Here is a 57,671-nt window from a genome sequence, read left to right on the forward strand (position 1 = left end):
GGAGTTGGTGGTCCCCAGGTCGATACCGATAATCTTGCCCATGTTTCTTCTCCTGGCACTAAGGCCCGAAAATTTTGGATTTGGTTGCCGCAGCAGTGGTGGCTGTCTGCGGTAGCACTTAAACGCTTGACACTAAGATGGGGGCCACTTGGCCGATTTCAAGCCTGCTCGTCGATCGAAGGCGAAACCGGTGCGGCGGCCTTGCTGACCACGACCATGGCCGGGCGCAGCAGGCGTCCATTGAGCTGATAGCCCTTCTGGAAAACCTTCAAGACACTGTTGGGCTCGACGTCCGCGCTTTCCTGCATCGCCATGGCTTGGTGATGCTCGGCGTTGAATGGCTGGCCGTGCGGGTCGATGGCTTCCAGGTTGTAGCGCTTGAGGGTGTCCTGAAACATTTTCAGGGTCAGCTCCATGCCTTCGCGCATCGGACGAATGCTTTCGTCGTCGGCGCTGGACAGCTCGATACCGCGCTCCAGGCTGTCGAGCACGGGCAGCAGGTCGCCGGCGAACTTCTCGAGGGCGAACTTGTGCGCCTTTTCCACGTCCTGATCGGCGCGGCGGCGAACATTCTGCAGGTCGGCCGCCACACGCAGCGACTGGTCCTGAGCGGTGGCGAGCTGCTCTTCGAGCAACTGCACGCGCGCGGTGAGGTCTTCGGCGCCAGCGCTGGCAGCCTGATTAGCGTCTAGATTCTGATCGTCCAGATTCTGTTCATCAGCCATTGGTTCTCTCCTCTCGATAACGTCCGCGAGGTCGACTCGCGCTTCTGACCGGTATATGGGGTCGCAAATTCGCGCTTCAAGGGCTGACGACCAGCGGCTGAGCTTGGGCTTTCGAACGAAGCGATAAAAAACCCAGGCATCAGGCGAAAACGAGCTAAGGGCCAATATTGTCAGCCCAGTATAAAACACTGTATAAATAACCAGACATTCATGCCTGGGGGCGGTCTTATGCTGGTGCACCTGTCCGTACACAACTATGCCATCGTCGAACATCTCGACCTCGAACTCGAGCGCGGGATGAGCGTGATCACGGGCGAAACCGGCGCCGGCAAATCGATCATGCTCGATGCGCTGGGCCTGGCCCTGGGCGACCGCGCCGACAGCGGCGTGGTTCGGCCCGGAGCAGACAAGGCCGACATCCTTGCCACTTTCGATCTGGTCGATATCCCCGAGGCCAGCACGTGGCTCGCCGAGCGCGACCTGGAAACCGACGGCCCCTGCATCCTGCGCCGGGTGATCACGGCCAAGGGCGGTTCGCGTGGCTATATCAACGGCACCCCCTGCCCGCTCGGCGACCTCAAGTCGCTGGGTGAGCTGCTGATCGATATCCATAGCCAGCACGAGCACCAGTCGCTGCTCAAGACCGATACCCATCGCCGCCTGCTGGATGAATACGCCGGTGCCAGCGATCTGGCCCGGCAGGTGCACCTGGCTGCGCAGAAATGGCGCCAGACCCGCCAGGAACTCGAGCGCCTGTCGGACTCCGGTGACGAACAGCGCGCACGTCACCAGTTGCTCAGCTACCAGCTGGAAGAGCTGGAGAACCTCGGGCTGGGCGAGAACGAGCTGGAGCAGCTGGAACAGGAACACAAAAACCTGACCAACGCCGAAGCCTTGTTCGGCATCTGCCGCCAGGTCATCGACCATTGCAGCGAAAACGATTCGGGCAACGTGCTCAGCGCGCTGACCGCCAGCCTGAATCGCCTGGGCGGCGTCAGCAATGCTCCGAACGCGTTGGGCGAAGCGGCCTCGATGCTGGCAACGGCGCAGATCCAGGTGGAAGAAGCCGTGGGCGAACTCAATCGCTTCCTCGACCACTTCGAAGCCGATCCGGCGCGCTTGCAGCATATCGAGGAGCGCCTCGACACCATCTATACCCTGGCGCGCAAACACCGCGTCCACCCGACCGAAGTGGTCGCGCTGCAACACCGCTTGCTCGAAGAGCTGGAAGGGTTGAACGCCAGCGACGAGTCAATCGAGCAGCTGGGTGAAGAGCTGGCGGCCTATGCACGCCACTACCAGGAAAAAGCCGGTGAGCTGACCGGACTGCGCACCCATGCCGCGGCGCAACTGGCGGCCGCAGTGGAGGTGGAAATCCAGCGCCTGGGCATGCCCGGTGGGCGCTTCACCATCGAGCTGCGCGCCAATGCCCACGAGGACTTGCACCCCAATGGTCTGGAGCAGGTCGAGCTGTTGGTCAGCGCCAACCCCGGCCAGCCGATGAAACCCTTGGCCAAGGTGGCCTCGGGTGGCGAGCTGTCGCGGATCAGCCTGGCAATCCAGGTGATCACGGCGCAGACCTCGCGGGTTCCGACGCTGGTGTTCGACGAAGTGGACGTGGGCATCGGTGGCCCAACAGCCGAGATCGTCGGGCAGTTGCTGCGACGCCTGGGTGAGCGTGGGCAAGTGCTGACCGTGACTCACCTGCCGCAGGTGGCGGCGCAGGGGCACCATCACCTGTTCGTGCACAAGGTGCGCGGCAGTGACGAGACGCGCACGGCAGTGTCGAACCTGGGCAAGGGTGAGCGCGTGGAAGAGGTGGCGCGGATGCTGGGTGGGATTGACCTGACCAAGGAATCGCTGGCACATGCGAAGAAGATGGTTGTTACCGCCAAGGGGTGATGGTGGCCAGGCGGGCCTCTTCGCGGGCAGAGGGCTCGCCGCCCGCCCCGCTCCCACAAGGCTGGCACTGACCGGTGGGAGCGGGGCTCTGCCCGCGAAGAGGCCTTGACTGACTCACCCCCAACAAAAAAGGCGACCCTAGGGTCGCCTTTTTGCATCACTCCTGAAGTTACTTTGGCTTGCGCACGTACAGCACCAGGTTGTGATCCACCAGCTCGTAACCATGCTCGCTGACGATTTCCTTCTGGCGGCGCTCGATCTCGTGGTCGGTAAACTCGATCACATCACCCGAGTCGACATCGACCATGTGGTCGTGGTGCTCGCCGTCTGCCAATTCGAACACGGCATGGCCGCCATCGAAGTTGTGACGTGCTACCAGACCCGCCGCTTCGAATTGGGTCAGAACACGGTAAACCGTGGCCAGTCCCACATCTTCGCCCGCTTCCATCAGCGCCTTGTAGACTTCCTCGGCGCTCATGTGGCGTTGCTGTGCCGACTCCAGCATTTGCAGAATCTTGACCCGTGGAAGGGTCACCTTGAGGCCGGCTTTACGCAGTTCGCTATTATCAACCATGGTCAGCTTTCTCAACGATGCGGCTTCGCAGCATCTCTTAATACGGGTATGATCGGGGTTTACGTTGTCCCAGCCAAGATAGTGGAAGTCGCCCACCGATGCAAAACACCAAGCACTTGCTAACCAGCCTCACCTTCGTGGGACTGCTCGCACTCGCCGGTTGTTCATTCCCCGGGGTTTACAAAATCGACATCCAGCAGGGCAATGTCGTCACACAGGACATGATAGACCAGTTACGGCCCGGAATGACCCGTCGGCAAGTAAGGTTTATCATGGGCAACCCCCTGTTGGTCGACACGTTTCACGCCAATCGCTGGGATTACCTGTACAGCCTGCAGCCAGGCGGCGGCGAACGCCAGCAGGAACGCATGAGTGTCATGTTCAACGGCAACGACCAATTGGTCGGCCTCTCTGGCGATTTCATGCCGGGCGTCAGCAGGGACCAGGCAATTCTGGGCAGCGACACCGACACCACCGCTACGCCCCAGCAGGGCGAGCCGCAGAAGGCCGAAGAGCCACCCAAGCCTGGCTCGATGCTCGACGACATCCAGCGCGACGTGGACGGCGTGAAGACCGTCCCCGTCCCGGCACCCCAGCCGCTGGACGTTTCGCCGCAGTAAGCAGGCGGTACGAAAAAAGCCCGGTCATGCCGGGCTTTTTCATGGGCGAAGGAAAGTTATCTCAACGAGGCTTGCGCGCTTGCGCCGCCTTGGCCGCGCGCAATCGTCGCACCTCTTTCGGGTCCGCGAGCAACGGCCGGTAGAGTTCGATGCGGTCACCGGATTGCAGCACGTGCTCGGCGGGCGAATCCAGCAGCTTGGCGAAGATGCCTACCGGGCACTGACTGAAATTCACACCTGGGAAGCGCTGGGCAATGCCTGACATCTCGATCGCCTGGGCGACGGTTGTGCCCTCAGGCACTTTCAGCCCGATCAATGCCTGATCATCGACCGCGGCATACGCCACTTCGATGTCGATCAGGTGCTCAACCATGCAGTTGCTTGGCGCGCTGGCAGAAGGCATCCACCAAGGTGTTGGCAGCCTGATTGAACAGCGGACCCAAGGTTGCGCGAATGATCGGGCCGGCGTAGTCGAAGGACAGGTCCAGGCTGATCTTGCAGGCCTTCTCGCCCAGCGGCTTGAACACCCACACTCCGTGCAACTGGTTGAACGGACCTTCTTCCAGGTTCATTTCAATGGAGCTACCGGGCACCAAGGTATTGCGGGTCACGAAATGCTGACTCAGCCCACCCTTGGCAATGTCCAGGTTGGCGCGCATCAGGGTGTCGGTTTCTTCAAGGATGGTGGTGGACGAACACCAAGGCAGAAACTCGGGGTAGCGGGACACGTCGTTGACCAGGTCATACAGGGCCTGAGCAGGGTAAGGCAGCAGGGCCGAGCGTTGAATATGGGTAGTCATGCGGGCGTCACTTCCAAAGCTGGGCGGCGGACGCGAGAATCCGCGTCGGCCGAACGACGCCAACGGCGCCTTGAAAATAAGGTAGGCATGCCAGCAGACAGGGGGCACGCCAACGAAATCACGGGGCTTCTTTGTCGACAGCGGCAAAGCGCAGGCTATCCATAAAGATCAGGTATTGTCCGGTATTCATTGCAAGCGCTCAAGCGCATAGCAATACCGTAGCCGAGAGCGCAACGACTGCCTATAATGCGCGCCCTATGGCCAAATTAAAGAAACACCCTACAGGGACCATCGCGCAGAACAAGAAAGCGCGACACGATTACTTCATCGAACACCGTTTCGAGGCTGGCTTGGTCCTGGCCGGTTGGGAAGTAAAAAGCCTGCGTGCCGGCAAGGCGCAACTGGTGGACAGCTACGTGCTGCTCAAGGACGGCGAAGCCTGGCTGATGGGTAGCCACTTCACCCCCCTGACCACCGCCAGCACCCATGTGATCGCCGACCCGACGCGTACCCGCAAACTGCTGCTCAACCGCCGCGAGCTGGAAAAGCTGTTCGCCCAGGTTCAGCAGAAGGGCTATGCCTGCGTGGCCTTGTCGATCTACTGGAGCAAGCACTTGATCAAGTGCGAAATCGCTCTGGGCAAGGGCAAGAAGGAATACGACAAGCGCGATACCGAGCGCGAACGCGATTCCAACCGCGAGCTGCAGCGTGCCGTGCGCAACAAGGGCAAGGAAGACTGATTCCTTCCCCTTGCAGCGCCAGCTTTGCCGCATTTACCGGCTTGATTACTGCAAGCTGCTGCGACGCTGTGCGCGAGCGGTGCGTTGCACTGTCTGCCGTGCCTCGTCGAGCACGCCCTGCACGTAAGTGATATGCAGGCTGGCCAATTCACGTGCCTGCTCTGCCTGACCGCTCACGATGGCCTGAAACAGCTGGCGATGCTGCGCGATCAACTTGTCTCGGGTTTCCCCGCTGTGCCGGTGCATGCCACCGATGTTCACCACCATGTTGCGCTTGAGCATGTCGAACAGCCCTCGCACGGTGTGCAGCAACACCGCGTTGTGACTGGCTTCGGCAATGGCCAGATGGAAGTTGGCATCGGCCACACCCTCCTCTTCCCGCGTGGCGTCCTCGACTCGGCGGTAACAATCTTCCAGGACATCCATCGCCTGCCTCAATCGATCGCGATCGATCTCGGTGGCGCGTTGCGCTGCATAGAAGGCGCACGACGCCTCCAGGGTATGGCGAAACTCGAGCAGGTCGCGCTGGCTTTCCGGATTGCTTTCCAGCAACGCTAACAGCGGATCGCTGAAGGTCGAGCCGATCGTGTGGCAGACATAATTGCCCCCGCCCTGACGGCTGACCAGCATGCCCTTGGCCACCAGCTTCTGGATGGCTTCACGCAAGGAAGGCCGCGACACACCAAACTGCTCGGCCAGCGCCCGCTCGGCCGGCAAACGCTCGCCTGCCCTCAGCGTGCCCTCGAGAATCATGGCCTCCAGGCGCTCGACGATGCCGTCGGACAAACGCCGCTGACGGACTTGCTCAATACCCATGGGTGGCTCCAACACACGATTGCCTTGGCCGCACTCGACCAAAGTCATAGACAAGGAAATTGACAGCCTCACGGCTGCGTCCTAACCTGACCGGAACTTATTGTAAATTGGTATTACCAATTTCTGCAATACAGCGCCGTAGCGCCAAGCCTTCCAAAAAAAACAAGGGGCCTCAGTCTATGCAAACCTGGCAGCAGATCTACAACCCGCTCGGCAGCCTCGGGCTATCCGCCCTGGTAGCCGTCATACCCATCGTGTTCTTCTTCCTGGCGCTGGCCGTATTCCGCATGAAGGGGCACGTCGCCGGCAGCATCACCCTGGCGCTGTCCATCGTGCTGGCGATCTTCGCCTACGGCATGCCGGCCGACATGGCACTGGCGGCCGCCGGCTACGGCTTCATGTACGGGCTGTGGCCGATTGCCTGGATCATCGTGGCTGCCGTGTTCCTGTACAAGCTCACGGTCAAGAGCGGCCAGTTCGAGATCATCCGCAGCTCGGTGCTGTCGATCACCGACGACCAACGCCTGCAGGTATTGCTGATCGGCTTCTGCTTCGGCGCCTTCCTGGAAGGTGCCGCAGGCTTCGGCGCGCCGGTCGCCATCACCGCGGCCCTGCTGGTGGGCCTGGGCTTCAACCCGCTGTACGCGGCAGGCCTTTGCCTGATCGCCAACACCGCACCTGTCGCTTTCGGCGCATTGGGTATCCCGATCATCGTCGCGGGCCAGGTGACCGGCATCGACCCGTTCAAGATCGGCGCCATGACCGGCCGCCAGCTGCCGCTGCTGTCGTTGATCGTACCGTTCTGGCTGGTGTTCATTATGGACGGCCTGCGCGGCGTCCGGGAGACCTGGCCGGCGGCACTGGTTGCAGGCCTGAGCTTCGCCATCGTGCAGTACCTGACCTCCAACTTCATCGGCCCGGAACTGCCCGACATCACCTCGGCGCTGACCAGCATCGTCTGCCTGACGCTGTTCCTGAAAGTGTGGCAGCCCAAGCGCAGCGCCAGCATTGATCAAGTGGCCGTGAGCGGTGGTGCTGCCGTAATGAGTGGCGGGCCTGCGGGCAAAACGTCTGCGGTCGGCGGCTCCACACCAACGCCCTACAGCCTGGGAGAGATCCTCAAGGCGTGGTCGCCGTTCCTGATCCTGACCGTGCTGGTCACCATCTGGACCCTGAAGCCATTCAAAGCCATGTTCGCCCCGGGCGGCGCCATGTACAACTTCGTGTTCAATTTCGCCATTCCGCACCTCGACCAACTGGTACTGAAGACCGCGCCCATCGTCGCCACCGCAACGCCAATGCCCGCCGTGTTCAAGTTCGACCCGATCTCGGCCACCGGCACAGCGATCCTGTTCGCCGCGATCATCTCGATGATGGTGCTGCGCATCGACATCAAGACCGCACTGAAGACCTTCGGTGAAACCCTGTTCGAACTGCGCTGGCCAATCCTGTCCATCGGCATGGTGCTGGCGTTCGCCTTCGTCACCAACTTCTCGGGCATGTCATCGACCATGGCGCTGATCCTGGCCGGCACCGGTTCCGCGTTCCCGTTCTTCTCGCCGTTCCTGGGTTGGCTAGGCGTGTTCCTGACCGGCTCGGACACCTCGTCCAACGCCCTGTTCGGCTCGCTGCAAGCCACCACCGCGCACCAACTGGGCGTCAGCGACGTACTGATGGTGGCCGCCAACTCCAGCGGCGGCGTGACCGGCAAGATGATCTCGCCGCAGTCCATCGCCGTGGCCTGCGCTGCCACCGGCCTGGTGGGCCGCGAGTCCGACCTGCTGCGTTTCACGCTCAAGCACAGCTTGTTGTTCGCCACCATCATCGGCTTGATCACCCTGGCGCAGGCATACTGGTTCACCGGCATGCTGGTGCACTGATCCCTGGCCGATATGCGTCCAACACACCCAACCTGGGGGCGATGTCGCCCCCTTTTGGTGCTAACTGAATTTATTTACATCCGCACACGTTTTCGACAGAACCCCTGCAAAAGGGCGAAGTCCATTCATCAGGCCCGCAAGCAATTGGGCTATTTCTGACTGCGGACGCCGATCCTACCGAGGAGCGCCGAGTCCACCTTGAGTAAGGAGATTCTTATGAAGCGTACCTATCTGTCCGGCCTGATCGTAGCCTCCGCCCTGATCGCATCCCCTGTGTTCGCCGCTGACGACCTGTGCGAAGTGAACATGCAGAAGCTGAACGACGCCAAGACCACTTCGATGCAGCTCGGCGACCCTGCCAAGAGCCAATACGACGACGCGTACAAAGCTGCCATGGCCGCCCACGCTGCCAAGGACGAAAAAGCCTGCATCTCGCACTCCACCGATGCCATGAACATCCTGATGGATGCTCAGAAAAGCAAAGGCTGATCGCCAAGCCAACCATGGGGTTGGCCTGACGCCGCAAAATGACGTAGACTACGTCTCCCCTGCCTAACCGCAGGGACTGGGGCCGATTAGGATTCGACGCCGGTTGCGAAACTCTAGGTGCATGCCGACTTGGTAACAGAAGTCGTAAATCAACTGTTGCAACTTTCTATAGTTGCCAATGACGAAACCTACGAGGGCCAAGCTCTCGCTGCCTAACGGTAGCTGAGCCGCTCTTCTGGCTACTTCGGTGCCAGCGATCATCAGGGGATGCCTGTAAACCCAAAGTGATCGTCACGCAGAACAGGATCGTCGTGTAGCACGCTGTGGGCAAAGCGACTAAAACTTACACAGCTCGTCCAATGCACCCTGCCAGTCGGGCGGCTGCGGATTAACTCAGTAGACACGGCTAAGCATGTAGTACCGACAGCGGAGTACTGGCGGACGGGGGTTCAAATCCCCCCGGCTCCACCAAATCTGCAGAAGAGGACGTCTTAGGGCGTCTTTTTTTGTGTCTGGAATCCAGTAAATACGGGGGCTTCAGGGCCATCAGGATCCGTCGGCGTCCATTGACATCTATGCAGATGTATATTCCAAGTGGTATTCCAAGCTCCCAGCTGGGGATTTTTGGAATACACAAACAGCATTGGAATACACCATGAGCGCCCAAGCCACGCGCCTCTCAGACCTTAAAGTCAAAGCCGCCAAGCCTAAGGAAAAGGTCTACACATTGACTGATGGCAACGGCCTTCAAATGCGAGTGAGAACCAATGCTCAAAGCTGTAGAATTTCAACTATGTCCATCCCGTAACCAAAAAGCGGATCAACATGGGACTAGGCACTTTTCCCGAAGTGAGCCTGGCTCAAGCGCGAAAACGGACTGTTGAGGCCAGGGAGCTTTTCGCCCAAGGACTAAATCTAAAAAAGCATCGCGATACTGATCGCCAGCTAAAAAAAGCCGCGGCAGAACACACGTTTCAAAACGTGGCGACCGCATGGTTTGAATTAAAGAAAGACTCAGTGACAACTGCCTACGCTGAGGATATTTGGCGCTCGCTCACGCTCCACATCTTCCCAGACCTAGGCTCAACTCCGATTTTCGCAATCAGCGCTCCCAAGGTTATCAGTCTGCTCAGACCTCTTGAGACTAAAGGTAGTTTGAAGACTGTTAAACGTCTGACCCAGCGCCTCAACGAGATCATGACTTACGGGGTGAATTACGGGCTCATCCATGCCAATCCACTTATCGGGATTCGCTCGGTTTTTAAGAAACCAAAAAAGAAAAATATGGCAGCGCTGCCTCCCGATGAGCTGAACGAGCTCATGGTGGCAATTGCTAATGCCAGCATCAAAAGAACAACCCGATGCCTAATCGAATGGCAACTTCACACTATGACCCGACCAGCAGAGGCCGCCACCACGCGGTGGGCTAGCATCGATTTCGGGAAGAAGATCTGGACGATCCCAGCGGAACGCATGAAGAAACGTCGCGCGCACATCATCCCGCTAACGGACCAAGCCTTGGCACTGCTGGAGGCGATCAAACCCTATAGTGGACACCGTGAGTACGTCTTCCCTGCAGACCGCAATCCTCGTACCCACTGCAACAGCCAGACCGCCAACATGGCGCTGAAGCGCATGGGCTTCGAGGGTCGCCTGGTAAGCCATGGCATGCGATCAATGGCAAGTACCATCCTGAACGAGACAGGCTGGGATCCGGAGCTGATAGAGGTAGCGCGTGCCCATGTCGACAAGGACGAGGTTCGTAGCGCGTACAACCGAGCAGACTATATCGAACGCAGACGTCCCATGATGACGTGGTGGAGTGAACACATTCAGGAAGCTGCTACCGGTAACCTCTCTATCTCAGCCCTGACGGAAAATCTAGACAGAAAAGTGGTTTCGATACGCTGATCAAAAGGTTATAACCGGTCAGAAGCAGTGGCACGATTACCCCAGATAATCCAAAAACGGTACTGCAGGCGCCGATGCATTCGCTGCAGCATCACTTGAACAGCGGACCGCGGCACCTGATTCAATACGGGCTGAAACTCAACCAACCGGTTGCCGCGGGATGGCTGACCCAGGACGCATTCTGGCTGGTCAGCAAGACGGTCACGGACAAGATTGCAGTCTCAATCGATTGAGGGTACTACCCCTCCGTAAGCGCTCCACATCAGGTAGCCGCTGATGCATTCGAGCAGGCGTAACGGTACTTCCTGCGCACGGCTAACGCTGTAGTCGAAGAGGACAACGGGTTTCTCCGGCGGGCCACCGCTTTGCACCCACATCCAGAATTGGGCCGTGGGATCTCGCCCAGGTTCATGCAATACCTAGAGCCGGGGTTCGTCGCAATGCAGCACCGGGTAGTCCAGCAACTGCTCGCGCATGAGGTTGAGAAAGGGCTGTAGCCGCCCGCCAGACTGGATCATCCAGCGCGCCAGGGTCTGGGATGCCATCACGGCTGAGCATCTTCTCGAAACGATACAGCGGGATGCCATCGGCGTACTTGGTGGTCAGCAGCATGGCCTGCACGCTCGGGCTGGCCAGGCTTTTCTCGATCAGTTGGGCTGGCTTGTCTGCGGTGACCGGGGCTGTTTCGCAGGCCTTGCAGGCGTAGGTTTTACGGATATGGCGGATCACCCGCACCTGCATCGGGATGATCTCCAACTGCTCGCTGGTCTCTTCGCCGATCACCTGCTTGCAGGTGCCGCAGGCACAGGTGCGCTCGTGCTCGGGCAGTTCATGGACGATTTCAACACGCGGCATCCCGGCTGGAAGGGGCGTGCGCTTGCCACGTCGTTTCACTGGGGCGGCGACTGCTTCGACCCCGGTCTCACTCGATCCGCCAGCAGGCTCACTAGAAAATGCTCGTGAAGTATCAAACGCCCCATCGGACAACCTAGGCCAGGTTTTCCTGAGTTGGATCAAGCTGGGCATCCTAAGCCATAAGCTAATCCTCAATGACAGCAAGGTGAAAATCCACGAGGTGTACGGTACCGTGCTCTTGATCACACCCGGAATATTCGAACGTTATGCTCACGAGTTTCCGGATATCTCTCAGAGGGCTGTTCAAGTGATGGAGGAATAGCGCTGGGAGCAGAAGCGGCTCGAAAAACTGAACGTCCATAGAAAGCACGGCGACAGATTGAGTGTATGGAGCTATCAGCTTGAAGGTGCTTGAGAGAAAGCAAAAACTAAAGGTTTTCTGTTAAAGACCGCCGCACTGTTATTTGACACTGTACCTACCGATACCCGGTCCTTAAAACCGAAAAAGTTTAATTTTCCGTAGCACTCCATCTACTCGACTGTGCGAGCACTCGCAACTAAACTGCTCTGCTATCACACGCCGATGGATCAAGCGTTCTACGTGGAACTAGCGTCAGTGGGCCTGAGATTTCGACCCAGTTAAACACAGATTGCTAGCCTCCAGTGAACGCGTGCTTATAAGCCCGCACTGTACAGCTCGCTATTTGGCTATCACAACCGGCAGAAATAAACGAGCTATTGTTGGCGGTGCCTGCACCATGCGTTGGATTGAATTGGCCAGCAGGAGTCTTGAACCATACGAACGCCGCACTATGCCATCAATTATATCCAGAATCACCACCACCCTGATACGATGTAAGCACATCAATGACATAACCTTACAGCAGTATCCGAAACTGACCTATATTTTAAAGTGAAGTGGTGACTCATCGTAAATAATCACTAGTGGACGGTCGTAATGTTTACCTCTGCCCAAGGAAAAACATAAAGTGCGGAATCAATGGTACATTCACGCTCGGTAAACTCATTCAAATAAATAAGTTTACCCACACCATCAATCAATGACGGCTCCTTATTTTTTTCGAGACTAAATTCAACACTTACACCTTTTTGGAACAACGAAGCAATTTTAGAATATTTTTTTGGAACTTCCTGCGCCGCAAAATGAGTACGTAAGGCATCGCCAAACCAAGAATTAAACTCCTCAGTAAAAACTATCTTTTTCTCATTTAGCTTGTTACCAGCAAGACGGACTGCTGATACAAATTTAGACGGAGGAGCTGCAAGTCTAAAGAAATCGTTACCCACTTTAAAATTAAATACAGCGGCAAGGGGAATGGAGAAAGACGGATCCACAGGTACGCCAACTCGCCCTAGGATTCTTAATGCAGACTCCTTCAGCTCATGGCAAAACAGCTCATTCATACGAGCCTTACGAAGATATATCGACGTGTTTCGCAGTAAACCGAAAGGTATTGTGATGATATCTTTGGGATTCCAATTTATCACTTGATACTTTTCACCCATTGGCGTTTCGATACGCAATACATGCTTATTTTCACCAAAAACATATTTCTGATCAAACAAATCTGCCAAACGTGGAGCAGAGTGAACAACAGTCCCACGCACACAAGTAACCTGGTATTCATCAGAATAACATCTGATAAGATCACATGCTGGCGATATTACCAATAGAAGTTGGTCACTATCATTAAACGAGCTAGTATTAGTTAACCCTTTATCGCTACTCAGGTGTATGTCTCGCCAACTTTTTACGCCGCCGCGCCGGGAGGCAGCACGCTTACGCAAACTTGACATTTTGAAAGGACGCTCTTGGATTTTTGGATATGCCTGGTAAACATCACCAAAATGAACCTTTTGAAATTGACCTTGCGGACCAGTATGGGAAAAGGCTATCTCCGAATACAGCTTGAACAGTAATGAGCGCGGCTCTAGGAGCCCGGAGAACGGCGTGAGCTTGATATCGTTCACACCCTGCCCCGCCAGAGATAACAAGTTGGAGTTTCGAATTTTCGCTGATAGCGCTTCTGAAAACAACCAGCCTAGGTACTCAGCATAGCTCTCTTCTTCTTTATAAAGACGCATGCTATTTAAAATCGAGAGATCATAAAGCTCTAAGTCCACGATGTCCCGCATCAGACTTTCTGAAGAGGCTTTAATAGCGCTACCAAAAGCAGCCAAAAATATTTCAACTTTCGCGACGTCTTGATACAACTCTGCTCTCGAAAGAAATTCAGTTCTCATCCAGTCTTCTTGAAACGACTCTTTACGCACTGCGCGAAAAAGTGCCTCTCTTAAGCTGGTGATCTGTCTAAACCGCTCAACAATTGGTTTATCAGGTAACTGCGAAGACATCAAATATACAAAACGAGGGCTTCCATCCGGAGTCACTTTACTCGAAAGTAAGTCTTTATGACGTTCGATGTTGCGTAGCATTTCTTCAGAAGAGCCGGCAGCTAGGTAAAAATCTAAAAAAACTAAACGGCAGCTTCGAATTTCGTCAGCGGCTGCCTCCACAGAACTGAAGCGCTTAACTACAAGGCCAAGCTCATTTTCCAAATAGTTAACTAGCGGCTTTAATGGTGCGATTAGCATACCCACATCAGCGAGTAGCTGACGAAACATAATCTCCAAATAAGGATGTTTGCTAGTAAAGTCCCCCTGATAATAACTCCATGCGGCTCGAACAGCGTCTTCATGTTCAAATAAATTCTCTAACCCCAAATCTGGAAATTCGGAGAAAACATCCTTCTTCAACTCCTCCCATCTATGCTCGGCCAACACGACTTCAAAGAACTCGGAGAAATCAGCTCCATCGATCATGGTTAGATCGACATCTCTGTAGCCATCATCGACTATGACCACTTTATCCGTAAAGCCTCGATGCAACCCCGTGACACCCATTATTCCTTCCCTTGTTTAAACTTCAATACAAAAGAGTTATACTTACCTTGATTTTTCGTACCCAACACCAACTCAGCCTCATTATAAGAAGCTAAGCGCTGAGAAATAAACAATCCCAATCCACGACCTTCGCTGGAGGGCTTCGACGTCACAAATGGATCAAAGATACTATCTGAAATGCTATCCGGTACACCCGGCCCATTATCTGTGAAGGTGACCGTCCGAGCCTCCGCGTTTATAACGATAGAGATTTTGGGTGGCGATTCGCGACTAAAACGGTGCTTAAGCCAGTAAAATGAATTGCTAAATAAGTTATCCAATATTTGCAAGACCTGACCTTGCTCGATGTGGACCTTTAATGGTACGTCATTTATGACATCAATAGAAAACTCTATACCGTGCCTTTCGATCTTATTTTCATGCATCTCGTACAACAAGGCGCTAACATCCTCTATATCACACCATTTCTTGGTTTGCCTGCCAGGTATACTTAACATATCAAGCACACGCACACGCTTATTGAGAGTTTTAAGCTGCGCCTGCAAAAACCTCTTAGTTGAATCGTTATTAATATCTTGTTTCTTAGACAGCAACTCTAGGGCATCTCCAGTCACCCTCGCTAGCTCATGCGAAATAAATTCCACTTGAAGTCCAACCCCAGCCAGATGAACGTACTGTTCCATATCTGCGTCATGGTTCTTTATGGTAATCTTGGCGCGCTCCCAAGCGTCTTGAATATCTCCCAACTGAAATCTTATACTTTCAATAGTTTCGCTTTCTTGCGGAACCCTGGACTGCAAATCCTTAAGACTTTTTAGAGCAATTTTCTGCGAGTCATTTAGCCTTTGCTCAAGTTCGTCCACAGTCTCCGTGGTATCTGCCTTATGCTCTTTGTCTATTTTTTCTAAATAACGTCGACACTCTGTAATAAAAACATGACGCAACAACCGACGAAGTGCTTCTTTCTCAGGTGTATCTCTGAATCCCTCACGGTTGGTCTGATCGTGAAGCTCGGGATTACTTTCCTTACCAATGTTCAAATATCCGATGATTTGAGCACGGTTAAGTTTGTACTGGGAAGCTGAAAGAGCATTCCGGTCTAGATCAAGCCAGTCATCAGCCGCGCCCCCGTAAGGATAGACTCTAAAACCATCGCGATAAACAAGTAGTCCCCCACTCCATAATCGGACGAATCGTTCCAACCCGCCGCTCCACAACTCGCTATTTTCTTTTCTAATCCTCCCACGATTGAACCACCAGAACTTTACTTCAAAAGGACCAAGTGTTTTAAGCGCATTTTCAATAATCTCATTAGACATGATAAGGCTACTCGCCTTACCCTTCTTTGCCTGTTCTCTTACACATGCAGCCAGATGATCACCGGTGAATGTATGTACTCGTTGCGCTCCGTAGCGCTTATACTCGACAAATACCGACAATTCCCACGAGTCTAGTGGATTAGCATTTTTTACACCATCCAACTTCTTGAAGGATGCTGTGCAAACTGCGTCTGCATGGCCTAACTTCATCTTTTCAAAAAAAGCGAGTTGAACTTTTTGCGCTTGAAAATTAAATCGAAAATATGTATTAAAAAAGTTTGAATCAAACGGATTGGCCATCTTAGCCATATCTGTATTAACCAGCGTGTTTATCTTCTCCTGCGTCCAATCCGATTGCAGATCTCTGATTACCAGTGTCGTACCGCTAAAATCGCTGGTCTGCTTTTGAGAGCCCACATAAGGCTCGTAGTCCAATGCATCTGCGTCTAAATTAGGATCATCAAAAATCTTTCGCCAGTCCAGTTGTAGACAGTTCCAATTAGGCTCCTCACTGACTGCGGTTTTTAGAAAAACATAATGCCCTAGCCGCATTGCGGATAGACGCCCAATACCTTTCTCACCCAAAATAGGATCGTTTTTAGAGGCATCCGAGCCAAAGCGTTTACGGCTGGAACGCTCGATTACACGCATCGGAGTTCCAACTGTCAAATAATACTTATGCAGTGCATCGATAGTCATTCCGTGACCGCAATCTTTGATCACTATCTTATTGGAATTAAAAAATGCTTTGGATAAGTTCCGTCTCGCGGCCCGCACTGTGGCGGGTTCGCCCAGATCCGCATAAAATTTGCTTTTTGCCTCTTCAGCCGCATCGACCTCAATCAACCGGTCGACACCTGATTTAAATTGTGAAATTAGCTCTTCAACCGGAAAATCACTGTCGAGAATCTCGTTGAGCTCATTAAAGGCTGAGCGTTGCAACACGATAAAAAAAGAAACCTCCACATGTGGCGAACCAGCGTCAATTGCATTCTTCACCAATTCATAAAGCGCTACAGCATCAGAACTAATCAGCTCCGCGCCAAGCTCAAGTAACACTCTAGCTTTAAATGTAATGGCCACTTACTTCATCCTTTATTCAAAGCTGGCACACCAAACAGCCCTGATCATCATCGTCTTCAAGGCTTTCTGCGGAATCGTGATCCGAAAACACAGCGATAAGCGTCGAGTTATCTTTACGTTGCGCTTGTCGCTCTACGCGCAACGCATGATCACGTTTGATCTGAGCCATGCGCCCCGGCTGCTCAAGCTCGGCGAGACTTTCGCCTTGACTCCAAGTAAAGAAATTCCCCGTTTTCTCAAATGGCACTTCGTACTCTTTTGCCTTCTCGTATAGATCGGGATGAGTCTCTTTCAATTTCACCCATTCGATTTTTTGCTGATAGAAGCAAAAATAGCAACCTGATCGAGTCCGGCCCCATTTCGTATATGGGGGCATCCCGACGCCCGATACTCTAAGAATTTCTTCGATGTCGCGCAGAATCAACCCGTCCTCCTGGAAGGGGTAGACAGCTTTGATATTCGTCTTATGGCTGATGTAGCCCGTACGATTTTCATCTGCACGGAGCCCAACATAATTGATGATCGGTTGATCACCACAAAAATCCTCAAACGGCTTCAGCTTGAGCATTTTCGTGCACCAACGACGATGATTGGAAGGAATCATTCCTCCATACATGTCATACCAATGGTCAAAGCCAAGGTCAGCGTTCAGCCGATGCAGTGGTTTCCCGAGGTAGTTTTCCAGGCGCTGCAAATAGTCGTAAGTCTCTGGCAGCTCTTTACCGGTATCGCTAAAGATGTACTCCATCTCTGGCACACGATCTCGCATGTAAATAGCTAACGCGGCGCTGTCCTTACCACCAGAGAGGCTAAGGATGTGTCTAACCTGCGGTTCGTTGCTCATCGCTCAACTCTTTCTCATCGTGTTCTGTGGAGCCCTGCTGCAGTTGGAGCAAAGCTTGAGCAAGGGCTGAAGCGGCTAAATTCAAATTGCCACCCGCTTGCTTAGTGAGAGTTTTTAGCAGGCCATTGGCCATAATCTTCGTTTCGGGGTCGGAGGTCAACAGCATCGCTGCTTCCTCGCCACTTGGAAGTGTCAATGTCACCCCGACGAAGCGTTGCGCCTGTCGCTCGAATTCGCCTTTACGCATTGCGACTCTAAGCCATCGTTTATAGCGGCCACATAGCTCAAGCACGGCTTCTGCAAACATCGGTGCATCACTGTCTTTCCAGATATCTAATGGCCTGTGAACGACTACACTCGCAATGGAATCCATCCACTTGTCGTCGGTCAGCGTGATATCAGAACAGCGCATGATGAAAGCTTTAAGATCTACCTCAGCAAGGGATTGCGCAGTATCAGCGCACTCCTCTTGGAGCTGCGATCGAAGAGCCTTAAGAGGGCCTGTGATCTCAAAAGCTTCAGCCATGGAAAGGCTAACCTCGTCCTGCAACCGTCGGTACGCCATACCAAGCTCAGTAAGGCTTTTCGCCAGTAGATCGGGGAAACTATTACCGTCCTTACCTTTCCCAGCCATCACCATACGTGGCATATCGATGGCGAGCAACGAAACCGGATCGGTTGCTCTTTTGATTACGTCACGAAGGGCTTTGGTTTGGTTTGTAAGCCGCAGTGTTTCTTGCGAATACTGCGGAAGACGCCCGTACCAGCGGATCAACTCCCGCGCGGCATCCAGGTAAGATGCATTCAACCCCAATTGCACACCTACCGCTCCAAGTGCCTTTGCGTAATCTTTGATCAGGTCTTTGCGCTCTGCCGCAATATCGAAGCGGCGGAAGCTAAAGGTGTGAGGGCTTCTGAACATCCGTTGCTGATGATCGGAGGTCAGCTCCAAGATCAGACTTCCTCGTTCAAAAATCGCGCATGATTCTTTGTTAATCAGAAGGTAAACCATGAACCACACGCTAGCCGGTCCATTTCGAACCCCTAGTGGCGGTAGAGCTAAGCTAGAAATAACCTCAGCAAAAGTGACCTGCCCATCAATCATCAGTTGCTTATCAAGCTCTGCCCAAATTTTACGTATACCGGCAGGGGAATCACCGTTTGGTGCGCTTAACAACCAACGCTTGCCAGCCCCTTTACGATGCAGTCCAGTGGATTGAAGCAGAGAGCTGTAGAGCAATCGCTCGGGTGGGAAGTCGACGATACCGAGCAACTCTGAATCAACTGTTTTATCCAGCAGATCAAATAGACGCTGACGAGCTGCATTGATAGCAGACGACGGCTTATCCTTGTTGATCAACTCATTAATGATAACCGGAGCCGCTTTGTAAACCTTATCGAACAACCAAGAGGCTGCTTGGCTAAGGTTCATTGCGCCACTTTCGGCAATCACCTTTCCTCCGTGCCAGTACTCCATACCGGACGATCCTTTAGCTTGCCGGTTGAGCAACGCCAAGACCAGTCGACTGACACACTCACGTGCCGTGCTGAACCTCAATTCGACATAGCGCTCAGTCCAAGGATCCAAATGGCGACGCTTGACCTGGTCATGAACCATCAGCCAGCGGGAATATTCAATCAGAGCATTACGCTCATCCCGACCGACTTTGACAATTGCAGTGAGCGATAAAACATCCTTGGTAGAGCGAGCCACCTCTTCAGCAGCATCAACTAAAGGAGAAGACTCAGCATCTACAAATATCAGCCCAACACTGCCATCATGGCGACCATGAGTACCGATGGTTTGCTTAATTTTATCCGACGTGCCCGCAGTCACTTTTACCGTGCGGATTGTTCCCGTCTGCTGATAGTGACGACTTGCTATAACGCTTCTTTCAGATAGGGCTTGTGAAACGCCATTAAACATCAGTTCATCAGCCGAGCGCTGCATAGTTTGCTCGTATAAAGCCTCGACGTTGATAGCGTGACTAACGGCAAAACCATAATCATCACTCGCATGACGATGTACCAGGATCGCTTTGGCAGCTAGCTCACTCAAAGCTTCGGAGATAGCTTTAAGATCCTCCCCCGTAACAAATCTGAGGAGTTCAACGGTCAATGCGACATGGAGGACTTGAGCAACCAGTTCAATGACGGCAATCGACTTGAGCAAGTCAAGCTGCAGTGCCGTCATCTCCGCGTCATTTCGCTCTACAACAGCACGAGCGAAGTCCCAACGCCGCTCAGCCTCAAGATCACGAAAGCGAAGCCCTACCCCCGTCGTGAGGTAATCAAAAAGCTCGCTCATTCCATACCAAGAAGAATGATCGAGGACATGGTGCTCTGCAAAGTCTCTAAGCGCTCCGGATTCATATCCACGCATAAATGCGTGGAATGAACGCTCACTCTGGCCAAATCGCTTAGAGATGACCGCTAAACAAGCCAGCGCTGCTGGGTGCAATGGATACAAGCGCTCGGCTTGAGAGAACAGCTCACTTTCACCAGTCCCCTGGAAAAAGTTAAAATCAATCGCTTGCTTGTAGATGCAACGGGCATCTTTTTTCAGGGCAACTGACTCAGTAATAGTTGCATCGGCGCCTAGGGCATGACGGGCGAAATGGGCATACCGCTCGACCGGCTCATCAAATGGCACTTCATCGAAACGTGCAGAGACCTTGTGCCACTCATCGGAGAGGGTGCGACCGACACCTTTAGCATAAGCATCAAAATGCTGGTGCAGCATTGATATGACTAAAAGACCTTCATCCGTGGGGTGCGACGCGACTTCAGCGATTTGCTGCAAAGACATCAAATCACCGGCTTCCGGGTTTAGAGCTGCGTGTTCAATGAATTTACCAAGCTCGTCAATAAGTAATAGAACACCACAACACTTAGCATCCTTGGTGATTAAAACAAAATCACTTAGCAACCTACTTGTTGCCGCGTTGAGGGGTATATCACGATAGGTTTGAGCCTTCCTATCCAACTGGCGCTTCAACTCAGCGGCAAGCTTGCTTTTTGGAAGGTGCTCGAGTGCCTCAAGAATAGACTGTGCTAACGCATCACCCAACGATATACGCGAACCGCTTATTGCCAGTGCAAAGCGGTTTTGCGCCTGAGGGAAAAGCTCGACGACTTCATTGGAGGCCTCAGCGAGTTGTTCGTAAATTGCCTGAGAGCTTTTTTGCCCTTCTAATAAACGAGCGAGCAGCAACCCTAACGCCGATTTGCCACTACCGTAGGGTCCCATGATTTTCCAGGCGCGTTGCGCGCTTCCCGACTTCAGCGCTCCGCCAATCTGGCGAAGCACTGCCAGGACCGCAGGAGTGATCAGATAACTATCGAGCGAGTCTTGTGACCTCAAATCCCTAGCCAGCGAAATGGAGCGCAGAAATTTGGAATCCAACTCAAGGTGATTTATCAGTAGGTCAGACATTCAATTCTTCTCCTGCGCCCAGCAAGCAATCAGCCCAAACAGGCGATAGAGTTTTATCCAAAGTGATTTGCTGGGTATCAGCCGTATCAATAAATCGCACCACACCACCAAACTCTTTTTCTATACCTTCGATCAAGCTACCTACTTGAAAGTTATCCAACCTAAACACACTGCCGGGGCTGAATTCACCATGCACAATCTGGTTGAGACTGAGAGAGTTGGCATCCTGACGTTGGAAGTAATCGATCAAGGAAAAAAGAAAAACTCGCGGAGACAGACCTAAGGGAGCATTCCGACCTACTAGGTAAACGGTTTTACCATCGTCAGCAGTGACCTCTTCAAAAAGCCCCAAATCCTGCAATGGGCACCACGAGGTATCGTCCCCTGCTGACTCTTCGCGCTTATACGAATGAAGGAAAATGCTCGCGTGTTGCTCAAGGGTCGAAACTGCTAGCTTTTTATTACTGGCTAGCGCCTGTCGCTCGAGCCCCGTGATGAGTTCCTTTCGATCAAAACGTGAATAAGTCGCGCTCCCGAAGACCAGATTCCAAACCGCAATCTCCGCGTGGGACGAGATCCACCAGTGGAGTAACCAGAGCGACTCAGGCTGCTCGAGATACGGATCCCAACCGGCTTTTGATAGCAGCAAACGTCCAATGGGACCAGATTGCAGACCCGCAGCATCACGACCGCTGACAATCCCGAACGCTTCGCCCCAAAACTGTATTGACTTGACCATGTTGCGGCCGATACCCAACGTAATTGTCGCTTGGGCTTCATCTTTCAGAGCCAGAGAATTACTGACAATTGCTTGGTGTAGCTTTGGCAGCCATCCGTAACGGCAGACGAAGGACTCATGACCTGAGAAGCGCTCATCTCGTCGTTGCATGCTTGACATTACCCCTTCCTCCCTGAAGCCATTTTCGCCGCAGCGGCTGGAGCTGCTGGAGCTGCTGGAGCTGCTGGAGCTGCTGGCTCGATAATGATTCGTTTCGTTGCGGCATCAAAGTAGAGATCTACCTGATCGCCCTCGTGCAGACCGGCATTGCGCAGCAATTGCTCGCTGAGAGAAACTCGTCCTAGCTTTTGGATCCTACGCGTGTCAAACAAAACCTTCATTCTACGTACTCCAAGCCTCGTGGCAGGCTTCATCAATACTCGTAGAATACTTTATTAAGAGACCTAACGCAGGGTATCGTCCCGTCCAAAAGCGTTCATTTTTTCGATATTTCAGTCGATTAGCCTAACCTTGACCTAAGGCGAATGTCACACGCCCGCCCCACTGGGGTGCGGTCGCAGGCCTTACCGCGCAGGATCCTATCCACTCGCCATTGCGGCGCCAGCACGACTTTCAGTTAGACTAGGACACCTCACGACAAGAAAGACTGTAGCGTTGATGAACGACCCGGATTTCGAAGCTATCAAGCATGAAAACGCAAAAGAGCTTGAGCGAATAAAATGGCACTTTAAAAAAGAAGAGCTGAGCTACCTTGAGGCAGGCCAACATTTGAGGTCGCTCAATCAACAGCTATGGCAGGTCCCCAGCATGGTCATCGCGATCACTGGCGGTATTTGGTATGGCACAGCTTCTATCAGTGGTGATTTGCCAAAGGTTTTGGCGCTTTCTTTTGCGGCGACGGTCAACATTCTAACTATCCCTATCATTTTTCGACTTAGACAATTAATAAAAAAACATATAAATCTTCAGCTAGCCTTTAACCAGCAAAAGGACAGCAAAGGAAACTACACTGTAATCACGTGCTGGATTCTGCTTCTACTTACAGCTGCATGTTTGAGCATCGCGGACGCTAGCAATACCAAAAAGATAAGCAATGAAAATAAAAAACCTGAATCACAAACCACAAACAACTACCTCTACCTTCAAAAAATAGAAGTATTCAATAATGAATTCAAAAAATAGCACGACATGGGCGAGCTATGACTCCGATAGTGACAAATACTTTGGCGACTATAGCAAACTTTACTTCTGTAACATTCACAGACAATTTGTAAAATTCCTACCGATTCAGACCGGCGCGAAGATTTTGGATGTAGGATGTGGTTCCGGGCGCGACGCACTTTCACTTGCACGCCGTGGTTATCAGGTAACCGCTGTTGAGCCAAGTAATAAAATGCTCACGCTTGCGCAAACAAAAAACAACCACAAGAATATAACTTGGATAAATGACTGCCTTCCGAATCTTTTAGCATTGAATAATAACGCTTATGACTTTGTATTAATTAGTGCCGTATGGATGCACATAGCACCTGACGAGAGAGAAACATCAATAAAAAGAATGAGCGAGCTCTTAAATGCAGGCAAGCATTTAGCAGTCACGCTTAGAATCGGAGCACCAGACATAAAAAGAATTATGTACCCGGTATCCATAGAGGAATTTTTAAAACAATCAAGCAAGTTCAACCTCAAACCAATTTATATCAGCAGAGAAACAAAAGACCCTTTAAACCGAAAAGAAATCATTTGGAAAAAGATTGTATTAGAAAAATTATAACATCAAAAACAGTAAGATCACAGGCTATAAGCTGGCATGCTGGCATTCCGGAAAACTAGTCTAAGTCAGTTCGATCAGGTGCTTCAGATATCACCTTTTCCGCTACCTTGCTCGATGAAATAGTTAACTCTCCCACGACGGCCTCAATGTGAATTTTTCTTAATGCCGTTGCGAGGCAATCTGTATTTTATTTCAGCAATATTTTAACGAAGATTTTCGAGGCAAGGCGTTGTGGCCTAAATTTCCCATGGACTGCGCAACCCGCGCCGAAATATGGAACCCCATTTATCGAATCTGCAGACACGCAAGTCAAAAAAGTGCGAAAGCGCCCGATATCAGCTGTGACACAGGTAATGCGGGTTCCACCATTAGGCCGACTCAGCATAACTTGAAGATCACACAGGGATTCAGCTGAAATCCATTTTTTTAACGCACTGAAGGCTAATAAGGCCATTCATTAGATCAGTCATTCGAGACATATACTGGTCCCCAGGATCATTGTGGCGCGATCTATAGTGTATAAGTCATCGCTTTAGGTCATTCCCTAAGTGTGTGAAGAAAAGTTTTCACGTATTTCCAATGCTCGTTTTTTTTGCGGATACCATGCTACACAAGAACTTCAGCAAAAATCTACGAACCAAAAAAAACGCGAAACCTCTATCTTAGCATTGACAATGATTACCCAATCAGCGCCCCAAACGCTTTCTTTTAAGTGCCGTATCAATCAATGCTGCATGGACTAGTCCAGAATCTTATCTATGTCAAAATTGCGTAAAAGCTCCACCTGAGAATTTCCCGTATACCCATGGAATGCGATCAAATTTTGCCTTCAATCAATTGCAAACCACCTTTCCGTTATTCCTTCGACCGTCGGCGCGGTTCAGGACACGCCGCCGATGCACATTGATTCGGCTGAATCCTCCCGCGTTTCGTAGACTCCTCTTTGCCTTAAACTGAGGCCATCAGGAGGTGCCATGAGCAACCCACGTTATCCCGAAGAACTCAAAATCCAAGCGGTCAATCAAGTGACCGAAATGAAGCTGCCTGTCGCTGATGTGGCAGCACGTCTTGGTGTGTCGACGCATAGCCTCTATGCCTGGACAGAGCGCCACAGCAAACCTCTGGAAGAACGACAGCAAGACGATGATCAACACGCTGAACTGCGTCCTCTGCGAGCGGAACTCAAACGCGTTACTGAAGAGCGAGACATCTTAAAAGAGGCTGCCGCGTACTTTGCCAAGGAGTGCGGCTGAAGTAAACCTTTATCAAGCAGCGCGCGGGCGACTATTCCATTCGCCGGCTTTGCCTGACGCTGAAAGTCCATCCCAGCGGTTATTACGCCTGGCCGTCTGAGCCGCAATCTTCACGCGCCAAAGACGATCAGCGACTGCTTTGTTTGATCAAGCATTCCTGGCTGGAGAGGGGCGGCGTTTTTAGCTATTGCAACATCCATGACGATCTGCGCGATGTCGGTGAGGATTGTAGTCGTCATCGTGTGGCGAAGCTGATGCGTCTTGAAGGTCTGCGTTCTCAGACAGGTTATCGACGCCGCCCTGGAAAGTACGGCAGTAAGCCAGCGGTCGCCTCACCCAATTTACTTAGGCGCCAGTTCGATGTCGTAGAACCCAACAAGGTTTGGGTCACCGACATCACCTACATTCGCACGTATGAAGGCTGGCTGTATTTGGCAGTGGTGCTGGAGCTGTTTTCTCGTCAGATCGTTGGCTGGTCAATGAAGTCGCAGATGACCAGTGACCTGGCCATTGATGCGTTATTGATGGTGGTTTGGAGGCGTAAACCCAAGCAGGAAGTGATGGTTCACTCCGACCAAGGTAGCCAGTACAGCAGCTCCGATTGGCGCAATTTTTTGAAGGCGAACAATTTTGTTGCCAGTATGAGTCGCCGGGCAACTGTCATGACAACGCCGTGGCCGAGAGCTTTTTCCAGCTTCTGAAGCGGGAACGGATCAAGCGGAAAATCGACACCTCGCGACAAGATGCTCGAAGTGATGTGTTTGACTACATCGAGATGTTCTACAACGCAAAACGCCGCCACGGTTTCAACAATCAGCTGTCCTCGGTAGAGTGTGAAAAGCTACGCAATGAGCTTGCAAGGTGTCTAGAGAATCCGGGGCGATGCAGAGCCCAATCCATGTGGAGGTACCTTTGCCAGAGGTGAGAGCTATCCACAGGCCGTTTCGTTGCCCATAATTCCACAAAGCTTGTTAGATAAGTACTCACGCGACTTCAGATACTTCAATCAGCATTCCAATCAGAAGCAGAAATCTTCATTATTTATGAAAATCAATCATCTACCGATCCAGTTCATATTCCCCCGGCTACCTAATAAGCGTCAAAGAGGCACATCGCATTGATCGCAGATGCCGTTTTTGTGCCTGTATGCTTGGTTCTGACTCGGCATCGCTGGCTTTACGGTGGCGCTTTGGTCTGCGGGACTTGCACAATCTCGCTCAGCGCTTGCAGACTGCACCAAACGACGAGGTACCCCATGGCACTCGACTACCCGCCCACCCTCCTGTCCCAGGAAGAACGCGCAGCAATTGCTGAAATCGAAGCCACCACCAACATCCTGCGTCTGGTGACCCGGCTCACCAACATGCGCTTCGCCGCGATCACCAAATTTGGCGACGCTGAGTTGGTCATCTGCTCCGTGCACGATTCCGCCGACCTGGGAATCGGTGCGGGTGAGGCTTTTCCGCTGGAAGACACGATCTGCAGCGAATTTCAGCGGGATCCTGCGCCGTTGCTGATCCCGAGAGTGAGCCATGACCAGAGCTTCGCATCACGATTGATCGTCAAGACCTATGATCTGGACAGTTATGTAGGCGTGCCCATTTTCCTGCCTGATGGCCGGTTGTACGGAGCACTTTGCGCGATCGATTCGCGGCCTGTGCTGTTTGAAGATCCGGATGTGTGCGAAACGCTGGAGATTTTTGCCCGGTTGATCGGGTGTATATTCTTTGCGAGCTTGGCGGTGAAGGTGGCGAGTGCCGGGATTGAGCTGGAGTGATTTTTGGAAGGAGATGCTAGATCAGGTCACCTTCGAGCGATGTGTACACACCGCCCCACACAACAGGCGCGACAACTGCTCCACCGAATACGGTTTATGCAACAACTCGAATCCATCGGTTCCCTTCTCTGCCAGCACATGGCTGTATCCCGATGTCAGCACTACAGGTAACCCTTCGTATTGCCGACAAATCTCATGGGCGAGCTCGATACCCGTCATCCCCGGCATCACCACATCGGAAAACACCACGTTGAATCGGCTGGCGTCGCGTGCCAGCTCGGTCAATGCGTCCTGTCCATTGATGGCAAGGACCGGCTGGTAGCCCAAATCCGACAGTGATTGCATCGCAAAGGCGCCCACCTGAGGTTTGTCTTCGACGATCAATACACCGGTGCCGTGTCCGTGTACCAATTCATGGGTCGCCTCGACACTCCGTGGCTCGCGCGGCTCGGATGCCTGGGGCAGGTAGAGTGTGAAAGTGGTGCCTTGATCGACTTCACTGTCCAAGGTGATCTCGCCACCCGATTGCTTGGCGAACCCAAATACTTGCGACAGGCCCAGGCCCAGGCCCGTGCCCTGCCCCACGCCTTTGGTGGTGAAAAAGGGCTCGAATATCCTGCCCAGGTGCAGCGGCGCGATGCCGCTGCCGGTATCGGTCATCGAAATCACCACTTGATTGCCCGGCATTATCGGCTGTTCGCCAGACTCGGCTCCCCGGTACGCTGGGCCTACTCGGATGATGGGCGGTAGCGGTTGTCGAACCGGGCGTAGGCATGGCCATCAGCGGAAAGACTGGCGCCCTGCTGGGTGTGCGCCAGGTCGTCGAGGTGGATCAGTTCGAAAAGCGACAGCCCGTAAGCGACGTTGTAGAGCAGCCACTGCCGGGGCCCCCAGTAAAGGGCCGCGATGCCTTTGGTGTTCAATACCAGCGACAAGGCAGTGCGCAGGGATGCGGACCATGAGCGGTAATCGCCCAAGGCGGTGCTGGACCAATCCGTGTCGCGCACCACGTCTCGCATTTCTCCGCTGCCGATCATGGGCGGGACAGGAGCCAGCGTATTGGGGGAGGCAACTGGCATGGGGAACGCACTAGAAGATAGAGCTGAAAATGTGAGTGATTGTGGATAGAGCCGGCACTGCTTGGGGGAGTAAGAGCAAGTCTCCTTCACGACCCACGAGCCTCTTTGTATTTATGCTCGTGACACTGCTTGCAAACAACCAACCGGCGCTGGTGCCCGAGCTAGATAGGCATCACAGTTGACCTCCCCACCCACCCTGCCTATCCTCCCGCTCGTCACGCCACATGCGTGACCAGGTTTGACGGCCTGTCTTACATACGAACGCGCAGTCTCAAGACTCGGCACGGGCGCTCTTGCATCCGCTCCGGACTCTATGGCGGCTGTGCGTGGGGCACCCTCGGGTGCGCCGGGTTCGTATGTGACCGGTCCGTCAACCCATGCACAGCTGCCACCCACTCGTTTGACGGCGAGTGCTGGCAGATCTCCCCTCACATACGGAAGTCGCCAACCATGAAAGATCAAACGAATCTCGCTGCTTACCAATCCCTTCAACGCGCTAGCCAATTGCTAGATACCGCGTCTGTGCTTGCCGCGGAAACGAGCGATGCGAATCAGCAGCTCTGTCGCGCGCTTAACCAGGCTGTGGCCTTGCTGACGGAGACGAGCAGGACGTTGGTGGAGGATTCTCTGCTTGAAATGAAGTTGCGGTCTAACTGACTCTTCTCGTCACCAAGCAAGCGGTGCCGATCAAGATCGATAGGTACCGCTCGAAAGATGAATAGCGCTGCAATAGGTCAGTTCCGCAGGACCGTTCACTAAATGAGAATTCAGTATCCGGAGTCGGCCTCGGTGGCTTCGTCATCGATCGCGAAGCTCTTTTGGGACCAAGTGGGGACTAAGTCGGGACCAAGTTCTCAATGCAAAACTTCCGAACCTCACACCCCCCGCATCACCTCCCCACCTTCCACTCCAATCGCCTCACAAATCTCCAAAAACTCCACCACATCCAACCTTCTCTCCGCATTCTCCACCTTGGAAATATACGACTGCGGCCGCCCCACTCGCCGCGCCAGCTCGGTCTGGCTCAAGCCCTTCTCTTTCCTGCACTCGATAAGCGCCCGGATCAGCGTGGAATAGCGTTCTGTGTGGATGGATTTCATAAGGACTGCCGAATGACGATTCGGCTCCTTAAGTAAACCCAAAACAGGATTATCCCAAAATAGGATAGTAGTGCTATGGTTAGCTTCAGCTTTCACATCAGCCAAGAAGGGGAATGGTCATGGAACGTCCATCACAATCGCTCAAGCTTGTCGGCTCGGATTTCACTGTAGGCAGCCGAGGATTCTTGCCGGCTTCGATCACCAAAGAAGAGATCCTCGAAGGCATCTGCCAATGCGTGCTGGAGCGCTGGCATCAGCTTGCTCCTGAGAACCAGACCGCGTTGGGTCTGGACACCAGCACTGCCGAATCACCAGACGAGCAGGCAATACAGTCGGTGACTTGGCTGCTGCTGGAAGCCGCAGGTTTAGCTGCCCGGAAGGCGAGGCAAGAACAGAACAAGCGCTTGGACACTGTCGATTACTAACGGCGGGAAGGTCGATTCCTAACAGGTGATGCTCACGGGCGTGGATGATGCAGGAGCAATTCCTGTTCCACGCCCAGCGCATCGATGAAGGCATCGTCGTGGGAAACCAGTAGCAAGGCACCTTGGTATTGACCAAGCATCTGCTCCAGCGCCAGCCTGCTCGGCAGGTCAAGGTGGTTGTCGGGCTCGTCCAGCAACAAGAGCTGCGGTGGCCGTTGCGCATGCAGCAGGGCTGCCAGCGCTATCTTGAGACGCTCTCCGCCGCTGAGCTGTGAGGTCTGCAACTGCACGCGGTCGGCGTCGATGCCCAATTGCGCCAGCCGGGTCCTGGCTTCGGCTTCGGGCAGTTCCGGGTTGCTTTCGTAAAGCCACTGCACGGCAGTGCGTTGCGGGTGTTCGAGCCCGGCGTGTTGGTCCAGCCAACCTAACTCCACATTGCAAATGACCTTGCCTGCGCGTGCGAGCAGACGGCCGCTGATGACCTGAAGCAAAGTCGACTTCCCGCTGCCATTCGCGCCCCTGACTGCGATGCGCAGGGGCCCGGTGAGGGTCAAATCGATCGGCGCTGCATGCCCGAACGGCAGTATCAGCTCGTTAAGCTGGAGTACCAGTTTGCCGTTGGGTACGACGGTTTCCGGAGGCAGCATGATGCGCTGGACATCCGTGGCGCAGCGCGCACGCGCATCGGCAATACGTTGTTGTTGCTGGTCGCGTGCGAGCTGTTGCGTGAGGCGTAATTTGCCCTGGCTGTTCTCGCTGCGCTCTTTCTGGGCATTGGTAATCAGCTTGGTCTGGCTGCCATCACGGGCATTACGGTCCCCTCGGGCGTTACGGCGTTGTTGGCGCTCCATCTGCAAGGCCATTTCCCGCTGCTCGCGTTTGGCTTGGGTGCGTTCGCCTTGCAAGGTCGCCTGGAAAGCTTGTTGCTCCTGTTCGCGGGCGGCTACGTAATGGCTGTAGTTGCCGCCGTAAACAGCAAGACCGGCGGGTGAAAGTTCGACGATTTCATCCATGAGGTCGAGCAAGTTGCGGTCGTGGCTGACCATCACCAATCCATTCGGCCAGCGCTGGATCTGCAGAGCCAGCTTCTGTTGTTGGTCACGATCAAGATGGTTGCTAGGCTCGTCGAGGATCAGCCAATCGGCGTTGGATAGCCAAGCGCCCAGCAGTGCCACGTGCTGGCGCTCGCCCCCGCTAAGGGTGTGCGTCGGTGTGTCGGCGGACAGGTGACCCAGACCGTTCAGGTCCAGTTCGGCGGAAAGACGTGCTGCGCAATCCCAGTGGCCCATGGCGAGCGTATGGTCGTGATCGTCGAGGCTGCCTTCGGCGATCCGTTGCAAGGCTCGCAGGATGTGTTCGACGCCCGCCAGTGCCGCCACTATGGGGAAGCTCTCGGGCTCGAGCAACTGCGAGACGAGATGGACATGCCCCTCGCAACGGACGCAGCCACTGCTAGGCGCACGCTCGTCGGCCAGCAACTGACCAAGCAGGGATTTACCGCTGCCATTGGCGCCGACGATGCCGGTGGCTTTGGCGTGGAAGCCGTGGTTGAAGTTGTTCAGCAGCAGGCGTCCATCAGGCAGGGTGAGGCAAAGATGATCTAGCCGGAGATGTCGTTGGGTCATGGGGCTCCTTGTGTGATGACCGTCGGATAGCATCAGCATGAACTGGGGGAATTACCACGTCACACCATTTCAGTTTCGAGTTATTGCCCCGGCCTTCTCTTGGAAAACAGCCCTGTTAGGATGCCCCCCCTTTTGCTGGCCTGGCAGGACAAAACACCTCCAGCCGCATTGGACAGGGTGGCCAACGGCTGGCCATGTCCTGTGACTCAATCGTCATCGATCCCCCGGGTAAGGTTCCAGGTACAGATATGCAATGGTTGAAGGACAAGTACGCGGCTACTTCAGTGGCACATCGGCTTTATATGGTTTCGATAGTTCTAGTCTTCTTGGGTTTGTTACTGTCCAGAAGCTGGGGCACTGCCGCTTTGGATGTAACCAGCATGATCGCTGCTGGCTTCATGATTGCGGGCTTCATCATGTGGTGTCTGCCAGTGGCCCGCTGGATGCGTAAGAAATGGCATAAGCCGTTGTACAAGACGCCTATCGTTCTGTTGCATTTGTTGGCGCTCCTGGTCGCTACCGGGTTGTCGCGCTTTGCTGTTTCCGAAGCATTGGGCTTGCCGCCGCAGTCTTTTGATTTGACGGTTGGCCTGCTGGCGTTGCTGTTCTATATACCGGCGTGGATGGCGGTGGTGGCTTTTTTGCTGTTCCTTGGTGGACTGCTGCTGCTTGCAGTCACAGGTATTGCGGTGGTTGTTTTTGCTGCTATTCAGATGGGTGCCTCATTCCTGAAGATCTTCGGCGTTAATTACTCTCCTCAGTTCAATCCGGCTATGGCGTTGTTCCACTCTGGAGGCGCTATTGCAGCTGGCATGGTGCTGGTTGCGTGCTATTCGTTCTTCACTGACAGCTATCAGCCTTGGGTGCTGTCGGCGATCAGAACGACTGCCTTGATCGCCGATTTTCACCCTGCTCCGAATTACCCCGGTGTACGACCCGGCGAAAGAATCCACCCGTTGGATAACGGTTACACGGCCTATGCACAGGAGCAGCCTGACCACAGCATCGTGATTGGCCTCAGGACGCAGGAGAACAGCGCACATGATCAGCCGTTGGCCAATCCCATCCCCTCTCCGGGGCAGGTGATGAGGCCGCTGTTTGAACGGTTGTCTGTTCCGGTAGAGCCGGGGAAAGGCGTCCTGAACGAAGCAGCAGAACCGCGCGTTCATCCGTAAGAAGCTGGGCATGGCCGCGACGTTCACGACGAAAACCCGCCGTTAACTCTGCACATCCGAAGGGTCGTGGGTCTTGAGCCAGTCCGCCAACGCCGCATTCATGCGGGTTTGCCAACCGGGCCCGGAGGCTCGGAATTCAGCGAGCACGGCAGGTTCGATGCGGATCGAAATACGCTCACGCACGATGCCAGCCTTGGGCCGGCCACGGCGGATCACTGGAGTACCTTCGTACTCGTCGGCGCGCTCGAAAAAGGCGTCGGTCAGCTCTGGAGCATCGTCAGGGTCAACCCAGTCGATGCCGATAGCGGTCTTGTTCTCGCTCATTGGCTTTCCTCATGGAAATGATGCGGCGCACGGGATCCTCACCCCGAGGATCACTCGAGCGTGCACAGGCCTGCGGCGCTGAAGATCATAGCTGTTTCAGGTACGCCTGCCACGCACCACACCACCTACCCCCCATTGAACACCCCTGCCCCTTACCGCACACTGCCCCTCATTCTTTTCCAATCAAACGGCCTTCCATGAGCGACCAGCCCAACCCGATCCCTCTCATCATCCTCGACGTGCAAGACGCCATCGACCAGCCCAAGTGGAATGGCAAGAGCAACCCCGGCTACCTGGAAACCATTCAGCGCCTTCTCCAACTTTGGCGCTCGAATCACTGGCCGGTGCTTCACGTAAAGCACGATGAACCTACACCCACTTCGACCTACCACACCCACGGCCCATGGAATGGCATCAAGCAAGAAGTCGCGCCGTTGGACGATGAACCGGTCATTACCAAACAGCAGAACTGCGCGTTCATCGGTACCGATCTGGATGCCGCGCTCAAGCAGATGCAAGTGACGCGTTTTGTGCTGACGGGCGTGGTTGTCCACAACAGCATGGACGCCACGGTTCGGGTGGGGAAAGCCTTGGGGTACAGCATCATTCTTCCATCGGATGCCACGACGGCGGTGCCGGTCACCGCAGCGGACGGCACCGTCTGGGATGCTGAAACCGTTCATGATCTGACGTTGGCGATACTGGGGAGTGAGTATGCCGAGGTGGTGCTGGCGCGGGATGTGGTCGAGGCGCTTGGGTTAGGGGGCTGGCCTCATCGCGGGTAGAACCCGCTCCCACATAACTCGCGAAACCTGTGAAACATCACAAAAGAAACGGGAGCCTCAGCTCCCGTTTCTTTCATTTACACCCCTACTCAACCGTACTCAGAAATCGACCGAAGCACTGACCGAGAACGTGCGCGGCGCGCCGAGTACCAGATAGTTCGAGCCCGGATAACCACCGGTGGATGCCCAGTAGTCGCGACCGGTCACGTTGTCCACGCGCGCGCGCAGGGTCACGTCGCGCTCGTCCACTTTGAAGCCGTAGCGGGCGCCCAGGTCCAGACGTGTCCACGAAGGGATCTCGAGGCTGTTGGCGTTGTTGGCGTACTGGCTGGCGGTGTAAATGACACGGCTGGTCAGAGTCACGCCGTTGAGCCCAGGCACGTCCCATTCACCGCCGATGTTGGCCTGCGTCTTGGGCACGCCGATAGGCTCGTTGCCGTCGTCTTGGCCGTTCTGGGTTTTGGTCAGCTCGGCATCGAGCAAGGTGACGCCGCCCAACAGGCGTACGCCCTGTGCGGGCTGGCCGAATACCGACAGTTCGATACCACGGTTGCGCTGCTCGCCGCCGTCTTTGAACACCTGATTCTCGACAATGCCCACCGGTTTCTCGGTCTGGAATACCGCCAGGCTGCCGCCCAGATTGCCGCTGTCGTACTTGATGCCGACTTCGGTCTGCTTGGCAACATAAGGAGCCAGGGATTCGCCGGAGTTCAGGACCGGCGCGGTCGAGCCGTCAGGCAAGGTGGTGGTAGCGCCTGCGGTATCGCCCTTGGTCAGGCCTTCGATGTAGTTCGCGTACACGGAGAACTGGCCGTTCAGCTGATACACGATGCCTGCCACGGGCGTGGTTTCGTAGCGCTTGTACTGCGAAGTGCGATCGCCGCTGATGTAGTTGTATTCGGTGACATCCAGGCCCTGGCGACGAGCGCCGAGGGTGACCAGTAGCTGATCGTCGAAGAAACCCAGGGTGTCGGCAATGGCCAAACTTTGTGTGTGGGTACGCCCGGTGATTTCGGGATCGGACATGGAACCGTTGAACAACACGTTCTCAGGCTGTGCTGCGTTATTGGAGCCGTACAGATCGCCCACTATCGGGTTGGAGAAATTGCCGGCCCAGGCGTTTTTGTCCTTGGTGTCGTACATGGAACCTGAAACGACCCACTCATGGGATACCGGCCCAGTCTGCAGGTTGAAACGCATACCCACTTCACCCGTGGTCACGGTCTCTTCGCGATAGTTATCGAAGCGCGAGGCGGAGGTCACGCCGGAGGGGGTGGACGACGGATTGGCGAGGACGTTCTTTTCCTCGCCCTTGCGCATACCCGCGGCGGCCCAGGTGGTGAGCGAGTCGGTCAGGTCATATTCGGCGCGGAAGGTGCCGAAGGTCTGCTTCTCTTTCGAGTAGGTCCAGGACTGTCCGTAGTTGTCCCGCGCGTTGGGAGCGCTAGGAATACCGCCTACCGGGGTAACGCTCGGCTGGGGCGTATCGATGAAGTGATACTGATGGCCGACGTCGGCAGACAGGCGCAGTCGGTCGCCTTGGTAATCGAGGCCCAGGGCGAACATGTCCAGGTTGCGGTCCTGGTCATCCACCGAGGTTTCGCCGCCGCGTTTGGCCGCGTTGATTCGGACACCGAAGCGGTCATCTTCGCCGAAGCGACGGGCGACGTCGGCGGCGACCGTGCCGAAGCCGTTGTTCTCGGCACCTACGGTGAGGCGTGTAAGCGGCTCGTTCGGCGCGCGCTTGGGCAAGATGTTGATGGCACCACCAATCCCGGTGCCGCCTGGCGCGGCGCCGTTGAGGAAGGCGTTGGCACCGCGGAACACTTCTACGCGCTCGATGAATTCGGAGGCCACGTACTGCCGAGGCAATAGGCCATACAGGCCGTTGTAGGCAATGTCATCGGAGTACAGCGGGAAACCGCGCATTACGTACAATTCTTGGAAGTTGCCGAATCCACGGGCGATGCGAACCGAAGGGTCGTTCTGCAGAATGTCTGCGACACTGCGCGCCTGCTGATCCTGAATGAGTTGGTTCGTGTAGGACGTTGAAGTGAACGGCGTCTCCATGTAGTCCTTGTTGCCCAGGATGCCTACCCGACCGCCCCGTGCGACCTGACCACCCTCGTATTCGGGCACCAGGCCTTCGCGCGAAGCGTCCGCGCTGGCAGAGATGGCCGTCTCGCCCAATTCCAGCGCTGTGCCCTGGCTTGCGGCGGGATCTTCCGCCTGCGTTGCTTCCACAGGCAGCTCAAGCGTCGTTTGCGCATGGGCGGCAATCGGCGAAAAGCTGGCGATCAGGCAGATGGGTAACCAAACGGAACTGACCGCGGCTTTACGTGGAAACTGTGGGGTAGGCATGACGGATCCTGCTGGGGATGGAGCGACTAAAGAGAATTGGCAAACTGATGGCATTGTAGCGAATGCGAATCTTTCTCTGCTACATCTTCAGCTATTTTATGTTGGCTCAAGTCGCTTTTGGGATCTTTGGGGCGACGGTAAGGCGGCTGGCCTCATCGCGGGTAAAACCCGCTCCCACATTGAGACCGGGGCTTGTATGGGAGGGGTGGGGGACTAGAAGCAGATCGCGGGGCGGCCGATATCAGTTTCCGGCTTGGCGCTGATGTGACTGCTGCATGATTTCGCGCTGTTCGGTGAGCGGCGACACCAACTCCAAATCATCCCGAATACACGCCACCCCATGCGCCACCCCCACCTCCCTCAACAGCGGCCGCTCCTGCGCGCAGGCGGGCAGCACGTACGGGCAGCGGGTGCGAAACGCGCATCCCGAAGGCGGTGAAATGGGGCTCGGGATATCCCCTTGCAGCACGATCCTTTGCCGCCGCTGCCCCGGTTCGGGCATGGGGATCGCCGACATCAGTGCTTCGGTGTACGGATGGCGCGGGTTGCTGAACAGCTCGCGGGTGGGCGCGATTTCGACGATGCGGCCCAGGTACATCACGGCCACGCGGTCGGCGATGTGGCCGACCACGGCCAGGTCGTGGGTGACGAACAGCATGGTCAGGTTCATCTGGCGGCGAATGCGCGCGAACAGGTTGAGCACCTGGGCCTGGACCGATACGTCGAGGGCTGACACCGGTTCGTCGGCCATGATGAATTCGGGTTCCAGGGTCAGGGCGCGGGCGATTCCGATGCGCTGGCGCTGGCCGCCGGAAAATTCGTGGGGGTAGCGGTCCAGGTACTGCGCGGCGAGGCCGACGGTTTCCAGGGCCTGCCCGGCCTTTTCGCGGCGCCCGGCGGCATCGAGTTCAGGGTTGTGGAAACGCAGGGGCATGGCGAGGATTTCACCGACGCTCATGCGCGGGTTGAGGGAGCCGTAGGGGTCCTGGAAGATCATCTGCATGCGCTTGCGATAGGGTTTGAGCAGGCGGTCGTTGAAGGGCGTGATCTCGGTGTTGTCGAAGACGATGTGCCCGTCGGTGGGTGGGTCGAGCATCATCAGGCTGCGGCCCAGGGTGCTCTTGCCCGAGCCGCTCTCGCCCACCAGGCCCAGCACTTCGCCACGGGCGATACTCAGGTCGACGCCATCCACCGCGCGTACCAGGTTGTCGTCACGGTCGCGGCGGCTGGCGAGAAACGTCTTGCGCACGGGGAAGTGTTTCTTCAGGCCGACGACGTCGATCAGGGGACGTTCTTTCATCGTGCACCTCCGTGTTCGACGGGCAGTTCGCGCCAGCGCACGCAGCGCAGGTCATGGCCCAGTTCGATTTCTTCGAGATCGGGCGCCTGGCTGTCGCAGCGGCCGGCGATGCTGTAGGCGCAGCGCGGGTGGAACGCGCAGCCGCTGGGCGGCGAGCTGGGGTCGGGGACGAAGCCGGCGATGGTGCCCAGTTCACCCTGCGCCAGCCCGGCCTGTTCGAAGCGCGGCACGGCGGCCAGCAGGCCGCGGGTGTAGGGCATGCGCGGCGAGGACAGCACCTGGCTGACGCTGCCCTGTTCGACGATGCGCCCGGCGTACATCACCATGACCCGGTCGGCGATTTCTGCGACGACGCCGAAGTTGTGGGTGATGAACAGGATGGCCATGCCGTTCTTCTTCTGCAGGCTGCGCAGCAGGTCGAGAATCTGCGCCTGCACGGTGACGTCCAGCGCCGTGGTGGGCTCGTCGGCGATCAGCACGTCCGGCTCCATGGCCAGGGCGATGGCGATCATCACCCGCTGGCGCATGCCGCCGGACAGCTCGTGCGGATAACAGTCCAGGCGCTTGACCGGCTCGGGAATGCCGACCTGCTCCAGCAGTGCCAGCGCACGCGCACGGGCGTCGGCCTTGCTCAGCGATTGGTGGAAGCGGATCGCCTCGGCGATCTGATCGCCTACGCGGTGCACCGGGTTCAGCGAGGTGAGCGGTTCCTGGAAGATCATCGCCACCCGATTGCCGCGCACATGGCGCATCTGCTGCTCGCCCATGGCCACCAGGTCGATAGGTTTGCCGTGGTGGTCGGCAACGATGGCGCTGCCGTCGATGCGGGTTTTCGGGGCGTCGGCGAGCAGCTTCATGATGGCCAGGCTGGTGACGCTTTTGCCTGAACCACTTTCGCCTACCAAGGCGAGGGTTTCGCCGGCGCCGATGGTGAAGTTGATGTCGTGGACCACGGGGACGTAGCCGGCCCCCTTGCGGAAGGCAACGTTGAGGTGCGCCACGGCGATCTTTTCATCTGCGTTCATTTAAGGTCGCTCCTGCCGTCCAGCGCGTCGCGCAGGCCGTCGCCGATGAAGTTGAAACTGGTCACCGCCAGGGTGATGGCCAGCCCGGGAATGATCGCCAGCCAGGGCGCCTTGCCCAGGTACTGTTGGGCGGCGTTGAGCATGTTGCCCCAACTGGGCAACGGTGGCTGGATGCCGTAGCCGAGGAAGCTGATGTAGGCCTCCAGCAGGATGGCGTTGGCGATGGTCAGGGTGGCCGCGACGATGATCGGGCCGATGGCGTTGGGCATCAGTTCGCGGAACATGATCCAGCGGTTGCTGGCGCCGATCATGCGTGCGGCCAGGGTAAAGTCGCGCTCGCGCAGCGAACGGATTTCAGCCTCGACGATGCGCGAGATTTCCATCCAGCTGGTCACGGCGATGATCAGGGTGATCATCATCGGGCTGGGCTTGGTGAAGGCTGCCAGAACCAGTACCAGGAACACGCTGGGAAAAGACAGGAACGCATCGACGAAGCGCATCAGGCCGGCGCCGACCCAGCCGCGGTAGTAACCGGCGATGACGCCGATCAGGGTGCCGATGACGATGCTGATGAGCATGGCGCAGAAACCCACCATCAGCGAGATACGCCCGGCGTTGAGCAGGCGCGCGGCGGTGTCGCGGCCGAGGGCGTCGGTGCCCAGGTAGTGACTGCCGGTGAGCGGTGGCGCGAAGCGGTTGCGGATATCGATAGTCAGGTCGTTGTAGTGCAGCAGGTAGGGGCCGAACACGCAGGCCAGCACCAGCACCGTGATCATCACCACGCCGAGCACGGCCAGTTTGTGGCGCATGAAACGGCGCAACGTCGGGTTGGCCAGCCACGCCCAACGGGGCGAAGCGGGCAAGTAGCGAGTGGCAGTGGTCATCGGCAGTACTCCTTCAGGCCAGCCGCACGCGGGGGTCGGCGACGCCTATCAGCAGGTCGGCAAGCAGGTTGCCCAACAGCACCAGCACCGCCGAAAACATCAGGATGCCCATGATCACCGGGTAGTCGCTGTAGCCCAGGCTGTCGAGGAACAGCCGGCCCATGCCGGGCCAGGTGAACACCGTTTCGGTGACCAGCGCGCCACCGAGAATGGTCGGGATCTGCAGCCCGGCCAGGGTGATCATCGGCAGCAGCGCGTTGCGGATGACGTGGTGGGTGAGCACCCGGCGATAGGGCACGCCCTTGGCGCGGGCGGTGCGGATGAAATCCTGGTCGATCACGTCCAGGGTGGCGGAGCGCATGTAGCGGCTCCAGATCGCCACGTTGACCAAGGCCAGCACCAGCACCGGCAGCACCAGGTGAATGGCGTAGTCACCCAGGGATTGGTCACCGATGGTGTACATGTTGCCGGCCGGCAGCCAGCCCAGGTGCAGGGAGAAAAAGAAGATCGCCACCAGGCCGAACCAGAAGGTCGGAATCGACAGCGCCACCATCGCGCCCACCGTGGCCAGGGTGTCGAACACCGAATAGCGACGCACCGCACCAAGCACGCCGACCCAGGTGCCGATGGCGATCGACAGCACGGTCGAGGTGCCCATCAGCAGCAACGTCGCGGGCAGGTGTCCGGCAATCACGCTGAGCACCGGGCGGCCGTCGCGAAACGAGTGGCCCCAGTCGCCGACGAACAGGTGGCTGAACCAGTCGATGTACTGCACCAGCAGCGGCCGCTTCAGGCCCAGTTGCTCGGCGATGCGGTCCAGCTCGGCCTGGCTCATGCCGGGGTTGAGGGCGAATTGCGACATGGGCCCGCCGGGGGCCAGGTTTAGCACCATGAAGCCGATCAGCGAAACCAGCACCAGCACCACGGCGCTCTGCCCCAGGCGGTTGAGAATGTAGTTGGGCATGCGTCAGATCCTCTGCGGTACGAACGACGCCCGGCCGTGCGGCCAGGCGTGGGCGTGCATTCAGGTCCAGGACCAGGTGTTGACGTTCCAGGGTTCGATGCGCAGGTTGATGTTGCCGGTGAAGCCCTTGAGGCCCGATTTGTAGCCGCGCACGTAGGTGTACTGGAACAGCGGCAGAATGGGCAGGTCCTGGCGGATGAGGTCCTGCACCTGCACGTACACCGCCTTGCGCTGGGCGACGTCCTGCATGGAGGCACCCTGGGCGAGCAGTTCGTCGACCTTGGCGTTGACGTACTGCGAGTTGTTCTGCCCGGCGCCACCCTTGGCATTGGTCGACTGCGAACCGAAGTAGTCGCGGGTGTCGGGGTCGGCCCCGGTGAGGAAGTTGTTGCCGACGATCACCGAGTCGAATTTGGACTGCACCCAGTACTCGCCCCACATCACGGCGGGCGGCAGGTTGGAGATTTTCATTTCCACGCCGATGGCCAGCCAGGTCTGCTGGATGAACTGCTGCGCCTGTTCACGGATCTGGTTGCCAGCGGTGGTGGAGTTGGTGAACGACAGGCGCACCCCGCCCTTCTCGCGAATGCCGCCTGCACCCGGTTTCCAGCCCGCGTCATCGAGCAGTTTGCTGGCCGCTTCGATGTTGAAGCTTTGCTTGGGCAGGTTGGGGTTGTAGTAGGCCGACTGCTGCGGCATGTAGGTTTCGGTGGGCAGCACCAGGCCGAAATACAGCTCGTCGATGATGGTCTTCTTGTCGATGGCCATGTACAGCGCCTGGCGCACGACGGGGTCCTTGAACTGCGGGCGCTCCATGTTCAGCGTTACCGATTCGATGGTGGCCACCGGCAGGATCACCACGGTGCGCCCGGCCAGGTCCTTGGCTTCCTCGTAATGGTCGGGGGTGATGCCCTGCATCGCGGTGACGTCGATGTCGCCGGTCTTGAACTGGGTGTAGAGCACGGTGAGGTCGGGGATGTACTTGAAGATCACGCTTTCAAGCTGCGGTTTGGTGCCGTAATAGTCCGGGTTGGCCTTGAGCTGGATATGGTCGCCCGCCACCCGCGTGCCCCACTTGAACGGGCCGGTACCGATCGGTGCATTGTTGAACGGTGCGGTGTTGACGTCGGCGGCAGCCGAGAGGATGTGCTTGGGCAGCATGAACGTGGACGACAGAATCGACGCGTAGGGCGCGTAGGACTTCTCCATGCGCCAGTGGATTTCGGTGGGTGAAACCACGGTGATGTCGCGCAGCAGGTCATGCCCCGCGCGGCGGCCACTGCGGAAATTCGGCGAGACGATCAGTTCCAGGGTGTACTTCACGTCTTCGGCGCTGAAAGGCCGACCGTCGTGCCACTTCGCGTCGCTGCGCAGCTTCACCTTCCATTGCAGGCCGTCGGCAGAGATACCGCCATTGGCCACGGTTGGCACTTCAGTGGCCAGGGCCGGGACGAATTCGCCCGTGGGCGCAATGCCGAACAGCGGGTCGAACATGTTCCAGTGGATGCCGTCATCCACCTCGATGTGCGGCATGTGCGGGTTGAACACCGTGGGCTCCTGGGACAGGCCGATGATCACCTGCCCGGACGGCGGCGCGGCCATGGCCGCGAACGATTGGCTGCTGCGGCCCAACGGCAGCAGAGTCCCCGCAGCACCGATGATGGCCATGGCCAGCGCCTGGCGGCGGGTTGGGTTCAACAGAGCGTTGCTTTTATCCGAGTCATCGCGTTGCGACATGCTGAAGCTCCCACTGTGAGGAAGAAAGGGCAGGTGGCAGGCGCTGGAAAGCGTCAGGGACGCTGGACCCGGGCTCGTTCGGACGAGCTTCTGAAGGGTATTGCCGGGTGAACGGGTGGCTCTAGAATCCGGAAATGGGCCGTGGGTTGGAGCCGTCGGTGAAGCGCGAGAGACGGAACGCTTGCGGGTCGACGATAGGGGTTTCGCCGGTGACCAGATTGGCCATCAGCCGCCCGGCCGCCGGGCCGATGCCGAAGCCATGACCGGAGAATCCGGTGGCGATGAAAAAACCAGGTACGCCCTCCACGGCCGAGATCACCGGCACGGCATCGGGCGTGACATCGATCATGCCGCCCCAGCGCTGCGCAATCCGTACGTTGGCGAACACCGGAAAGGCGCGGGTGAGGCTGGCCAGGGCGCGGTTGGACTGGCGGATCGACGGCACCGGGTCGAGCACGCGGCGGTATTCGAAGGGGCTGGCTTCGTCCAGCGCCCAACGCTTGGGCAACACCGCTTCCTGGAAGAAACGCTGGCCCAGGCGAAACGACAGGGACTTGTGTTCCTGCTGCAGAGCAGGCCAGAACTGCCGCGCGTAGCGAAAGGAGTCGGGCACGATGTCAGCAATGTTCTCGTGGCCAGAGGCAACCGTGTACCCACCGTCCTGACGCTTGCGCACGGCAAAATCCATCGCCCAGATGGCGGCTTCCGGACCGCCCTGCAGCGGTGTGGTGCGGATCACTGAATTGAGTACCTTGAGCTGGGGCAGGTGCACCTTCAATGGCGAGCAAAACAGGCTCGACCAGGCGCCGCCGGCCAGCACCACGGACGTGCAGGCGATCGGGCCACGCTCGGTGATGACGCCACTGACCCGGCCCGCCGCGCGCTCGATGCCGCGCACCGCGCATTCGGTGAGGATCACCGCGCCCCTGGCTCGGGCCGCTTCGGCAATCGCCGGGGCCGCCTGCTGCGGCTCGGCACGACCGTCGTCGGGGGTGTACAGCGCGCCCTTGATCGCTAGCCGCGCGACACCGGGCAGCAAGCCGGCCAGGTCGGTGCCCGAGACCATCCGCGCACGCACCGGGTACTCGTCCAGGTTGGCCTTCCAGCGCTCGTGTTCGGCGTAGCTTTGATCATCCGCGCAGGTGAAGAGAATGCCGGCGCGGGTGTAGCCGACGTCCTTGCCGATGCGCGCGGCCAGGTCGTTCCAGATGCTCAGCGCATGGGCCATCAAGGGCAGCTCGCGCGGATCGCGGCGCGAGATACGCACCCAGCCCCAGTTGCGGCTCGACTGTTCGTGGCCAATGCCGCCTTTTTCGCACAAGGCCACTTTCAAGCCGCGTTCGGCCAGCTCCAGGGCGGTGGATGCACCGACGATGCCGCCGCCGATCACCACCACATCGACTCGGTCCGGCAGGTGTTCATCGCCCTGTACAGGTACTACGCGAGGTCCAGGCATCGGTTGCTGTCATCCCTATGGATCGTGGTGAGAAGGGCCGTGAGGGCCCGGATATTGCACTGCACTTGCCGCGCCTGCCAGACCCAGCCTTGTGCTCGGTGCGGGTTCGGCCATTGTCGTTTCCAGGGAGAGCTACACATGCCCCAAACCGACTCATCCCCAGCTCGTCTGCCGCGCTGCACGACCCAGGGCACGCAAACGCTGGACCGCTCCTTCGACATTCTTCAGGCGATTGCCGCACGCGGCGCGCCGGGCGCGACTATCGAAGAACTCAGCACCGATACCCAGCTTAGCCGCGCGACCCTGTATCGGCTGCTCAAGGCGATGAAATCCTACGGCTTCGTGCGCCTGCCACGGCTGCGCGGGCCTTACTTCCTGGGTTACCAGTTGCTCAGCCTGGGTGCCCAGGCCGGCAACACCGGCGGCGTGCGCGAGCTCGCCCGCCCAGCCCTGCTGCGCCTGTGCGAAACCTTCCAGGACAGCTTCTTTCTGTTCGTTCAGGATGGCTACTACGCCTTGTGCCTGGAACTGCATGAGGGCGCCAATCCTACCCAGAGCTTTGCCGATTGCGTGGGCGCGCGCGTGCTCAGCGGCGTCGGCCAGGGCTCGCTGGCATTGCTCAGCCACCTGCCCACTGCGGCACGCGCGCAGATTCTGGAACACAACGCACCGCGCCTGCTGCGCGAATACGCCATCAGCGACAGCGCACTGCGCTCCACCTTCAAGCAGGTGCGCCAGCAGGGCTATGCCTGTGGCCTGGCCGATCGCGTGCTGCCGCTGCACACCGGCGTGGCGGTGCCGATCCTGGACGCCGACGCGGCCCCCGTGGGCGCGCTGAGCTGCGCCCTGCCGAGTGTGCGCATGACCCCGCTTTATCAGCAGCGGCTGGTGCAAGCCATGCGCCAGGAAGCGGACCGCATCGCGCAACGGCTCGGGGCTTGAATATGGGCGTGTCATCGGGCGAACCGAGCGAAACGAAACGGCGCGGGATCGACCAAAGGCGCGCTGCCGGTAATCAGGTCCGCCATCAAATGCCCAGCGCCCGGCCCGATACCGAAACCGTGCCCGGAGAAGCCTGTGGCCAGGTAGAAACCGGGCAGGCTCTGCACCTGGTCCATCACCGGCACGATATCGGGCGTGACATCCATCAAGCCGGCCCAGCGCTGCTCGATCCGGGCCTGGGCGAAGATCGGAAACTGCTCGGCAAGCATGCTCAAAGCCTGGTCGAGGTAGGCATCCACCGGCTTGGGGTCATACAGGCGCTGTGTCTCGAACGGTGAAGCCTGGGCATTGCTCCAACGCCGGGGCGTGTTGAGCTCCTGCCAGCTCTGGCGGGTCACGCGCAGGCGGTATTCATGGTGGTGAGCCCTGACCATGGGCAGAAAATCGGGCAGGTAGCGAAAGCTGTCCGGTACCAGCGCCGCGACGTTGGCGTTGCGCAGAGCCACGGTATAGCCGCCATCGGCGCGCTTTCTGAACGAGACCTTCTCGGTCGCCACCGCGCACTCCGGGCCGCCTGCCAAAGGTGCGGTGCGCATCACCGACCCCAGCACCCGCAGCTGTGGCAGGCGGATACCCAGGTTGCCGCAGAACAGGCTTGACCAGGCACCGGCCGCCAGCACCACGCTGTTGCATCTGATTTCGCCCAGCTCGGTAACTACGGAGCTGATCTTGCCGCCCGAGGTTTCGACACTGCGCGCGGCGCAGCGCACGAACAGCTTCGCGCCGCGTGCTCGGGCGCCTTCGGCGATGGCCGCGGTGGCGATGTCCGGCTCGGCGCGGCCGTCGCTCTCGGTGAACAGCGCGCCGGTCCAGGAGGACGGGACCTTGGCCTGGAGGCGGGCTTGAATCTGCGCGGTGTCGAGCAGCCGCGCCTCGATGCCCAGCGGTTTTGCCTGATCCAGCCAGGTCACCTTGGCCGCCAGCTCTGCGGCGGATTCGCAGGCATAGAGAATGCCGGAGCGGGTGAAGCCGGTGTCGTGCTGCAACTTCACCGCCCAACCGTCCCACAGCTTGAGACTGGCGATAGCCAACGGCACCTCGGCTACATCGCGGCCCATGGTGCGCACCCAGCCCCAGTTGCGCGACGACTGCTCATGGGCGATGCCACTCTTTTCCACCAGCACCACCGACACGCCCCGTTCGGCCAGGAAGAACGCGGTGCACACCCCGACAATGCCGCCACCGATGATCACCACATCGGCGCTGTCGGGCAGTGAGGTGTCGCTGTCGACGTGGGAAATGAGCGGGTACATGGGACTTCCTGCCGAGGTCGATACCCAAGGTTTACGCTCTGGCACGGCCAGCGGCAACCCTTCTGGCAGGGATGCGGCCATGCTCTCACATGCTGAGACGAAGGCATGACCCGGGCTGATTCTGCGATTTTTTTTCAGTCATTTTTTGCAACACCTTAGCCGCCATGAGACGTGGCCTGCGGCCATTACCACCGGGCACGTTGTCGCAGGCAAAGCCAGTCCAAGCGGTTGCGCTGAATCGTTTCAGATGCGATAACAAATAGGCAAACGGCGCGAAAATCTCGAATAAAGCAGATCAAAGGGCCCATGCACGCCGTACATCGGCGATCCTCATGTGCCCGCCCCCACCGTTTGTGCCATCCCTTCGTGGCGTTCTCCTGCTCCTGACCGAGCCTGCCTTTCAACCTCATCGAGGCCATTCATTCGGCGCGCCCAAGCGCCGTGCTGCACACAAGGAACGGACCATTGAGCAATCAATCCACTCCGAACACCCGCCTCTCTCGCCTGTGCGACAAGATCGGCATTCCCTATCCCCTGTTCTGGGGCTTCGTCGGCCTGTTGATTTTCATGATCGGCGACGGTGTCGAACTCGGCTACCTCTCCCCTTTTCTCAGCGACCGCGGCATGCCCGACGGTGAAATCGCCATGGTGTTCACGCTGTATGGCGTCACCGTGGGTATCTCGTCATGGCTGGCCGGTGCCCTGTCCAATATCTGGGGCCCGAAACGGGTGATGATGCTCGGGCTGTTGATCTGGAGCGTGTTCGAAGTGTTGTTCCTGATCTACGGCCTGGAAACCCTGAGCTACCAGATGATCTTGCTGACCTATGGCCTGCGCGGCTTTGGCTATCCGCTGTTCGCCTACGGATTTCTGGTGTGGATCGCCGCGGCGACGCCGTCGCGCAAGATGGGCCTGGCCGTGGGCTGGTTCTGGGTGGCCTATGCAGCCGGTCTGCCGACCTTGGGTTCATTGGTGGCGAGCGTGAGCATTCCACTGATCGGTGCGCTGCAGACGTTCTGGCTGTCGTTCGCGCTGGTGGTGGTTGGCGGCGTGATCGGTCTGGTCGGCATGCGTGAGGCCCACGGCATGCGGCGCCTGGCACCCGAAGGTGAAAAGCCGCTGGTGTCGATGGCCAAGAACGTCACCATCATGTGGTCGCACCCCAAGGTCACGCTCGCCGGTGTGGTGCGCATCATCAATACCTCGTCGATGTTCGGCTTTCTCGTGGTGCTGCCGGGGTTCTTCATGGACACGGTGGGTTTCACCTTGGAGCAATGGCTGCAGCTGCTGACCATCGTCTTCGTGTTCAACATCATCGGCAACATGGGTTCCAGCGTCATCAGCACGCGCATCGGCTACCGCAATACCATCCTCTGGCTGGGCGCGGTGGGCAGCACGATCACCACGCCGCTGTTCTTCTTCATGCCGCAAGCCTTCCCGGATAACTTCCTGCTGGCCTCGGTGTTCGGCGCGCTGTATGGCCTGACACTGGCGTGCTTCGTGCCGCTGTCGGCACTGGCTCCGGCACTGGCGCCGCACAACAAGGCAGCGGCGCTGTCGGTGCTGAGCCTGGGCGCGGGCGCTTCCACCTGGGTGGGGCCTGCGGTGGTGGCGATCTTCAACGAAAGCTTCGGCCTGGAAGGGGTGGTGTGGGCGTTTACCGGCCTGTACGCGTTAAGTGCGGTGCTGACGGTGTTCCTGAAGGATCCGGAGCCGGTGCACGAGCCGTTTTTCAGCAAGGCCAAGCGCCGGATCAAGGTGCGCGCGCCACGCCTGGATTATCGCTGGGCGCATGCCACCAAGGACTGATCGGCGCCGTCAGGGCCGCTCGTAGACCGTCACACGGTTGCGGCCGGCGCGCTTGGAGGCATACAGCGCCTGGTCGGCCCATTCGATCAGTTGCTGGTGCTCGTTGCTGGGGTAGCCCAGATCGGCGACGCCCAGGCTGATGGTGAACCGCACCGGGCCGCTTTCGTGCTCGACCACTTCGGCTTCGATAGCCAGCCGCAGGCGATCGGCCAATATGGCACCGCCCGCCTTGTCGGTGTCCGGCAGCAGCACGGCGAACTCTTCGCCGCCGTAGCGTCCGGCGATGTCCGAATCACGGACCATCGCGCGCAGCACCTGCGCCACGCGCTGGATGACCTGGTCGCCCACCTGGTGGCCATAGGTGTCGTTGACCCGTTTGAAGTGGTCGATGTCGAACATGATCAACGAGGTCGCGTGGCCATAGCGCCCGTGTCGTGCGTACTCGACCTTGAGTGCTTCCTCCCAGTGACCACGGTTGTACAACCCGGTCAGGCGATCGGTGCTGGAAAGCTTCTGCAGTTGCAGGTTCGACGCCTGCAACTGACGGCGGTTGGTGGCCACGTCGGTCACGTCGTAGATGACCACGCAGATGTGCTTGATCTCGCTGTTGGTGGAGCGCAACGGCAGGATGGTGGTGTTCTGGTACATGAACGCTTCGTGCCCGGTGATCGGCTGATAGTTCTTGAAGCGCACCAGGTACGGGCGTTGTTCCCAGATGGTGAAGGCCGGCGTGCCGAGGGTGACCACGCTGCTGACCTTCTTGCGGAACCACTCGCGGTCGATCTCCGGGAACAGGCTGAAGAAGGCCTGGCCGATGGCGTCCCTGGGTTGCACGCCGGAGCGGTTTTCCATGAAGGTGTTCCAGACCTGCACCTGGTAGTCGCTGTCGAGCACCACCACGCCAACGTCGATGCTCTGCGTGATCGCCAGCAGCCAGTGAAATTCGTCCAGTTCGATAGGTCTGTTCATGGCTCAGTTCATCAGGTAGTCGAGCTTGTCGCGCAGCAACTGCACCGAGTCTTCGGTGAACAGCAACAGCAAGTCGAAATGAATGCAGTGGCCTTCCAGCGCGTAGCTGATTTCGACAGTCAGGGTCTTTTTCCAGCGGTGCCTGCCGACTTCGATCAGGTCGTCGATCGCGCCGTGGTCGCCGAGAAGGTGCGGATGGCTCTGGGAGAACATCACGTCCAACTGCTGGGCCAGGCCGCTGAGGCAGGCGCCGATGATGACCGACGAGAGGTCCAGAAGCATTTCCTGGTCGGAGTAGTCCAGCGCACTGCGGTTCATCAGTCGAGCCAGGTCGGCGATGTCGCAGTCGTGGAAGATCAGCATCGCTTCACCGGCGATGCCGCCGCCGATGAAGCCTTGGCAGATTGCCGTGATCGGCTGTGTACTCTGCACGTCGGCCAGGACCATGTGCAACTCGCTGGCTTCGAGCAGGTTGACGTTGGGTACGGGCAAGTGGATGAACACGCCGAGCACCTTGGCCAGCATGGCAGCAGCCTGGCCCATGGCAACGTTGATGGCCTCGCGCAGAGCGTCGATGAAGCCGATGTGGATGGTGCTGTCGCTGCCGCCGCGCAAGGGGCCGCCGCTGGTCTTTTCCAGCAGGCCGGCCTGGAGCAGGACTCGGCGCAACTCGTCGGGCTCGGCCGGCTTCTTGATGAAGGCCAGCGCACCGAGTTCGCGTACCCGGCGCAGGGCCTGATCCTGCACGTCGCCGGAGACGACGATGACCTTGCAGCGCAAACCGTGCTCACGCAGTGCTGCCAGGACTTGATAACCGTCCATGTCGGGCATGGTCAGGTCGAGCAACATGACATCGCCCTTGCCCTCGCGAATCGCCTCGAGCGCCTGGCGGCCGTTCACCGCTTGGGTGATGGTGGTGTCCCAATCCGCTGGCAGGGCGCGCAGCAGCTGCTTGCGGGCCATGTTCGAGTCATCGCAGATCAGCAGGGAAATGGGCGGCATGGCCTCTCGTTCTCTTCATGGGGCGACGCGCATGATCGCCATTGATGCACCATTGCTCACCTTACCTCCAAGGCCCTGTTCGCCGCTACCTTGCGTGCTGGCTATTTGCTTTCTTTCGGCGCGAATGCCGAGGTGGCTTACCGCGGTCTGCCTGATTCACCGCATAGACCGCCGACGCGGCTTGCGCCGCTGCTACAAGGGTTGCGAATCGACCACGACAGGCCTCTGTAGCAGCGGCGCAAGCCGCGTCCGGGCTCACCGCGGTCTGCCTGATTCACCGCATCGACCGCCGACGCGGCTCGCGCCGCTGCTACAGGGGTTGCGAATCGATCACGACAGGCCTCTGTAGCAGCGGTGCAAGCCGCGTCCGGGCTCACCGCGGTCTGCCTGATTCACCGCATCGACCGCCGACGCGGCTTGCGCAGCCTCTGTAGCAGCGGCGCAAGCCGCGTCCGGCCCTGCTGCGTTGTACCTGATTCACCCCATCAACCACCGACGCGGCTCGCGCCGCTGCTACAGTAGGGGGTTCGGGGGGCAACTTGCCCGGTATATGCTCAAGTTGTATGATGTCTGTTAACAACCCGCCCACAGGACACGGAGACAACAATGCCTAACATCCTCGGTCACAACTTCATCGGCGGCAACCGCAGCGCCAGTGGCGAGCCCAAACTCAAGAGTGTCGACGCCACCACTGGCGAGGCGCTTCCTTATAGCTTCTACCAAGCCACCGATGCCGAAGTCGACGCCGCCTGCCAGGCCGCCGACGACGCTTTCCTGGAATATCGCCAGCTGAGCCCCGCTCGCCGCGCTGAATTCCTCGATGCCATCGCTGACGAACTCGATGCGCTGGGTGATGATTTCGTGGCAGTCGTCTGCCAGGAAACCGCCCTGCCTGCCGGCCGCATCCAAGGCGAACGCGGTCGCACCAGCGGCCAGATGCGCCTGTTTGCCAAAGTGCTGCGCCGTGGCGACTTCCTCGGTGCCCGGATCGACCTCGCCCTGCCCGACCGCAAGCCGCTGCCGCGCGTCGACCTGCGCCAGTACCGCATCGGCGTCGGCCCGGTTGCCGTGTTCGGCGCCAGCAACTTCCCTCTGGCGTTCTCCACGGCCGGTGGCGACACCGCCGCCGCGCTGGCCTCGGGTTGCCCGGTTGTATTCAAGGCCCACAGCGGGCACATGGCGACAGCCGATCTGGTCGGCACCGCCATCATCCGCGCGGCAGAAAAGACCGGCATGCCCAAGGGCGTGTTCAACATGATCTTCGGTGCCGGCGTCGGCGAGCCGCTGGTCAAGCATCCGGCCATTCAAGCAGTCGGCTTCACCGGCTCGCTGAACGGCGGCAATGCGCTGTGCAAAATGGCCGCCGAGCGTGCCCAGCCGATCCCGGTGTTCGCTGAAATGTCCAGTATCAACCCGGTCGTCCTGCTGCCGGACGCCTTGGCCACCCGCGGCGAAACCGTGGCCAAGGAACTGGCGGCGTCCGTGGTGATGGGCGGTGGTCAGTTCTGCACCAACCCGGGCTTGGTGATCGGCGTTCGCTCGCCGGCCTTCAGCGCTTTCCTCGAGCAGCTGCAAACGCAGATGGCTGCCCAGGCGCCGCAAACCATGCTCAATGCCGGTGGTCTGCGCAGCTACAGCAAAGGTGTCGAACACCTGCTGGCCCATGAAGGCATCACGCACCTGGCCGGTAACCCGCAGGAAGGCCAACAGGCTCAGGCGCAACTGTTCAAGGCTGATGTGAGCCTGCTGCTCAATGGCGACGAACTGCTACAGGAAGAAGTCTTCGGCCCGGCCACCGTGGTGATCGAAGTCGCCGACGATGCCGAGCTCAAAACCGCGCTGCAATCGCTGCGCGGACAGCTGACCGCCACCCTGATCGGCGAACCGGCCACCGACCTGGTCAAGTACCAATGGCTGGTGCCGGTGCTGGAACAGAAAGTCGGCCGCATTCTGGTCAACGGCTACCCGACCGGTGTGGAAGTGTCCGACGCCATGGTCCACGGCGGCCCTTACCCAGCCACCTCGGATGCGCGCGGTACCTCTGTCGGCACCCTGGCGATCGACCGCTTCCTGCGTCCGGTCTGCTACCAGAACTACCCGGACGCGCTGCTGCCCGAAGCGCTGCGCAATGCCAACCCGCTGGGCCTGCAACGCCTGGTGAACGGTGAGTGGAGTTCGCAGCCGATCGCTTGATGCAACGGCCGCAACAACCAGACGGCGCGATCTCGATCGCGCCGTTTTTTTTTGCCTCGGTGATCCGACTTTTTGTTTCAGCTCTGCGACGAGGTGCCGATATGGGGGGATCAAGAAGACCTTTTCATGGCGACCACCCATAACCACAACGACGGTCGTCCGGTCTGATCCTTTACTGTCAGGAGCACATTTATGAACGGCTGGTTCGGCAATATCAGCGTTACCCGAAAACTTGCGCTGGGCTTTGGCCTGGTGCTGGTATTGACCGCGCTGCTGGCGCTGACCGGCTGGACCAGCTTGAGCAGCCTGATCCAGCGCAGCAACTGGATGAGCGACATTTCCGAACTGAACAACAGCCTGACCAAGCTGCGCATCGTGCGCCTGCAGTACATGCTCGCCAACGGCGATGATGCATCTGCGCAAACCGTACAGACCCAACTGGACGCTTTCGAGACCCAGCAGAAGAACTTGATCGACGGCTTCAAGAGCCCCGAGAACCTGCAGCGCCTCAAGGCCCAGTCCGAGCAGATCGACGCGTATCAGAAGTCGTTGAACCAGATGCGCGACGGCTACAAGGCCAGCAATGTCGCGCGGCAGAACATGACCGCCACGGCGACGGCTGCCACCGAGCTGGTCAACCAGATCAATCAGGCAGTGCTTGCAGTGCCCGACGGCGACCTGCGCTTCGACGAATTCCAGGCCATCACCCGCGTCCGTGAACTGATCCAGCAGACGCGCTACGACGTGCTCGCCTATACCAGCAACGTCAATGAAAAATCCGAACAGGCCGCCTTCGCCCAGATGGACCGCGCCGTGGCCGAACTGCAGCAGCTGTCCGCCCGCCTGCCCACCGAGCAGTCTCGCTTCCAGCAACTCAACGCCGCGCTGGGCAACTACCGCACTGCAGTCGCCGGCTTCAAGGCGGCAATCGCCAACATCGCTACGGCGCGTGCCGAGATGACCGTGGAAGGCGCCGAAATCGTTCGCCTGAGCGACGAGCTGTACAAGATCCAGATCCAGCGACGCGATGCCGAAAGCGCCGAAGCGCGCAGCTATCAAATCGGCGCCGCGCTGCTGGCCCTGATCTTCGGGATCCTTGCCGCGTGGATCATTACCCGCCAGATCACCCGCCCGCTGCAGCAGACACTCGAAGTCGTCGAACGCATTGCCGGCGGCGATCTGAGTCAAAACCTGCAAGTCACCCGCAAGGACGAGCTGGGCGTGCTGCAACAAGGCATCCAGCGCATGGGCGCAACCCTGCGCGAGCTGATCGGCGGCATCCGCGACAGCGTCACCCAGATCGCCAGCGCTGCCGAAGAATTATCCGCCGTCACCGAACAGACCAGTGCCGGGGTCAACAACCAAAAGGTCGAGACCGATCAGGTCGCCACCGCCATGCACGAGATGACCGCGACCGTTCAGGAAGTGGCGCGCAACGCCGAACAGGCCTCGGTGGCCGCCACCACCGCTGACGATGAAGCGCGTGAAGGCGACAAGGTGGTGGGCGAAGCCATCGCGCAGATCGAGAAACTGGCCGACGAAGTCCGTCGCTCCACCGAAGCGATGAACGCCCTGCAGAAGGAAAGCGACAAGATCGGCAGCGTCATGGACGTAATCAAGGCAGTCGCCGAGCAGACCAACCTGCTGGCCCTCAACGCAGCCATCGAGGCGGCCCGCGCAGGCGAGGCCGGACGCGGCTTTGCCGTGGTGGCCGATGAGGTTCGCGGGCTGGCCCAGCGCACGCAGAAATCCACCGAGGAAATCGAAGGCCTGGTGGCCGGTCTGCAGATGGGCACGCAACAGGTGGCCAGCGTGATGTTGAGCAGCCGTGGCCTGACTGACAGCAGTGTCGAGCTGACACGCCGCGCCGGCACTTCGCTTGCGAACATTACCCGCACGGTGTCCAGCATCCAGGCGATGAACCAGCAGATTGCAGCTGCGGCCGAACAGCAAAGCTCGGTTGCCGAGGAAATCAGCCGCAGCATCATCAACGTGCGCGATGTATCGGAGCAGACGGCCGCCGCCAGTGAAGAAACGGCCGCCTCAAGCGTCGAGTTGGCACGCCTGGGCAACCAGTTGCAGATGATGGTCAGCCATTTCCGCGTCTGAGCACGCACACCCAAATACTGACGCGGCTCACGCCGCTGCTACGGAAACCGATCCCCTGTAGCAGCGGCGCAAGCCGCGTCCGGCCGCAACACGACCCAACCCGCTCACTCCACTTCCTTCAACACCCGCTCTTCATGAAAGAACGCGTTCGGGTCCACACCCGCGCGGAAAAAGTACCCGTAATCCTCCAGGTAATACAGCGTCTCCACCCGCTTGAGGTTGTCTTCCAAGTGCGAACAGCGCAGCTTCTTCGCCTGACCGCTCAAGCGGCCATTGACCTGGGTCGCGGGCAACTGCTGCTCGACACGGCAGTCGAACGCCTGACGCGGCTTGCCGTACTCGCCGACCACGCTGTTGCTCATCTTGCCATCGGTCACATAGCCCAGCTGCGCACCCACCGGCATGTTCTTCCAGTCCCCGCTGAACGCAATGGCATTCAAACCGACGTTGTCCACCATCGGCGCTTCGCCGCTGTAGACGGTTTGCTGGGCCAACGCTACCAAGCCGCGAAAGCTCACCGCCTGCCCCTCGAAATTGCTGCCTTTGGTGCGCACCGAGAGCAGACCCGACGCCTTGTCCTGGCTGAACGATTTTTCCTCGGTGAACGGTGCGCTCTGCCCTTTGAGATGGGCCGTACCGGTTTCCACTACCCGTTTCAGCACCTTTGCCGGTTTCGGCAGGTTCAACTGCTTGACCGCCGACAGCGCCGGCGCCTGCACACGCGGGGTGGCCAGCACCAACGGAGCCTTGCTCCGCGGCTTGAACGCCGGCAATCCGGCCAGGCCTTCGGGCTTGCCGCAGGCAGCGTCGAACACCCGTCGATAATCCGGATCGCTGTCCTTCACGTTGTAAGTCTTGGGCTCGAAGAACACCCCACCATCGGTCACCGTGTTGTGCTCATCCAGGTCATACCCGGCCAGCAGGCTGAACGTCTGCTTGGTGCAGTCCAGGGCATAGCGCTCGCGTTTCTGTGCATAGGGCGCGTTGTGTGGCTGATCGTGGCCGATGGTCGGCGAGTCGTAGGCCGCCCAGAACTGCAACTGCCCCTCGACGGTAGCCAAACTGTTACGGTCGATCAGCACCCATTGCTCATCGCCCTTGCCCAACAGCACCCGCCAATCGGGCTGGGGAGTGGCGGCGCAGGCGCGCTGGAAAGCGGGATTGGCATTCAACGCCGCTACCTGCGCAGCCGGGATCGGACGGGCCGGCGCATACTTGCCATCGGGGCTGGCGAAATAGATGCGTTTCACCCCGTCCAGATAGATCAGGCTGGCGCTGGGGCTGGAACACGCCGCGTCGACTTGCAGCAAAAAGCCGAACGGCGACGTGTCGGTCTTGGGCTGCAGCAACATGAAGCTCAGGCGATCACCGTTGCGCAGCACACTCTGCGGCACGGGCGGCTGCGACATCGCCTCCTTGAACATGTCCTGCGCCTGTTCGTTGCCAAGGCTGCCGTCGTCGGGCCCCTTGCTGGAACAACTGGCCAGAGTGACGAGGGCGGCGAGCAATGCGATGCGCTTCATGATGAGTCCCGGGAATGGCGATCAGGCGTCATGGTAAGCGGCGTATCGAAAGCCGCGCAATCCACCTGCCGCCGCTTCAGCAGGCGTAGGCCGCCAACTTGTCCTGAATGAAGTCCAGAAAGCACTGAATCCGCAATGCCAGCTGTGAGTTGCGGTAGTACACCGCATTGATCGGCTGGCGGTAACCACTGTTGGCATCGGCCAGCACCACCTGCAAGCGCCCCTGGCGAATGTCTTCGTGGGTCATGAAGTGCGACAGGCAGACGATCCCCTGCCCTTCCAGCGCCAGCTGCCGTAACGTTTCGCCACTGGATGCCGCCATGCGTGGCTGGATCTGCAGTCGATCGCCCTCGGCATGGCGCAACGGCCAGTGGTTGAGCGTTTCGGTCTGGGTGAAGCCCAGCAGCACGTGCTGGCTCAAGGCCTCGACCGTTTCCGGCACGCCGTGGCGCTCGAGGTAGCCGGGGCTGGCGAGGATGTTCAGCGGGCTGCAACCCAGCGACCGGGCGTGCAGGGTAGAGTCGGCCAATACCCCGATACGGATGGCGACATCGGTGCTGTGCTCGATCAGATCGATGATCAGATCATTGCTGTTGAGCTCCAGCAGAATGTCCGGGTAGCGCTGACGAAACTCCGCCACGTACGGCACGATCGCGTGCAGCATGAACGGTGACGCGGCATTGATGCGCAAGCGCCCGGCCGGCGTCTGGTGACGCAGCGACAAGCGCTCTTCCAACTCATCCATGCGCGCCAGGATCTCCTTGGCCTGCTCGAAGAAAAACCGCCCCTCTTCGGTCAGGTCCATGCGCCGCGTGGTGCGGTTGATCAAGGTGGTGTCCAGCTTGGCCTCGAGCTTGGACAAGGTACGGCTGACCGCCGAAGGGGTCTGACCGAACTGCTCGGCGGCGGCAGAAATGGAGCCGCTCTGAATGACGGCGACGAAGACTTGCAGCTCATCGGATCGAGATTTCAACGCAGGCCTCATCGGATCTACCAGGACCTGCGAAACATACACCAATCCTCGCCCCTGGCGAGCGTGCCGTCAGCCCAGCACCTTGGCCAGGTGTGCCTGATACCGCGCGACATCGTTGTCGATGTTCGGCATCTTCATCACGTCGACGCTGAGGAAGGTCGGCAAAGCGGTCATGTCGAGAAATTCGTTGGCCTTGTGGAACGGGAAATACACCGCGTCCACGCCTTTGCCCTCGAAGAAGTCGGCCGGATCGTCGAACGCCTGCTGCGGCGCGTTCCAGGTGGCCGAAATCATGTACTGCTTGCCCTTGAGCAAGCCACCGCTGCCATATCGCTGCGAGGCATCGGAACGCGTCCTGCCGTCATTGGCATACAAGCTGCCATGACCTTCGGTGAACACCTCGTCGATGTATTTTTTCACGGTCCACGGCGCCCCCATCCACCAGCCCGGCATCTGGTAGATGACCACGTCGGCCCAAAGGTATTTCTGCACTTCTTCGGCAATGTCGTAGCCACCGTCGATGAAGGTCTGCTTCACGTCGAAGCCGGCGCGGTCCAGGTAGGCCACGGCGGCGTCATGCAGGGTCTGGTTGTAGCGACCGTCGGAGTGGGCGAACTGCTTGCCGCCGTTGAGCAGAAGAATCTTTTTCATGAATGTGGCCTCGTTGACTGTGCGAGAAATATCGATGGGCGCAGTCTAGAGGCCTTGCCCGCGAGGAGTAAGCGGGCAGTGCGCAAATCTCTCTTGCTTGAGAGTCACGAATGAGTGGCCATTGTTGCGTGGTTGTTGGCGGGACCAGGTTCTGGTCCCGCCGTCGCGGAACATGGTTTTTCGGTTGCCGCCAACGCTGTTGCTACTCCTTGGTCAGGTCCACCAGCGGCGTCTGCCGCACTTCGGTCTGGCGCTCGCCCTGAATCGTCTGGATGGTTTTCAGCGCCTTGTCCACGGCCGGTTTGTCCGCCAGCAGGCTGTAGCTGATGCTGAAGTGCTTCTGCTGTTTGGGCTCGATGGTCGGGACCAGATTCAAAGGCCGCTGGTAACGGCGGTTATAGGAAAAGCTGGTGCCCGGCTCCAGCCCGGTCACATAGCCCTGGCCTTGCGTATCGGTGTTCTTCCACAATGAAAACACCGGCAACTGCTGGACGTTGAAACCCACCGCCACGCCCAGGCTGCCGGCCTTGTTGTGCAGCACGGTCAGGGTGTCGCCCTTGGCATCGCCATAGGGCACCACGTTGTACACGGTTTCGTCATAGTCCTTGGTGGGTGCGCGATAGGTCTGCCAATCGCCCAGATCAGCCTTGGCCTTGTCGTTGAAAGGCGACACCTGCTTCACCGCCGCCGCAAACCGCGCGCCCTCTTCCAGGAACGGTGTGCTGAAGTTGCTGTGATACAGCGCCTGGTATTCCTTGGGGTAGTCGCCGTTGTTGGTCAAGGTGTCGTTGAGCACGAAACGGGCCGTCCCCGGTTCGGTCACCAGCTCGGTCTGCGCGGTGAAATCGACCTTCTTGAAGGCCTGCTCCTGCAGCTCGCCACGCACATGAATCGCATACGGCGGCGCCTCGTCGATGTGCACCGTGACCTTGCTGGCCGGAATGTTCGCGGCACGACCGTGCAGGGTCAGCAGCTCACCGTTGTCCATGCCCGGATGGCCGACCCATTCGTAGCCACAGCGCGTCACCAGTTCGTTGAAGCCCTCCAGCCAGCCGAGGCCTCCCCGGCCATTGAGCTCGATAAAGGCCGGATTGGCCACTTCTTTCACGGGCGAATCCCAGCCCATGCGCGCGTCGCCCACCTGGGCGTGGAGCACGTTCATGCCCCGTGTAGGCACCAGCGTCAGCTTCATGGTGCCGTTATCGATGTCGATCAGGCTGACACCTTCCTGGCGACCCCCGTGCAGCGTGCGCATTGTGATGGAGAACGGCTTGTCGAGCTTGACGCCCAATTGTTCGCTGGTGATGCGCTGGTTCTGCGCAGGCTTGTCGCTGTCCAGCAACACGAAATCCCAGGCCAGGGCGTGGGAGCTGAGGGTGAATGCGGAGATGGCACAGGCAAGGGGGAGCAGTTTCATGGGGGGGCCCTTTCTTGGAGTTATGGATCATGCAGTGAATCGATTCAGCTATCAGCTGAGTCTAGTCC

The 57,671-nt window shown here is 57.9% G+C and carries 46 protein-coding genes, 1 other RNA gene and 5 pseudogenes (1 of these 52 only partly in view); 21 read left to right on the forward strand and 31 right to left on the reverse strand.

All coding sequences use genetic code 11. The features are described 5' to 3' along the window. Positions 1-42, reverse strand: the 5' portion of a protein-coding gene (gene dnaK / locus IFT44_RS18540; protein ID WP_122480197.1) for a molecular chaperone DnaK. Its footprint begins 1,878 nt before the window's first position; 42 of the gene's 1,920 nt are visible here — the first part of the coding sequence; it begins with the start codon at positions 40-42; its stop codon lies off the left edge, out of view. A gap of 116 nt (positions 43-158) precedes the next feature. Further along, the gene (gene grpE, locus IFT44_RS18545) at positions 159-725 is read right to left on the reverse strand and encodes a nucleotide exchange factor GrpE (RefSeq protein WP_122480198.1); all 567 of its coding nucleotides are present in this window, start codon (positions 723-725) and stop codon (positions 159-161) included. Positions 726-953: 228 nt separating this feature from the next. Here grpE and recN point away from each other — a divergent pair, with 228 nt between their 5' ends. Next, on the forward strand, positions 954-2,627 hold the full coding sequence (gene recN / locus IFT44_RS18550) for a DNA repair protein RecN (protein WP_122480199.1): 1,674 nt from the start codon (positions 954-956) through the stop codon (positions 2,625-2,627). A gap of 169 nt (positions 2,628-2,796) precedes the next feature. Here recN and fur read toward each other — a convergent pair whose 3' ends face one another. Beyond that, a complete protein-coding gene (gene fur, locus IFT44_RS18555; RefSeq protein ID WP_122480200.1) occupies positions 2,797-3,201 on the reverse strand; it encodes a ferric iron uptake transcriptional regulator in 405 nt (134 codons plus the stop codon). A gap of 98 nt (positions 3,202-3,299) precedes the next feature. On the opposite strand from fur, the gene IFT44_RS18560 reads away from it, so the two are divergent. Then, a complete protein-coding gene (locus tag IFT44_RS18560) occupies positions 3,300-3,821 on the forward strand; it encodes an outer membrane protein assembly factor BamE (protein WP_122480201.1) in 522 nt (173 codons plus the stop codon). 61 nt (positions 3,822-3,882) lie between these two features. On the opposite strand, the gene IFT44_RS18565 is transcribed toward IFT44_RS18560, so the two are convergent. Together IFT44_RS18565 and IFT44_RS18570 are read right to left on the reverse strand one after the other, a co-directional pair. Then, positions 3,883-4,194: an RnfH family protein gene (locus IFT44_RS18565; RefSeq protein WP_192176369.1), complete on the reverse strand. Its 312-nt coding sequence runs from the start codon at positions 4,192-4,194 to the stop codon at positions 3,883-3,885. Beyond that, positions 4,187-4,621 carry a type II toxin-antitoxin system RatA family toxin gene (locus IFT44_RS18570; protein ID WP_122480203.1) on the reverse strand — a complete coding sequence of 145 codons (435 nt, stop codon included), beginning with the start codon at positions 4,619-4,621 and terminating at the stop codon, positions 4,187-4,189. The genes IFT44_RS18565 and IFT44_RS18570 overlap by 8 nt, the downstream gene beginning before the upstream one ends. Before the next feature lie 257 nt (positions 4,622-4,878). Here IFT44_RS18570 and smpB point away from each other — a divergent pair, with 257 nt between their 5' ends. Next, positions 4,879-5,361, forward strand: coding sequence for an SsrA-binding protein SmpB (gene smpB, locus IFT44_RS18575; RefSeq protein WP_043190812.1), 483 nt, complete (start codon positions 4,879-4,881; stop codon positions 5,359-5,361). Positions 5,362-5,406: 45 nt separating this feature from the next. Here the strand turns inward: smpB and IFT44_RS18580 are convergent, their stop codons facing one another. Next, positions 5,407-6,177, reverse strand: a complete 771-nt coding sequence (locus IFT44_RS18580) for a GntR family transcriptional regulator (protein ID WP_192176370.1) — start codon at positions 6,175-6,177, stop codon at positions 5,407-5,409. Between the two features lie 179 nt (positions 6,178-6,356). On the opposite strand from IFT44_RS18580, the gene IFT44_RS18585 reads away from it, so the two are divergent. The 5 genes and pseudogenes from IFT44_RS18585 to IFT44_RS18605 all read left to right on the forward strand — a co-directional run. After that, on the forward strand, positions 6,357-8,057 hold the full coding sequence (locus IFT44_RS18585; RefSeq protein WP_192176371.1) for a lactate permease LctP family transporter: 1,701 nt from the start codon (positions 6,357-6,359) through the stop codon (positions 8,055-8,057). A gap of 216 nt (positions 8,058-8,273) precedes the next feature. Beyond that, a complete protein-coding gene (locus tag IFT44_RS18590; RefSeq protein WP_122480206.1) occupies positions 8,274-8,546 on the forward strand; it encodes a hypothetical protein in 273 nt (90 codons plus the stop codon). Positions 8,547-8,624: 78 nt separating this feature from the next. Then, positions 8,625-9,017: a transfer-messenger RNA gene (gene ssrA, locus IFT44_RS18595) on the forward strand. A gap of 184 nt (positions 9,018-9,201) precedes the next feature. Next, positions 9,202-10,457 (forward strand): annotated as a pseudogene (locus IFT44_RS18600) (integrase domain-containing protein). 47 nt (positions 10,458-10,504) lie between these two features. Further along, positions 10,505-10,672, forward strand: a pseudogene (locus IFT44_RS18605) (TraI domain-containing protein); the annotation flags it as partial. Between the two features lie 27 nt (positions 10,673-10,699). Here the strand turns inward: IFT44_RS18605 and tnpC are convergent. Next, a pseudogene (gene tnpC, locus IFT44_RS21255) lies at positions 10,700-11,369 on the reverse strand (IS66 family transposase); the annotation flags it as partial. On the opposite strand from tnpC, the gene IFT44_RS21435 reads away from it, so the two are divergent. Further along, positions 11,329-11,634, forward strand: coding sequence for a conjugal transfer nickase/helicase domain-containing protein (locus tag IFT44_RS21435; protein WP_446730964.1), 306 nt, complete (start codon positions 11,329-11,331; stop codon positions 11,632-11,634). The pseudogene tnpC and the gene IFT44_RS21435 overlap by 41 nt on opposite strands. A gap of 620 nt (positions 11,635-12,254) precedes the next feature. Here the strand turns inward: IFT44_RS21435 and IFT44_RS18620 are convergent. Genes IFT44_RS18620 through IFT44_RS18640 form a run of 5 tightly spaced genes read right to left on the reverse strand, consistent with a single transcriptional unit; the run spans position 12,255 to position 21,817 of the window. Continuing rightward, positions 12,255-14,237 (reverse strand): hypothetical protein, encoded by a 1,983-nt coding sequence (locus tag IFT44_RS18620; protein WP_192176372.1) that lies wholly within the window; start codon positions 14,235-14,237, stop codon positions 12,255-12,257. Next, on the reverse strand, positions 14,237-16,639 hold the full coding sequence (locus IFT44_RS18625) for an ATP-binding protein (RefSeq protein WP_192176373.1): 2,403 nt from the start codon (positions 16,637-16,639) through the stop codon (positions 14,237-14,239). The genes IFT44_RS18620 and IFT44_RS18625 overlap by 1 nt, the downstream gene beginning before the upstream one ends. A gap of 16 nt (positions 16,640-16,655) precedes the next feature. Then, positions 16,656-17,483 carry a phosphoadenosine phosphosulfate reductase family protein gene (locus IFT44_RS18630; protein ID WP_192176374.1) on the reverse strand — a complete coding sequence of 276 codons (828 nt, stop codon included), beginning with the start codon at positions 17,481-17,483 and terminating at the stop codon, positions 16,656-16,658. After that, a complete protein-coding gene (locus IFT44_RS18635) occupies positions 17,461-20,919 on the reverse strand; it encodes a hypothetical protein (RefSeq protein WP_192176375.1) in 3,459 nt (1,152 codons plus the stop codon). Before IFT44_RS18635 ends, IFT44_RS18630 begins: the two co-directional genes overlap by 23 nt. Further along, the gene (locus tag IFT44_RS18640) at positions 20,912-21,817 is read right to left on the reverse strand and encodes a DUF4007 family protein (protein WP_192176376.1); all 906 of its coding nucleotides are present in this window, start codon (positions 21,815-21,817) and stop codon (positions 20,912-20,914) included. The genes IFT44_RS18635 and IFT44_RS18640 overlap by 8 nt, the downstream gene beginning before the upstream one ends. Before the next feature lie 498 nt (positions 21,818-22,315). Here IFT44_RS18640 and IFT44_RS18645 point away from each other — a divergent pair, with 498 nt between their 5' ends. The 4 genes and pseudogenes from IFT44_RS18645 to IFT44_RS18660 all read left to right on the forward strand — a co-directional run bounded on the left by IFT44_RS18645 (position 22,316) and on the right by IFT44_RS18660 (position 26,462). Next, positions 22,316-22,840 carry a hypothetical protein gene (locus tag IFT44_RS18645; RefSeq protein ID WP_192176377.1) on the forward strand — a complete coding sequence of 175 codons (525 nt, stop codon included), beginning with the start codon at positions 22,316-22,318 and terminating at the stop codon, positions 22,838-22,840. Then, the gene (locus IFT44_RS18650; RefSeq protein WP_192176378.1) at positions 22,824-23,432 is read left to right on the forward strand and encodes a class I SAM-dependent methyltransferase; all 609 of its coding nucleotides are present in this window, start codon (positions 22,824-22,826) and stop codon (positions 23,430-23,432) included. The genes IFT44_RS18645 and IFT44_RS18650 overlap by 17 nt, the downstream gene beginning before the upstream one ends. Positions 23,433-24,406: 974 nt before the next feature. Continuing rightward, positions 24,407-25,554: pseudogene (locus IFT44_RS18655) on the forward strand (IS3 family transposase). Positions 25,555-25,940: 386 nt separating this feature from the next. Then, complete coding sequence (locus IFT44_RS18660) at positions 25,941-26,462, forward strand: GAF domain-containing protein (RefSeq protein ID WP_192176379.1); 522 nt, start codon at positions 25,941-25,943, stop codon at positions 26,460-26,462. A gap of 21 nt (positions 26,463-26,483) precedes the next feature. On the opposite strand, the gene IFT44_RS18665 is transcribed toward IFT44_RS18660, so the two are convergent. From IFT44_RS18665 to IFT44_RS18675, 3 genes are all read right to left on the reverse strand, one after another. Continuing rightward, a complete protein-coding gene (locus IFT44_RS18665) occupies positions 26,484-27,149 on the reverse strand; it encodes an ATP-binding protein (RefSeq protein WP_192176380.1) in 666 nt (221 codons plus the stop codon). Between the two features lie 41 nt (positions 27,150-27,190). After that, a complete protein-coding gene (locus IFT44_RS18670) occupies positions 27,191-27,541 on the reverse strand; it encodes a hypothetical protein (RefSeq protein WP_192176381.1) in 351 nt (116 codons plus the stop codon). An 875-nt stretch (positions 27,542-28,416) separates the two neighbouring features. Then, positions 28,417-28,641, reverse strand: a complete 225-nt coding sequence (locus tag IFT44_RS18675; RefSeq protein ID WP_192051271.1) for a helix-turn-helix domain-containing protein — start codon at positions 28,639-28,641, stop codon at positions 28,417-28,419. A gap of 119 nt (positions 28,642-28,760) precedes the next feature. On the opposite strand from IFT44_RS18675, the gene IFT44_RS18680 reads away from it, so the two are divergent. Beyond that, positions 28,761-29,066: a hypothetical protein gene (locus IFT44_RS18680; RefSeq protein WP_192176382.1), complete on the forward strand. Its 306-nt coding sequence runs from the start codon at positions 28,761-28,763 to the stop codon at positions 29,064-29,066. A gap of 32 nt (positions 29,067-29,098) precedes the next feature. Here IFT44_RS18680 and IFT44_RS18685 read toward each other — a convergent pair whose 3' ends face one another. Continuing rightward, complete coding sequence (locus tag IFT44_RS18685) at positions 29,099-30,691, reverse strand: ATP-binding cassette domain-containing protein (RefSeq protein ID WP_192176383.1); 1,593 nt, start codon at positions 30,689-30,691, stop codon at positions 29,099-29,101. A gap of 248 nt (positions 30,692-30,939) precedes the next feature. On the opposite strand from IFT44_RS18685, the gene IFT44_RS18690 reads away from it, so the two are divergent. Beyond that, the gene (locus IFT44_RS18690; protein ID WP_192176384.1) at positions 30,940-31,866 is read left to right on the forward strand and encodes a hypothetical protein; all 927 of its coding nucleotides are present in this window, start codon (positions 30,940-30,942) and stop codon (positions 31,864-31,866) included. Between the two features lie 42 nt (positions 31,867-31,908). Here the strand turns inward: IFT44_RS18690 and IFT44_RS18695 are convergent, their stop codons facing one another. Beyond that, a complete protein-coding gene (locus IFT44_RS18695) occupies positions 31,909-32,190 on the reverse strand; it encodes a BrnA antitoxin family protein (RefSeq protein WP_192176385.1) in 282 nt (93 codons plus the stop codon). A gap of 197 nt (positions 32,191-32,387) precedes the next feature. Here IFT44_RS18695 and IFT44_RS18700 point away from each other — a divergent pair, with 197 nt between their 5' ends. Next, positions 32,388-32,975 carry an isochorismatase family protein gene (locus IFT44_RS18700; protein ID WP_192176386.1) on the forward strand — a complete coding sequence of 196 codons (588 nt, stop codon included), beginning with the start codon at positions 32,388-32,390 and terminating at the stop codon, positions 32,973-32,975. A 99-nt stretch (positions 32,976-33,074) separates the two neighbouring features. On the opposite strand, the gene IFT44_RS18705 is transcribed toward IFT44_RS18700, so the two are convergent. The 7 genes from IFT44_RS18705 to IFT44_RS18735 all read right to left on the reverse strand — a co-directional run bounded on the left by IFT44_RS18705 (position 33,075) and on the right by IFT44_RS18735 (position 42,702). Further along, positions 33,075-35,336 (reverse strand): TonB-dependent receptor, encoded by a 2,262-nt coding sequence (locus IFT44_RS18705; RefSeq protein ID WP_192176387.1) that lies wholly within the window; start codon positions 35,334-35,336, stop codon positions 33,075-33,077. Between the two features lie 241 nt (positions 35,337-35,577). Beyond that, positions 35,578-36,636: an ABC transporter ATP-binding protein gene (locus tag IFT44_RS18710; RefSeq protein WP_192176388.1), complete on the reverse strand. Its 1,059-nt coding sequence runs from the start codon at positions 36,634-36,636 to the stop codon at positions 35,578-35,580. Further along, on the reverse strand, positions 36,633-37,661 hold the full coding sequence (locus tag IFT44_RS18715; protein ID WP_192176389.1) for an ABC transporter ATP-binding protein: 1,029 nt from the start codon (positions 37,659-37,661) through the stop codon (positions 36,633-36,635). Before IFT44_RS18715 ends, IFT44_RS18710 begins: the two co-directional genes overlap by 4 nt. Beyond that, positions 37,658-38,545, reverse strand: coding sequence for an ABC transporter permease (locus IFT44_RS18720; RefSeq protein ID WP_122480234.1), 888 nt, complete (start codon positions 38,543-38,545; stop codon positions 37,658-37,660). Before IFT44_RS18720 ends, IFT44_RS18715 begins: the two co-directional genes overlap by 4 nt. A 13-nt stretch (positions 38,546-38,558) precedes the next feature. Continuing rightward, the gene (locus IFT44_RS18725) at positions 38,559-39,509 is read right to left on the reverse strand and encodes an ABC transporter permease (RefSeq protein WP_192176390.1); all 951 of its coding nucleotides are present in this window, start codon (positions 39,507-39,509) and stop codon (positions 38,559-38,561) included. Positions 39,510-39,569: 60 nt separating this feature from the next. Further along, entirely contained in the window at positions 39,570-41,246 is a 1,677-nt protein-coding gene (locus IFT44_RS18730; protein WP_192176391.1) for a peptide ABC transporter substrate-binding protein, read from the reverse strand. 121 nt (positions 41,247-41,367) lie between these two features. Next, positions 41,368-42,702: an NAD(P)/FAD-dependent oxidoreductase gene (locus tag IFT44_RS18735; protein ID WP_192176392.1), complete on the reverse strand. Its 1,335-nt coding sequence runs from the start codon at positions 42,700-42,702 to the stop codon at positions 41,368-41,370. A 138-nt stretch (positions 42,703-42,840) separates the two neighbouring features. Between IFT44_RS18735 and IFT44_RS18740 the strand changes: the two genes are divergently transcribed. Then, positions 42,841-43,644 carry an IclR family transcriptional regulator gene (locus IFT44_RS18740; RefSeq protein ID WP_192176393.1) on the forward strand — a complete coding sequence of 268 codons (804 nt, stop codon included), beginning with the start codon at positions 42,841-42,843 and terminating at the stop codon, positions 43,642-43,644. A gap of 11 nt (positions 43,645-43,655) precedes the next feature. Here IFT44_RS18740 and IFT44_RS18745 read toward each other — a convergent pair whose 3' ends face one another. Continuing rightward, positions 43,656-44,957, reverse strand: a complete 1,302-nt coding sequence (locus tag IFT44_RS18745) for an NAD(P)/FAD-dependent oxidoreductase (protein WP_192176394.1) — start codon at positions 44,955-44,957, stop codon at positions 43,656-43,658. Between the two features lie 465 nt (positions 44,958-45,422). Between IFT44_RS18745 and IFT44_RS18750 the strand changes: the two genes are divergently transcribed. Next, positions 45,423-46,766 (forward strand): MFS transporter, encoded by a 1,344-nt coding sequence (locus IFT44_RS18750; RefSeq protein WP_213016671.1) that lies wholly within the window; start codon positions 45,423-45,425, stop codon positions 46,764-46,766. A 9-nt stretch (positions 46,767-46,775) separates the two neighbouring features. On the opposite strand, the gene IFT44_RS18755 is transcribed toward IFT44_RS18750, so the two are convergent. After that, on the reverse strand, positions 46,776-47,735 hold the full coding sequence (locus tag IFT44_RS18755) for a sensor domain-containing diguanylate cyclase (protein WP_192104372.1): 960 nt from the start codon (positions 47,733-47,735) through the stop codon (positions 46,776-46,778). Positions 47,736-47,738: 3 nt separating this feature from the next. Then, positions 47,739-48,737: a response regulator gene (locus IFT44_RS18760; protein ID WP_192176395.1), complete on the reverse strand. Its 999-nt coding sequence runs from the start codon at positions 48,735-48,737 to the stop codon at positions 47,739-47,741. A gap of 606 nt (positions 48,738-49,343) precedes the next feature. Between IFT44_RS18760 and IFT44_RS18765 the strand changes: the two genes are divergently transcribed. The 3 genes and pseudogenes from IFT44_RS18765 (at position 49,344) to IFT44_RS21445 (ending at position 53,039) form a co-directional block, all read left to right on the forward strand. Beyond that, on the forward strand, positions 49,344-50,930 hold the full coding sequence (locus IFT44_RS18765; protein ID WP_192056342.1) for an aldehyde dehydrogenase (NADP(+)): 1,587 nt from the start codon (positions 49,344-49,346) through the stop codon (positions 50,928-50,930). Between the two features lie 327 nt (positions 50,931-51,257). After that, positions 51,258-52,184, forward strand: a pseudogene (locus IFT44_RS21440) (methyl-accepting chemotaxis protein); the annotation flags it as partial. A gap of 141 nt (positions 52,185-52,325) precedes the next feature. Next, the gene (locus IFT44_RS21445) at positions 52,326-53,039 is read left to right on the forward strand and encodes a methyl-accepting chemotaxis protein (protein WP_425312042.1); all 714 of its coding nucleotides are present in this window, start codon (positions 52,326-52,328) and stop codon (positions 53,037-53,039) included. 104 nt (positions 53,040-53,143) lie between these two features. On the opposite strand, the gene IFT44_RS18775 is transcribed toward IFT44_RS21445, so the two are convergent. The 4 genes from IFT44_RS18775 to IFT44_RS18790 all read right to left on the reverse strand — a co-directional run bounded on the left by IFT44_RS18775 (position 53,144) and on the right by IFT44_RS18790 (position 57,603). Then, entirely contained in the window at positions 53,144-54,562 is a 1,419-nt protein-coding gene (locus tag IFT44_RS18775) for a hypothetical protein (protein ID WP_192176396.1), read from the reverse strand. Between the two features lie 76 nt (positions 54,563-54,638). Next, positions 54,639-55,535 carry a LysR family transcriptional regulator gene (locus IFT44_RS18780; protein ID WP_192176397.1) on the reverse strand — a complete coding sequence of 299 codons (897 nt, stop codon included), beginning with the start codon at positions 55,533-55,535 and terminating at the stop codon, positions 54,639-54,641. A 69-nt stretch (positions 55,536-55,604) separates the two neighbouring features. Further along, positions 55,605-56,186 (reverse strand): NAD(P)H-dependent oxidoreductase, encoded by a 582-nt coding sequence (locus tag IFT44_RS18785; protein WP_122480247.1) that lies wholly within the window; start codon positions 56,184-56,186, stop codon positions 55,605-55,607. A gap of 202 nt (positions 56,187-56,388) precedes the next feature. Then, the gene (locus IFT44_RS18790) at positions 56,389-57,603 is read right to left on the reverse strand and encodes an aldose 1-epimerase family protein (RefSeq protein ID WP_192176398.1); all 1,215 of its coding nucleotides are present in this window, start codon (positions 57,601-57,603) and stop codon (positions 56,389-56,391) included. Positions 57,604-57,671 lie beyond the last annotated feature (68 nt).

Source organism: Pseudomonas sp. CFBP 13710 (genome assembly GCF_014842235.1).
GTDB classification, from domain to species: Bacteria; Pseudomonadota; Gammaproteobacteria; order Pseudomonadales; family Pseudomonadaceae; genus Aquipseudomonas; species Aquipseudomonas baltica.

What these genes read in the sequence shown, in the direction of transcription:
- grpE (WP_122480198.1), bottom strand. Translation starts at nt 725, where the DNA reads ATGGCTGATGAACAGAATCTGGACGATCAGAATCTAGACGCTAATCAG.
- recN (WP_122480199.1), top strand. Translation starts at nt 954, where the DNA reads ATGCTGGTGCACCTGTCCGTACACAACTATGCCATCGTCGAACATCTC.
- fur (WP_122480200.1), bottom strand. Translation starts at nt 3,201, where the DNA reads ATGGTTGATAATAGCGAACTGCGTAAAGCCGGCCTCAAGGTGACCCTT.
- IFT44_RS18560 (WP_122480201.1), top strand. Translation starts at nt 3,300, where the DNA reads ATGCAAAACACCAAGCACTTGCTAACCAGCCTCACCTTCGTGGGACTG.
- IFT44_RS18565 (WP_192176369.1), bottom strand. Translation starts at nt 4,194, where the DNA reads ATGGTTGAGCACCTGATCGACATCGAAGTGGCGTATGCCGCGGTCGAT.
- IFT44_RS18570 (WP_122480203.1), bottom strand. Translation starts at nt 4,621, where the DNA reads ATGACTACCCATATTCAACGCTCGGCCCTGCTGCCTTACCCTGCTCAG.
- smpB (WP_043190812.1), top strand. Translation starts at nt 4,879, where the DNA reads ATGGCCAAATTAAAGAAACACCCTACAGGGACCATCGCGCAGAACAAG.
- IFT44_RS18580 (WP_192176370.1), bottom strand. Translation starts at nt 6,177, where the DNA reads ATGGGTATTGAGCAAGTCCGTCAGCGGCGTTTGTCCGACGGCATCGTC.
- IFT44_RS18585 (WP_192176371.1), top strand. Translation starts at nt 6,357, where the DNA reads ATGCAAACCTGGCAGCAGATCTACAACCCGCTCGGCAGCCTCGGGCTA.
- IFT44_RS18590 (WP_122480206.1), top strand. Translation starts at nt 8,274, where the DNA reads ATGAAGCGTACCTATCTGTCCGGCCTGATCGTAGCCTCCGCCCTGATC.
- IFT44_RS18620 (WP_192176372.1), bottom strand. Translation starts at nt 14,237, where the DNA reads ATGGGTGTCACGGGGTTGCATCGAGGCTTTACGGATAAAGTGGTCATA.
- IFT44_RS18630 (WP_192176374.1), bottom strand. Translation starts at nt 17,483, where the DNA reads ATGAGCAACGAACCGCAGGTTAGACACATCCTTAGCCTCTCTGGTGGT.
- IFT44_RS18635 (WP_192176375.1), bottom strand. Translation starts at nt 20,919, where the DNA reads ATGTCTGACCTACTGATAAATCACCTTGAGTTGGATTCCAAATTTCTG.
- IFT44_RS18640 (WP_192176376.1), bottom strand. Translation starts at nt 21,817, where the DNA reads ATGTCAAGCATGCAACGACGAGATGAGCGCTTCTCAGGTCATGAGTCC.
- IFT44_RS18645 (WP_192176377.1), top strand. Translation starts at nt 22,316, where the DNA reads ATGAACGACCCGGATTTCGAAGCTATCAAGCATGAAAACGCAAAAGAG.
- IFT44_RS18650 (WP_192176378.1), top strand. Translation starts at nt 22,824, where the DNA reads ATGAATTCAAAAAATAGCACGACATGGGCGAGCTATGACTCCGATAGT.
- IFT44_RS18660 (WP_192176379.1), top strand. Translation starts at nt 25,941, where the DNA reads ATGGCACTCGACTACCCGCCCACCCTCCTGTCCCAGGAAGAACGCGCA.
- IFT44_RS18665 (WP_192176380.1), bottom strand. Translation starts at nt 27,149, where the DNA reads ATGCCGGGCAATCAAGTGGTGATTTCGATGACCGATACCGGCAGCGGC.
- IFT44_RS18670 (WP_192176381.1), bottom strand. Translation starts at nt 27,541, where the DNA reads ATGCCAGTTGCCTCCCCCAATACGCTGGCTCCTGTCCCGCCCATGATC.
- IFT44_RS18675 (WP_192051271.1), bottom strand. Translation starts at nt 28,641, where the DNA reads ATGAAATCCATCCACACAGAACGCTATTCCACGCTGATCCGGGCGCTT.
- IFT44_RS18680 (WP_192176382.1), top strand. Translation starts at nt 28,761, where the DNA reads ATGGAACGTCCATCACAATCGCTCAAGCTTGTCGGCTCGGATTTCACT.
- IFT44_RS18685 (WP_192176383.1), bottom strand. Translation starts at nt 30,691, where the DNA reads ATGACCCAACGACATCTCCGGCTAGATCATCTTTGCCTCACCCTGCCT.
- IFT44_RS18690 (WP_192176384.1), top strand. Translation starts at nt 30,940, where the DNA reads ATGCAATGGTTGAAGGACAAGTACGCGGCTACTTCAGTGGCACATCGG.
- IFT44_RS18695 (WP_192176385.1), bottom strand. Translation starts at nt 32,190, where the DNA reads ATGAGCGAGAACAAGACCGCTATCGGCATCGACTGGGTTGACCCTGAC.
- IFT44_RS18700 (WP_192176386.1), top strand. Translation starts at nt 32,388, where the DNA reads ATGAGCGACCAGCCCAACCCGATCCCTCTCATCATCCTCGACGTGCAA.
- IFT44_RS18705 (WP_192176387.1), bottom strand. Translation starts at nt 35,336, where the DNA reads ATGCCTACCCCACAGTTTCCACGTAAAGCCGCGGTCAGTTCCGTTTGG.
- IFT44_RS18710 (WP_192176388.1), bottom strand. Translation starts at nt 36,636, where the DNA reads ATGAAAGAACGTCCCCTGATCGACGTCGTCGGCCTGAAGAAACACTTC.
- IFT44_RS18715 (WP_192176389.1), bottom strand. Translation starts at nt 37,661, where the DNA reads ATGAACGCAGATGAAAAGATCGCCGTGGCGCACCTCAACGTTGCCTTC.
- IFT44_RS18720 (WP_122480234.1), bottom strand. Translation starts at nt 38,545, where the DNA reads ATGACCACTGCCACTCGCTACTTGCCCGCTTCGCCCCGTTGGGCGTGG.
- IFT44_RS18725 (WP_192176390.1), bottom strand. Translation starts at nt 39,509, where the DNA reads ATGCCCAACTACATTCTCAACCGCCTGGGGCAGAGCGCCGTGGTGCTG.
- IFT44_RS18730 (WP_192176391.1), bottom strand. Translation starts at nt 41,246, where the DNA reads ATGTCGCAACGCGATGACTCGGATAAAAGCAACGCTCTGTTGAACCCA.
- IFT44_RS18735 (WP_192176392.1), bottom strand. Translation starts at nt 42,702, where the DNA reads ATGCCTGGACCTCGCGTAGTACCTGTACAGGGCGATGAACACCTGCCG.
- IFT44_RS18740 (WP_192176393.1), top strand. Translation starts at nt 42,841, where the DNA reads ATGCCCCAAACCGACTCATCCCCAGCTCGTCTGCCGCGCTGCACGACC.
- IFT44_RS18745 (WP_192176394.1), bottom strand. Translation starts at nt 44,957, where the DNA reads ATGTACCCGCTCATTTCCCACGTCGACAGCGACACCTCACTGCCCGAC.
- IFT44_RS18755 (WP_192104372.1), bottom strand. Translation starts at nt 47,735, where the DNA reads ATGAACAGACCTATCGAACTGGACGAATTTCACTGGCTGCTGGCGATC.
- IFT44_RS18760 (WP_192176395.1), bottom strand. Translation starts at nt 48,737, where the DNA reads ATGCCGCCCATTTCCCTGCTGATCTGCGATGACTCGAACATGGCCCGC.
- IFT44_RS18765 (WP_192056342.1), top strand. Translation starts at nt 49,344, where the DNA reads ATGCCTAACATCCTCGGTCACAACTTCATCGGCGGCAACCGCAGCGCC.
- IFT44_RS21445 (WP_425312042.1), top strand. Translation starts at nt 52,326, where the DNA reads ATGCACGAGATGACCGCGACCGTTCAGGAAGTGGCGCGCAACGCCGAA.
- IFT44_RS18775 (WP_192176396.1), bottom strand. Translation starts at nt 54,562, where the DNA reads ATGAAGCGCATCGCATTGCTCGCCGCCCTCGTCACTCTGGCCAGTTGT.
- IFT44_RS18785 (WP_122480247.1), bottom strand. Translation starts at nt 56,186, where the DNA reads ATGAAAAAGATTCTTCTGCTCAACGGCGGCAAGCAGTTCGCCCACTCC.
- IFT44_RS18790 (WP_192176398.1), bottom strand. Translation starts at nt 57,603, where the DNA reads ATGAAACTGCTCCCCCTTGCCTGTGCCATCTCCGCATTCACCCTCAGC.